Annotated in this window: 48 protein-coding genes (1 of these 48 running past the window's edge); 16 read left to right on the plus strand and 32 right to left on the minus strand. The window is 45.5% G+C overall.

Annotation, left to right across the window (positions count from 1 at the left end; translation table 11 throughout):
- The first annotated feature begins 814 nt into the window (after positions 1-814).
- Complete coding sequence (locus NEPTK9_RS00595; RefSeq protein ID WP_194846888.1) at positions 815-1,942, plus strand: transposase; 1,128 nt, start codon at positions 815-817, stop codon at positions 1,940-1,942.
- A gap of 253 nt (positions 1,943-2,195) precedes the next feature.
- On the opposite strand, the gene NEPTK9_RS00600 is transcribed toward NEPTK9_RS00595, so the two are convergent.
- The 4 genes from NEPTK9_RS00600 to NEPTK9_RS00615 all read right to left on the minus strand — a co-directional run bounded on the left by NEPTK9_RS00600 (position 2,196) and on the right by NEPTK9_RS00615 (position 10,473).
- On the minus strand, positions 2,196-3,545 hold the full coding sequence (locus tag NEPTK9_RS00600; RefSeq protein ID WP_194846889.1) for a hypothetical protein: 1,350 nt from the start codon (positions 3,543-3,545) through the stop codon (positions 2,196-2,198).
- 25 nt (positions 3,546-3,570) lie between these two features.
- Positions 3,571-7,233: a hypothetical protein gene (locus NEPTK9_RS00605; RefSeq protein ID WP_194846890.1), complete on the minus strand. Its 3,663-nt coding sequence runs from the start codon at positions 7,231-7,233 to the stop codon at positions 3,571-3,573.
- A gap of 177 nt (positions 7,234-7,410) precedes the next feature.
- Entirely contained in the window at positions 7,411-9,771 is a 2,361-nt protein-coding gene (locus NEPTK9_RS00610; RefSeq protein WP_194846891.1) for a caspase family protein, read from the minus strand.
- Between the two features lie 276 nt (positions 9,772-10,047).
- A complete protein-coding gene (locus NEPTK9_RS00615; RefSeq protein WP_194846892.1) occupies positions 10,048-10,473 on the minus strand; it encodes a helix-turn-helix domain-containing protein in 426 nt (141 codons plus the stop codon).
- Positions 10,474-10,633: 160 nt separating this feature from the next.
- On the opposite strand from NEPTK9_RS00615, the gene NEPTK9_RS00620 reads away from it, so the two are divergent.
- On the plus strand, positions 10,634-11,863 hold the full coding sequence (locus tag NEPTK9_RS00620) for an ATP-binding protein (protein ID WP_194846893.1): 1,230 nt from the start codon (positions 10,634-10,636) through the stop codon (positions 11,861-11,863).
- A gap of 93 nt (positions 11,864-11,956) precedes the next feature.
- On the opposite strand, the gene NEPTK9_RS00625 is transcribed toward NEPTK9_RS00620, so the two are convergent.
- The gene (locus tag NEPTK9_RS00625) at positions 11,957-14,599 is read right to left on the minus strand and encodes a protein kinase domain-containing protein (protein WP_194846894.1); all 2,643 of its coding nucleotides are present in this window, start codon (positions 14,597-14,599) and stop codon (positions 11,957-11,959) included.
- 15 nt (positions 14,600-14,614) lie between these two features.
- On the opposite strand from NEPTK9_RS00625, the gene trpS reads away from it, so the two are divergent.
- Genes trpS through NEPTK9_RS00640 form a run of 3 tightly spaced genes read left to right on the plus strand, consistent with a single transcriptional unit; the run spans position 14,615 to position 17,645 of the window.
- Positions 14,615-15,622, plus strand: a complete 1,008-nt coding sequence (gene trpS / locus NEPTK9_RS00630; RefSeq protein ID WP_194846895.1) for a tryptophan--tRNA ligase — start codon at positions 14,615-14,617, stop codon at positions 15,620-15,622.
- A gap of 20 nt (positions 15,623-15,642) precedes the next feature.
- Positions 15,643-17,274, plus strand: coding sequence for an alpha/beta hydrolase family protein (locus NEPTK9_RS00635; protein WP_194846896.1), 1,632 nt, complete (start codon positions 15,643-15,645; stop codon positions 17,272-17,274).
- 2 nt (positions 17,275-17,276) lie between these two features.
- Positions 17,277-17,645 (plus strand): hypothetical protein, encoded by a 369-nt coding sequence (locus NEPTK9_RS00640; protein ID WP_194846897.1) that lies wholly within the window; start codon positions 17,277-17,279, stop codon positions 17,643-17,645.
- A gap of 40 nt (positions 17,646-17,685) precedes the next feature.
- Here the strand turns inward: NEPTK9_RS00640 and NEPTK9_RS00645 are convergent, their stop codons facing one another.
- The 4 genes from NEPTK9_RS00645 to ruvB form a co-directional block, all read right to left on the minus strand.
- Positions 17,686-18,333, minus strand: coding sequence for a hypothetical protein (locus tag NEPTK9_RS00645; protein ID WP_194846898.1), 648 nt, complete (start codon positions 18,331-18,333; stop codon positions 17,686-17,688).
- Positions 18,334-18,426: 93 nt separating this feature from the next.
- Positions 18,427-18,798: a UbiA prenyltransferase family protein gene (locus NEPTK9_RS00650; RefSeq protein WP_194846899.1), complete on the minus strand. Its 372-nt coding sequence runs from the start codon at positions 18,796-18,798 to the stop codon at positions 18,427-18,429.
- A 1-nt stretch (position 18,799) separates the two neighbouring features.
- The gene (locus NEPTK9_RS00655; RefSeq protein ID WP_194846900.1) at positions 18,800-20,017 is read right to left on the minus strand and encodes a SpoIID/LytB domain-containing protein; all 1,218 of its coding nucleotides are present in this window, start codon (positions 20,015-20,017) and stop codon (positions 18,800-18,802) included.
- 162 nt (positions 20,018-20,179) lie between these two features.
- Positions 20,180-21,172, minus strand: coding sequence for a Holliday junction branch migration DNA helicase RuvB (gene ruvB, locus NEPTK9_RS00660; protein ID WP_194846901.1), 993 nt, complete (start codon positions 21,170-21,172; stop codon positions 20,180-20,182).
- A 101-nt stretch (positions 21,173-21,273) separates the two neighbouring features.
- Between ruvB and dcd the strand changes: the two genes are divergently transcribed.
- From dcd to NEPTK9_RS00685, 5 genes are read left to right on the plus strand one after another with little or no spacing between them, the layout of a single operon-like run.
- Positions 21,274-21,840 carry a dCTP deaminase gene (dcd, locus tag NEPTK9_RS00665; protein WP_194846902.1) on the plus strand — a complete coding sequence of 189 codons (567 nt, stop codon included), beginning with the start codon at positions 21,274-21,276 and terminating at the stop codon, positions 21,838-21,840.
- Entirely contained in the window at positions 21,840-22,112 is a 273-nt protein-coding gene (locus NEPTK9_RS00670; protein WP_194846903.1) for a hypothetical protein, read from the plus strand. Before dcd ends, NEPTK9_RS00670 begins: the two co-directional genes overlap by 1 nt.
- Complete coding sequence (locus NEPTK9_RS00675) at positions 22,109-23,356, plus strand: hemolysin family protein (RefSeq protein WP_194846904.1); 1,248 nt, start codon at positions 22,109-22,111, stop codon at positions 23,354-23,356. The genes NEPTK9_RS00670 and NEPTK9_RS00675 overlap by 4 nt, the downstream gene beginning before the upstream one ends.
- Positions 23,349-24,581 (plus strand): CNNM domain-containing protein, encoded by a 1,233-nt coding sequence (locus tag NEPTK9_RS00680; RefSeq protein WP_194846905.1) that lies wholly within the window; start codon positions 23,349-23,351, stop codon positions 24,579-24,581. Before NEPTK9_RS00675 ends, NEPTK9_RS00680 begins: the two co-directional genes overlap by 8 nt.
- Positions 24,582-24,639: 58 nt before the next feature.
- Positions 24,640-25,698 (plus strand): hypothetical protein, encoded by a 1,059-nt coding sequence (locus tag NEPTK9_RS00685; RefSeq protein WP_194846906.1) that lies wholly within the window; start codon positions 24,640-24,642, stop codon positions 25,696-25,698.
- On the opposite strand, the gene NEPTK9_RS00690 is transcribed toward NEPTK9_RS00685, so the two are convergent.
- Genes NEPTK9_RS00690 through NEPTK9_RS00710 form a run of 5 tightly spaced genes read right to left on the minus strand, consistent with a single transcriptional unit; the run spans position 25,673 to position 30,231 of the window.
- Positions 25,673-26,779, minus strand: a complete 1,107-nt coding sequence (locus NEPTK9_RS00690) for a cysteine desulfurase family protein (protein ID WP_194846907.1) — start codon at positions 26,777-26,779, stop codon at positions 25,673-25,675. The genes NEPTK9_RS00685 and NEPTK9_RS00690 overlap by 26 nt on opposite strands.
- Positions 26,751-27,527: a Stp1/IreP family PP2C-type Ser/Thr phosphatase gene (locus NEPTK9_RS00695; RefSeq protein ID WP_194846908.1), complete on the minus strand. Its 777-nt coding sequence runs from the start codon at positions 27,525-27,527 to the stop codon at positions 26,751-26,753. Before NEPTK9_RS00695 ends, NEPTK9_RS00690 begins: the two co-directional genes overlap by 29 nt.
- The gene (locus tag NEPTK9_RS00700) at positions 27,524-28,720 is read right to left on the minus strand and encodes a serpin family protein (protein ID WP_194846909.1); all 1,197 of its coding nucleotides are present in this window, start codon (positions 28,718-28,720) and stop codon (positions 27,524-27,526) included. The genes NEPTK9_RS00695 and NEPTK9_RS00700 overlap by 4 nt, the downstream gene beginning before the upstream one ends.
- Before the next feature lie 19 nt (positions 28,721-28,739).
- A complete protein-coding gene (locus NEPTK9_RS00705; protein ID WP_194846910.1) occupies positions 28,740-29,516 on the minus strand; it encodes a CPBP family intramembrane glutamic endopeptidase in 777 nt (258 codons plus the stop codon).
- Between the two features lie 46 nt (positions 29,517-29,562).
- Positions 29,563-30,231 (minus strand): CT253 family lipoprotein, encoded by a 669-nt coding sequence (locus tag NEPTK9_RS00710; RefSeq protein ID WP_194846911.1) that lies wholly within the window; start codon positions 30,229-30,231, stop codon positions 29,563-29,565.
- Positions 30,232-30,428: 197 nt separating this feature from the next.
- Between NEPTK9_RS00710 and NEPTK9_RS00715 the strand changes: the two genes are divergently transcribed.
- Together NEPTK9_RS00715 and NEPTK9_RS00720 are read left to right on the plus strand one after the other, a co-directional pair.
- Positions 30,429-30,701 carry a type II toxin-antitoxin system RelE/ParE family toxin gene (locus NEPTK9_RS00715; protein ID WP_228546937.1) on the plus strand — a complete coding sequence of 91 codons (273 nt, stop codon included), beginning with the start codon at positions 30,429-30,431 and terminating at the stop codon, positions 30,699-30,701.
- Between the two features lies 1 nt (position 30,702).
- Entirely contained in the window at positions 30,703-31,011 is a 309-nt protein-coding gene (locus tag NEPTK9_RS00720) for an addiction module antidote protein (RefSeq protein WP_194846912.1), read from the plus strand.
- Here the strand turns inward: NEPTK9_RS00720 and NEPTK9_RS00725 are convergent.
- Positions 31,008-32,705 (minus strand): glycogen debranching protein, encoded by a 1,698-nt coding sequence (locus NEPTK9_RS00725; protein WP_194846913.1) that lies wholly within the window; start codon positions 32,703-32,705, stop codon positions 31,008-31,010. The two genes, NEPTK9_RS00720 and NEPTK9_RS00725, sit on opposite strands and share 4 nt — an antisense overlap.
- Before the next feature lie 167 nt (positions 32,706-32,872).
- Here NEPTK9_RS00725 and NEPTK9_RS00730 point away from each other — a divergent pair, with 167 nt between their 5' ends.
- A complete protein-coding gene (locus NEPTK9_RS00730) occupies positions 32,873-33,433 on the plus strand; it encodes a CesT family type III secretion system chaperone (protein ID WP_194846914.1) in 561 nt (186 codons plus the stop codon).
- 389 nt (positions 33,434-33,822) lie between these two features.
- Here the strand turns inward: NEPTK9_RS00730 and NEPTK9_RS00735 are convergent, their stop codons facing one another.
- The 4 genes from NEPTK9_RS00735 to NEPTK9_RS00750 form a co-directional block, all read right to left on the minus strand.
- On the minus strand, positions 33,823-37,626 hold the full coding sequence (locus tag NEPTK9_RS00735) for a tetratricopeptide repeat protein (protein ID WP_194846915.1): 3,804 nt from the start codon (positions 37,624-37,626) through the stop codon (positions 33,823-33,825).
- 254 nt (positions 37,627-37,880) lie between these two features.
- Positions 37,881-39,188, minus strand: a complete 1,308-nt coding sequence (locus NEPTK9_RS00740) for a DnaA ATPase domain-containing protein (RefSeq protein WP_194846916.1) — start codon at positions 39,186-39,188, stop codon at positions 37,881-37,883.
- Between the two features lie 148 nt (positions 39,189-39,336).
- Complete coding sequence (yidC, locus tag NEPTK9_RS00745) at positions 39,337-41,763, minus strand: membrane protein insertase YidC (RefSeq protein WP_194846917.1); 2,427 nt, start codon at positions 41,761-41,763, stop codon at positions 39,337-39,339.
- Positions 41,764-41,832: 69 nt separating this feature from the next.
- On the minus strand, positions 41,833-43,875 hold the full coding sequence (locus NEPTK9_RS00750; RefSeq protein WP_194846918.1) for a tetratricopeptide repeat protein: 2,043 nt from the start codon (positions 43,873-43,875) through the stop codon (positions 41,833-41,835).
- A gap of 330 nt (positions 43,876-44,205) precedes the next feature.
- On the opposite strand from NEPTK9_RS00750, the gene NEPTK9_RS00755 reads away from it, so the two are divergent.
- Complete coding sequence (locus NEPTK9_RS00755; RefSeq protein WP_194846919.1) at positions 44,206-44,601, plus strand: acyl-CoA thioesterase; 396 nt, start codon at positions 44,206-44,208, stop codon at positions 44,599-44,601.
- A gap of 29 nt (positions 44,602-44,630) precedes the next feature.
- Positions 44,631-45,074 carry a hypothetical protein gene (locus NEPTK9_RS00760; protein WP_194846920.1) on the plus strand — a complete coding sequence of 148 codons (444 nt, stop codon included), beginning with the start codon at positions 44,631-44,633 and terminating at the stop codon, positions 45,072-45,074.
- Here NEPTK9_RS00760 and menE read toward each other — a convergent pair.
- From menE to NEPTK9_RS00800, 8 genes are read right to left on the minus strand one after another with little or no spacing between them, the layout of a single operon-like run.
- Positions 45,013-46,329, minus strand: coding sequence for an o-succinylbenzoate--CoA ligase (gene menE / locus NEPTK9_RS00765; protein WP_194846921.1), 1,317 nt, complete (start codon positions 46,327-46,329; stop codon positions 45,013-45,015). The genes NEPTK9_RS00760 and menE overlap by 62 nt on opposite strands.
- Positions 46,316-47,107: a hypothetical protein gene (locus NEPTK9_RS00770; RefSeq protein ID WP_194846922.1), complete on the minus strand. Its 792-nt coding sequence runs from the start codon at positions 47,105-47,107 to the stop codon at positions 46,316-46,318. The genes menE and NEPTK9_RS00770 overlap by 14 nt, the downstream gene beginning before the upstream one ends.
- Complete coding sequence (locus tag NEPTK9_RS00775) at positions 47,104-47,970, minus strand: 1,4-dihydroxy-2-naphthoate polyprenyltransferase (protein ID WP_194846923.1); 867 nt, start codon at positions 47,968-47,970, stop codon at positions 47,104-47,106. Before NEPTK9_RS00775 ends, NEPTK9_RS00770 begins: the two co-directional genes overlap by 4 nt.
- The gene (menB, locus tag NEPTK9_RS00780; protein ID WP_194846924.1) at positions 47,967-48,797 is read right to left on the minus strand and encodes a 1,4-dihydroxy-2-naphthoyl-CoA synthase; all 831 of its coding nucleotides are present in this window, start codon (positions 48,795-48,797) and stop codon (positions 47,967-47,969) included. The genes NEPTK9_RS00775 and menB overlap by 4 nt, the downstream gene beginning before the upstream one ends.
- Positions 48,748-49,479 (minus strand): alpha/beta fold hydrolase, encoded by a 732-nt coding sequence (locus tag NEPTK9_RS00785; protein WP_194846925.1) that lies wholly within the window; start codon positions 49,477-49,479, stop codon positions 48,748-48,750. Before NEPTK9_RS00785 ends, menB begins: the two co-directional genes overlap by 50 nt.
- Positions 49,472-50,779: an ankyrin repeat domain-containing protein gene (locus tag NEPTK9_RS00790; RefSeq protein WP_194846926.1), complete on the minus strand. Its 1,308-nt coding sequence runs from the start codon at positions 50,777-50,779 to the stop codon at positions 49,472-49,474. The genes NEPTK9_RS00785 and NEPTK9_RS00790 overlap by 8 nt, the downstream gene beginning before the upstream one ends.
- Before the next feature lie 9 nt (positions 50,780-50,788).
- Positions 50,789-52,438, minus strand: a complete 1,650-nt coding sequence (gene menD, locus NEPTK9_RS00795) for a 2-succinyl-5-enolpyruvyl-6-hydroxy-3-cyclohexene-1-carboxylic-acid synthase (protein ID WP_194846927.1) — start codon at positions 52,436-52,438, stop codon at positions 50,789-50,791.
- Complete coding sequence (locus tag NEPTK9_RS00800) at positions 52,438-53,718, minus strand: hypothetical protein (RefSeq protein ID WP_194846928.1); 1,281 nt, start codon at positions 53,716-53,718, stop codon at positions 52,438-52,440. The genes menD and NEPTK9_RS00800 overlap by 1 nt, the downstream gene beginning before the upstream one ends.
- A 22-nt stretch (positions 53,719-53,740) precedes the next feature.
- Between NEPTK9_RS00800 and NEPTK9_RS00805 the strand changes: the two genes are divergently transcribed.
- On the plus strand, positions 53,741-54,052 hold the full coding sequence (locus NEPTK9_RS00805; protein WP_194846929.1) for a hypothetical protein: 312 nt from the start codon (positions 53,741-53,743) through the stop codon (positions 54,050-54,052).
- Between the two features lie 146 nt (positions 54,053-54,198).
- Here the strand turns inward: NEPTK9_RS00805 and NEPTK9_RS00810 are convergent, their stop codons facing one another.
- The 5 genes from NEPTK9_RS00810 to ubiE all read right to left on the minus strand — a co-directional run.
- A complete protein-coding gene (locus NEPTK9_RS00810) occupies positions 54,199-54,855 on the minus strand; it encodes a hypothetical protein (protein ID WP_194846930.1) in 657 nt (218 codons plus the stop codon).
- 51 nt (positions 54,856-54,906) lie between these two features.
- Positions 54,907-55,482: a hypothetical protein gene (locus NEPTK9_RS00815; RefSeq protein ID WP_194846931.1), complete on the minus strand. Its 576-nt coding sequence runs from the start codon at positions 55,480-55,482 to the stop codon at positions 54,907-54,909.
- Positions 55,483-55,492: 10 nt separating this feature from the next.
- Positions 55,493-55,789, minus strand: a complete 297-nt coding sequence (locus NEPTK9_RS00820) for a helix-turn-helix domain-containing protein (RefSeq protein WP_194846932.1) — start codon at positions 55,787-55,789, stop codon at positions 55,493-55,495.
- A 390-nt stretch (positions 55,790-56,179) separates the two neighbouring features.
- A complete protein-coding gene (locus tag NEPTK9_RS00825; protein WP_194846933.1) occupies positions 56,180-57,214 on the minus strand; it encodes an isochorismate synthase in 1,035 nt (344 codons plus the stop codon).
- A gap of 137 nt (positions 57,215-57,351) precedes the next feature.
- On the minus strand, positions 57,352-57,392 hold the final stretch of the coding sequence (ubiE, locus tag NEPTK9_RS00830) for a bifunctional demethylmenaquinone methyltransferase/2-methoxy-6-polyprenyl-1,4-benzoquinol methylase UbiE (protein WP_194846934.1). It continues 688 nt past the right edge of the window; the window shows 41 of its 729 coding nt (coding positions 689-729); its start codon lies beyond the right edge, outside the window; the stop codon is at positions 57,352-57,354.

Below are 57,392 nucleotides of genomic sequence, written 5' to 3' on the forward strand. Positions count from 1 at the left end.
TATAGACAGCTGGCTAACAAATGCGTTTTGTTAAGGTTTATTTGGAAGAAAAACGGAATCGTGCACAGGGAGGAGCTTATATGCATTCCTGACACGCCACTAACCAAGTCTTGCGCGGCTGGCGGACACCTCAACTAGGTGGAACAAAAGTTGTGAAGCGTAGACAGGAAGTAAATAGGCCGTAACAAAAGTGAACAGAGTTGTCCCGAAATGGCTCAAGATGTGAGATTATTGACCCTTTATGCAATAAGGGGAAGACAGAACAAAAGCTACGCTTTGATGAGTAGCCGTAGAATCTCCGGGATCTCAGCTGATGGCATGTTTACAAAAGATTGTGTGTGAACGTGGGAGACCCCTACTTGTCGGGAAGCCGTATCTTTCATTCAAGCCCATGAAGCGAGGTGGAAGAGAAGCAAATAGGGGAGTCAGACCGACTGATAGTACTCCGAGTTTAGGAAAGCTAAGCACATGGGGAAGCGGTCGGCAATTAAGGAAACTATCGAAGGAAACATGTTCCCTATGCAATGAGGGGGCGGGTCTTTCGTGCAAAAGAAAGGTAAATACCTCACATGAGAAAAGAAATCGATAGTGTAGCAGAAAGATCAACCTATTCTGTGAGACCTTAATTGAACAGCCCGTTGCCGGAAAACGGCACGGCGGGTTGTGTGGGGGTTGGAGCCGTCCACGGGACGGCTCCTTCTACCCGATAAATTCTGAAAAATCACTATTTTTTCTGGAATTACATGCAAAAAGAAATCCATCCTGGGGTATAGTGTATACTTTACAAACCTAACACAACCCCAGGAGGAGATCAATGTACCACACCCTATCACAGTATTGGAATAAAATTCAAGGCTCTCTTTTCCCCGAGCTTGAAGAGGAGCTTGGTCCTCTTACTGAAAAACAAATGCAGTTAATAAGTATACTTGAAATGGTTAGGATCGAACAATTCTTGACTTCATCCTTTGGCTGTGTAGGCCGACCTCCAAAAAATCGGCCCGCTCTCGCTAGAGCGTTTGTCGCAAAAAGCGTATACAATATGGCAACAACAACAGCATTGGTTGATAGATTGAAGTCAGACCTTTCGTTGTGCCAAATTTGTGGGTGGGAACAAAGAGGACAAGTTCCAGACGAATCAATTTTTTGTAGGGTTTTTGCTGAGTTTTCAGCATCAGAGCTCCCAAAGCGTGTTCATAATGCTCTGATCAAAAAGGTTTATGAAAACCGGATTATTGGGGATCTTTCTAGAGACTCAACATCTATTAATGCTAGAGAGAGGCCTGCCCCGAAAAAAAAGAAAAGCAAAAAAGCAAAGAAGAGAGGACGTCCAAAAAAAGGGGAGGAAGCCCCTAAAGAATTGAAACGCCTAGACCGACAGTTGAAGATGACCCAACAAGAACGGCTGAACGATCTCCCTAAAAACTGTGATGTAGGGGCAAAAGCCAATAGCAAGGGTAACCGGGAGTATTGGATAGGATATAAATGCCATATTGATACAGCCAATGGAGACATCCCGATAAGCTGCCTTGTAACATCAGCTTCTCTCCATGACAGCCAAGCTGCTATACCCCTAGCTGAAGAAACTGCTAGTAAAGTCACAAGCCTCTATGATCTGATGGACTCAGCTTATGACTGCCCTCAAATTATAGAACATAGCAAAAGCCTTGAGCATACTCCAATTATCGATGTAAATCCTCGTCGAGATGCTCTAGCTAAAGCAGAATTTAAAGCAGAAGCAAAAGCCCAAAAAACAGTCAATTGGAAGCCACCAGAAAAAATAAGATATAATCAGCGCTCATCCGCTGAAAGGGTTAACAGCCGCCTCAAGGATGACTTTGGCGGTAGAATGATTCGCGTTAGAGGTAATGTTAAAGTAGCCTGTCATCTTATGTTCGGTATTCTTGCACTGACTGCTGATGCTTTGCTAAATTTGGTTCGTTAAGAAGCTTAAGCTCCTTTATCAGAATACTTCATCCAACAGGAAAGAGCTTCCTCTTGCTCATAAACAGTCAATTTCAACATATATATTTTTTTAATTCGTCTAAACCAAGGCCGGCTGCTCAGCATTCGAGGTTTTTCAGATTTTTACTGATTTATGAACAGTTTTTCCGTTGAATTTTGCAATTGGCTCTGTTGAAAAACAAATTAAAATCTATACCATTTTATGGATGTTAGATTTTTTGTAAATAGATTTGTTACCTCCCCTGAGGGACTAATCTAAAGTCTCTTCTTTCATTTGATTTATTAGTGTGGGTTCCTCTTTTCTCTGCATAGAGTTTCCCATCGCATGAAGAGAGATACACTTCTCGTCCATCCTCTAACGATAGATTCACATATCCTTGCCCAGCTGGTTTAATCCTAAAGGAACGCCTATCTGAGGAAGTATTGGAATAAGTGCCTCTATTTTGTGCATATAGGGTGTGAGTGCTCGCAGACGTAACGTAAAGCTCTCGACCATCTTGCAGTTTGAATTCAAAGTACTCTTTTTGTCCATCTATGGGGACAATCCTAAAGTTTCTTCGTTTCGGATCTGTATTGGTGTGGGTATTTCTCTTTTCTGCATAGGGGGTTCTGTCTGCAGATGAAACATAGAGCTCTCTTCCTGTTGGGAGCTCTAAACACCAAATATAATTTTGGGCCTTTATAGCAAGACTCCTGATTTCACTCACACTGCTCATGTAAGGAGTTTGTATCATTCTAAATGCTCGCCTTGATTCGTCAGTGTTTGTACAAGTATCCCGCTTCTCCGCATAAAACTTATTATCAGCTGAGGAGCGATAGATATCCCGTCCATCACTTAGTGTTAGGCGGACATGACCATCTATTCTAGACTTGGTAATTTTAAACCGCCTCCTTGCAGTAGCTTTATTCGTATGAGCTCCTCTTTTTTCCGCATAGAGCTGATTGTTTCTAGAGGAAACATAGAGGTTTCGGCCATCTACAAAGTCGAACTCAAAAAGGCCGCTTCCGACTTGAGTAACCGTGAGCTCTTTACTTGCATTGGAAGCAGACAGAGAGTCTGAAAATTTAGAAAAAATACTTCCATTACTTTGATATAGATATCCATTGTGTTTCCCACTACTGGATCCACTGCTAAAGACAGCATAACTCCTTGACTTTAACTCATCGATTTGCTCCTGAAGATGCTTGAATTCATCACCAAACCTCTTTTCGATCTTCTCTAAGATGCGGTCCTCTAATTCATCGCCTTTTTTATCGATCTTTTTATCAATGAGTATCATCAATTTTAAGGATTCAATTTTTTTTTGAGTTTCTTTAATCTTTTTTGGCCATATATTAGTTCCCTTTGCGAGGTTTATACTAAATTCAGCAAGGCCACGTCTTGTTTTATACTCGTTAACTTTTTTGAGGCTAGGATATGATGCCCATTCTTTAAGCATCATTTTATCAAGGTGTTTTATTTCTCTTTCAGATTTTTTAATCGAATCTAAAGCTTTTTGATTCCAGTCACTATACCGTTTAAGGTCTTTTTCTAACTGTATAAGTTGCATTTGATTTGAATTTGTTTGTGTAATTGCTGACATAATTTTCTCCTTTTAAATTGTTTGTTTATTGAAGGACTAACTTAAAGTCTCTTCTGTTACTTTCTTTATTGGTATGGGTTCCCCGTTTTTCTGCGTATAGTTTGCCGTCTGCTGATGAGACATAAACTTCTCTTTTGTCCCCGAGCGATAGGTTGACGCAACCTGATTGAGCGGGAGTAATTTTAAATCTCCTTCGATTTGGACTGGTATTTGTGTATGCATCTCTTTCTTCTGCAAATAAGCAATGGCTTGCAGCAGAAGTGATATAAAGCTCTCTTCCATCGTGAAGTCTGAGCTCAAAGTATCCTTCTTTCCCCGATGCAGGATTGATCTTGAAGCTCCTTCTATCACGGGCTTTATTGGTGTGGGTATCTCTCTTTTCTGCATAGGGAATTCTGTCTGCAGATGAAACATAGAGCTCTCGTTCTGTAGGAAGTTCTAGGGTCCAGTACCTCTTTTGATACTTTTTTATCATGGCATTGATCTGACTGGCACGATCCATCAATGGAGTTCTTTCTAGTCTAAAGTTTCTTAAGGAAGAAACTTTATTTGTCTCCTGTCCACGCTTTGCCGCTTTTAGCTTATTCCCTTCTTTTGAAGATATATGAAGCTCCCTTCTATCCTGTAAAGAGAAGGTAAAATACCCACTTCCAGCATAAGTAGCTTTAAATCTCCGTCTTTCAGATTCAGTGTTGGTGTGTGTTCTCCTTGTTTCAGCATATAAGGTGCTATCTGCGGAAGAGATGTAAAGGTTTTTTCCGTTTAAGAGGTCGATTTCAAAGTACCCCTTTTGGTTTCTGACCGGAATGAGTTTAAATTCTCTTCTAAAAGCTGAGGTATTTGTATAAGCATCTCGCTTTTCAGCGTAGGGTATGCTGTCAGCAGAAGAAACATACAGCTCTTTATCCGCTTGATTTCTAAAGCGGAAGAGGTAGTCTTTGCTTTGCTGAATGAGTTTATCAATCGGTGAAGCGGAGTCTATAGACCTAGCGGCATGGTTATTGCTTGACCCAGGTTTATTTATACCAGAAGATTCTGGGTGCTTATAAGAAAAATCGGCTACTTGACGTGTCATAACCTGGGTAAGGATCTTTTTATAAGCCGTTGTTTTTTCAGATTCATGCTCCATAAGTGCTTGTCCAATGGAAGATCTAAGTTCCATAAGCTTTCCCAGCAATTCACGCTGCTGATAAAGAGGGCGGTTGACTTGATGGTAGGTAGGCAAAGGAGCATAGGAAGAATTTCCTTTATCTGGCGAGAAGCTAATAAACCACTGTTTATTTATCCTTCTATATCCACAGTGCGAACCGAGAACACGTTTAAATATATCTTCCCGATCACCCTTTAATGCATTCCCATATCTCAGTGGAAGAGAGCTGGTTTTTTCCCTAATGTACTCAACGATAAAGTTGTCAAAAAAGGGGTGGTTTCCTCCTTTGATTTGTGCTGTAACAAGGTCTCTTGCTTCTTTAAACTTATGGTGACCAGGACCTTCCGCTAAAATAGGAATGATATAGGGAAGGACTCTATCTCCTCCAAGGAGAGTCTGTTGAGCAATTGTTACTTCAATAAGTTTTTGAAGCTGCTTGAGGATGATTGTTGCACGAGCTCCTGGACGACTAGAGAGAAGCTCTTCAAAGGTAAACAGCCTCCCTCCACTTTTTATAAAAGGAAGGTATTTTTGCATTTTTAAAAGAAGCTCAGAAAACTCAATCACTGTTTCTGGAACTAAATAGTTATATAAGTGGTTGTATACATGTTTGGCATGTTCCAATGAACCGATAGCTTTTTGTTCTGCACTTCTGAATCGATCTTCCCTTTGCTTAAGCCCCTTGTAAGATTTCATTGGAATGAGTAGAGGACTAACATCCCGCCTTGGTCCTTCTGTTAGAAGCTCTTTTTTGAAGAAGCTAATCAAAGGCTGCCATACACACTTATCAAACTTAAGATATGCATCAAGTTGGACTTTATTTTCATTTTCACTTGAGATGGCAAAAAACTTATAGTCATGGCTCAGTGCGCTTTCAAATGCATCAACTGCATTCAGTAGCTTTCTTCCATTTTTATCAGTCACCATAAAACGGTGTAGGCCCTCATAGGAGGTAAAGCGTCCCTCGATAAAATCATACTCTTGAGGAGTTACCTCAAGGCCTTTAAAAACTGCATGAGCATCTCGTATTAACTTAAAGTGGTTATAGACGTTTAACCTTATGCCAAAAAAAATGTACTCTTTAATCTGAGAAATCTCTTTTAGAATATTTTTTTCCGTCTGTTCGATCTGCTGGCTGACAAGCTCGATCCGCTTATAAATTTTATGTTGTCCTTCCATAAGTTGATTCAGGGCTGTGAACATTTTCTGCTGGTTTTTCATAATCTTTTGTTGCCCCTCGGAAAGAGCATTTAGCCCTTTAAAGACTTGATCGAATTGGTTCATAATTTGCTTATGGCGGACCGCTGCAACATCAGGCCCTTTCTTTCCTATCAGCCCGAATAGTGACTGGGCTGCTCCCATAAAGTTTCCAGTCATCGCGTGGATAGCAATGTTACCCACTTGCATCCCAACCTCGACCATTTTTCGTGTTTTTGGAGGAATATATGCGCCAAAGGTATCTGCAGCTTGAAGCAAGATAGATGCACCATTCATCGCAAATTGGGCAGTTCTTATCATCTCCCTTTTTTGAACGGCTGCCTCAAGCATTTCTTTTCTATGAGCCTGCTCAGGAAAAGCCCCCGAACGGATTGCCTCCAGTTGCTTTTCCGGACTTAACTCCCCAAACATCATGTCTTTAACAATATGAATTTGCTGAGCATTATTTAAAATAGCTCTTCTATTTCCCTGAACCCCACCCTGAAGTTTTTTAATCTCCTCATAATTACGTTGAACCCTACCATTTATATGATCCATTTTCCTTCCAAAAACATCTATGTTTTTTTGAAGGCTCTGTACTGCTCGATAGGTTTTCTGTTGGGTTTTCATTAGTCCGGTGGTCACTGCTTCTAAGTTACCTACATCGTGCTGTAGATCTCCAATTTGAGCACCGAAGATGGCTCCCATATTCTGCATATTTTTTTGAAGGGATTCAGCTACATACTGCATTGCAACTGGTTGGGCATTTTCATCAAACTCTGTGAGGCTTTTAGAAGGATTTTCTCGAAGAGAAGAGAAGAGCCGTTCTCTTGCTCGCTCACTTTGCTGCTGCTCAGAAAGAGAGGAATCGGCTAAAATCTGGTTGATGTCATTTTGAAATGCATTTTGTTTAGAACTACTTAACCCTTGAAGATGTTCTGCTAAAATATTTTTAGCAGAAGCCTTTCCCCTTTTATCCATTTCATCAATGGCAAAACCCATGATTTTATCAACGCCCCATTGGGCTGCCCCAACAACAACTTTGCCTGTTCCTACTTTTCCAACGCTGAAGGCTTTATTAAGAACCTCTCTTCCTATGTGCATTGGAACCATTGCTATTTCATGATTCCTCATCCGTTTTTTATATTGATCTGCAAACATCTGGATTTGCTCAAGTTCACTTGCTGATGTCCAGTTTCTTTCATTGGCATCTACCTGGGATGCAAATGCGTTGTCTCCATCTCTTTTTTTGACTTCAAAGCAAACGAGTTGTTTGACATCTAGCGAAGCAGATGATTCTATGATCTTCTGTCTATGGTTTGATAAGTTTTCTACTGACATTGCGCGTCTCCTTGTTAAAAAAAAACCAACAATATTAAAAATGTATTTTTTATGTCAACAAATTTCGAAAAAAATCTAAAATAGTCAATATTTTCCCGTTTGGATACTAGAGAAAGTGTGGTTTTGCGAGGAGTTTTTCTGGATTGTTGTAGATTCGGGGTGTAAGTTGAGCTTGAATTAATGCGTAAGTTGTTTAACCATTTGCGAGTGATCCATAGCAAGAGCAAGACTTTGAGCTTGCATAAGAAGGTGGTGTGTCTTTTGGGGAAGCCCTTTGAGTTTGAAGTAGGAAGCTGCATTGGCAAGCGTGTCGATGTGGTGGGCTTTGCTGGGGGCTGTTAGGAGGAAGGCTTTTTTGATATAGGGGCGTGCTTGGAGGGGGTTTTTAAGCTGAAGGTAGGCTTTTGCGAGCGTGTTGTAAATCTGCATAGCAACAGTGGGCTCGCTGAGGAAAGGGAGGTTTTTTTCAATGGTGTCAAGCCAATCTAGATCTTTAGGCCCCCTCTGTAGCTCGAGCTCTAGAAAATTTCTGGCGACCTCGAGGAAGCTGTTGGGGTTCGCGCACTTTTTTGCAGATTCTAAGGCTTTCTCTAGGTGGCGTGTTGCTTGGGACAGCCTTCCTGTTTTAAGGTAGATTTCCCCTAGGTTATTCCACCCTACCCATACATCTTCTGGAATGTTAGACTGGAGAAGGTGGTTGATGCCCGATTCGATCTGTTGGATGCTTTTTTTCACTTCAACCCCTCGAGTTCCATTGATGGTTCCAAGAAGACACTCGATCCAACCGAGCGTTTGGGGATGGGAGGTTTTTTCCTTGACCTCTGACAGTTTTTGGGTGGCTTCTTCCCAGTTTCCTAGAAAATAGTGGGCCATTCCTTGGTGAAAAAGGGCCTCTAGCCCTTTTTCTTTGGAAGAGAGCGTTAGGGATTTTTCAAACTGGCCGAGTCTCCAGAGGAGATGGGCTTTGAGAAGGGGAGCTTGTAGAGGGGAAGGAATATCTAGAAGCTTTTGTGTTAGGGAGAGCTCTCCAACCTCTAAGAGGATTTCGGCGAGGTAAAGGGCGCTAGGGGTGAGGATACGAGCAGAGAAAAATATATCTGCTCCTTCTTTGAGGGTTGAGAGGTCTTTGGAAAGGATCTGAAATGTATTTTTTAGGGTGGTGTCAAACTTGGGCTCATAACCAAAGCACTTGAGAGTCAGAATAAGACTTTGAGCGGCTCTAATGTTGTTGGGTAGCTTTTCACACTGTTTTTTCCAGTAGGATAGGGCTCCTTTTTTATTGAGCTTAAGTTGCTGAGATTCGACAAATTCAAGGAGACAGTTTCTTGGATGACATTCGCCATTTTCATAGAAAGTGAGCCCTATCTCTTCCAAAAACCTTAAGGTTTTTGGTTTGATTTTAAACGCTTTTAGAAAAAGGGCTTCGTCGATATAGAAACCAGCGGAGTAGAAGGCGGCCATTGCCCGCTTTTCTTCTTTAATACTCTGGTTTTTGGGGGCTCCATGCTCTTGGCTGAGAATGAGTGATAGTTCTTTATCGGTAAGAGGGGGAATATGGTACTCGATGTAGTCGGGGGAGCGAAAGGGAGAGGGAGAAAAAAAGATGGCTCGGAGTTGATTTTTCTTTAGGTCAGCGATCACCTTTTTTGCATTTTGAGGATCAGATGCCTCAAAAAGGAGGAGCTCATGCCGCTTCCTCTTTTCAAGAGGAGCGTTTAAGGGGAGAGGGATGGAGTGGATTTTTAGTTGGGCGCTTAGGGGCTCTCCGATAATCCAAAGGTTTTTTTCTGGGTTTTCGGCAAGAAGATCCTGAATTTCTGCATGGACCTCGGGGCGGACAATGGAGTCGTTTTGGATTGAAGACTCTAAAGGGGGAAAAAGGTCGATTTGGTGGACCCCTATGTTATACATCTCTGGTTCTGGAAGCTCTTTTTTTGCCATCTTTTCTCGCGTCATTTTAAAGAGAGCAGAGGGGGAGAGATCTGTTTTTCGAAGTGTGCTAAGGGTCTCGATCAATGCCTGGGTAAAGTAGCCATAGTGGCTTTCTATATCTTCATAGGAGGGGAAGATTCCTGAGGAAAAGAGGCAAAAGAGGTTTTTTTTTGAGTGAAGTGTCCCCTCCACCTCTTCCTTGAGTTTCGGGTTGAAGATCAGGTTGAGCCTTAAGTGACAGGCATCGATAAAAAGATAGGTATTGGTTGTACTTAAAACTCCTATTTTTAGGAGGAGTTCTTCAAGGCTATAGCCTTTTTCTGTTGAAAAGGCTAAGTAAGACTCGGGAGTCGCTTCTTTTGTCCGGTATCCATGCCCACAAAAATAAAAGAGAAGCTGAAAAGGCTCTTTTTTGTCTGCTAAGAGAGAAAGGGATGTCTCTAAACTCTTCTCGTCTACTTTTCCTGTAAGAAGGGTCACATGACTTTCTGGAATTCCCCAGTGGATGAGCGCTCTTGCAAATGTAATTGCATCACTTTCTGCTGCAGGTAAGGGGGCAGTCGGATAGTCAGAGATCCCAATAATGATCGCAAAGGTTGGGGGCATCAATTTTCACACGGTTGAACGCAAATCTATAGAGAGATTAAAGAAACAAAACTTTATTGTGATCAGATTTTCTAGATTTTTTGACTTAAAAAATATCAAAAATTGACATAAAAAATCATGTTTTGATATAAAGTGTGACAGAACAAATCCTAATAGGAGGAGAGTGTCATGAGTGAATATTTTTATCTTCCAAGTGGACAAAGCCAGAGCCAGCAGACAATCTCAACAGATGAGATTATCTTAGGGATGTATGGTGTGTTGATTCAGCCAGAGTTATTAGGTACTGATTGCCAAGAGAGTGTCGAGGAAGGACTTTAGAAATTGCTCTCTTTGAGCGGGTGGGAATTGACTTGCTTGCTCGTAGAGTTTTGAAACGAGTGTCCCTTTTTGCTTGGCATTTAAGGGGCGCTGCAATTGGGAATTTTTCTCTTCTACAAGAACAACGATATCATTGAGGAGTAAAGAGGCATTTTGAGGGTTTTCTTGGGAGCTTTTTTCTTCTTCTTTTAAAAAGGATTCGGGTTGGATATCTAGGGCTTTTGATACCTTCATTAAATAGTCAAGGGTAAGACTCCGTCTCCCTCGCTCGATTCTTCCCACCTTTTGGTGGTCTTCCCCCATTTTTTCAGCAAGCTTGTTGACAGTCAGTCCTCTAGATCTCCGTACTTCTCGAAGCTTTGAATAAATATTTTTTTCTTCCATACTCATTTAGTGAAGTTTTGGCTTCATTTTAAGCTTTTTTGGTTCATTTGTCAATTAGGAATTAAACGAAGTTTAGGGAAACCTGGGCGTTATCAAGAATTTCCTTGGCGATTGAATGAGGTCTTGACCAAAAGTTATATCCATGTGAAAATGGTCAGAAATGGAAAAGTCTTTTACACGGCGTCTTTATCGCCCCTTAATCGAGCATCATTTTAAGGAATACCGCCAAATGGTTTTTCTTATGGGCCCCAGGCAAGTGGGAAAAACCACGCTCTGCCGAACCCTTCCGGGAGTGGCAGAAAGCGATACAGTTTATCTCAACTGGGATAACCTCGATCATCGAGAGCTTATTTTAAAAGGACCCAAGAAAATTGCCGAAGCGATCGATCTAAATAAGGCAAGAAAACATCCCCCTTTTTTAATGCTTGATGAAATCCATAAATATTCGGATTGGAAAACCCTTCTCAAGGGCTTTTTCGATACTTATTCCCACTATGGGGAGATTAAAATTGTCGTGACTGGAAGTGCTCGTTTAGATGTCTACAAAACTGGAGGCGATAGTCTAATGGGACGCTATTTAAGGTATCGCGTTCACCCTTTTTCTTGCGGCGAGCTCATTACCAGCAGCCCCTTTGAGGGAAAGATCCGACCTCCTTCAAAATTAAATGATGATGAGTTTAATGCTCTTTTTACCTTTGGAGGGTTTCCTGAGCCTTTATTTAAAGGAGAAATGGACTTTTACCGGGGCTGGAGCCAGCTCCGACTCCAGCAACTATTCTATGAAGATGTTCGAGACCTTACCAATGTACAAGAGATCAAACAGATGGAACTTTTAGGTGCTATCATTTCTCAACAAACCGGGTCCCTCTGTAGTTATACCTCTCTCTCGAAAAAAGTGCGGGTCTCGATTGAGACAATCCGTCGATGGCTCAATACCCTTAGACTTATGTACTATTGTTTCACCATTCAACCCTGGTCAAAAAATATCACCCGCTCCCTTTTAAAGGATCCCAAGGCTTATTTATGGGATTGGTCTCTTGTTCCCGACAAAGGAGCTCGTGCTGAAAATTTCATTGCCTCTCACCTTCTAAAGACCTGCCACTACTGGACCGATAAAGGGGAAGGAGACTTCGGCCTCTATTTCTTGAGAGACAAAGAAAAGCGAGAAGTTGACTTTCTTGTGACCAAAAATGATATTCCTTGGTTCCTTGTTGAAGTTAAGCAGTCTAAACAGAGTCTTTCTCCGGACCTTACCTATTTTTTTAAGATGACAGGAGCAAAGCATGCCTTCCAAGTCGTTATGGATGCTCCTTATGAGGAAGTCGATTGCTTTAGCTACGATCGCCCCATAGTGGTTTCTGCAAAAACATTTTTATCTCAACTTGTTTAAAGTAAGTGATTTGACCAATTTCTCATCCATATGAAATTAGTCTTGACCATTTTCATATGGATGAGAAATTGGTCAGGGTGGAAATTTTAAGGTCTAGAAAAAATTGAGAGAAACCTGGGCGTTATCAAGAATTTCCTTAGCGCACGCCTCATAATGGGTCCCCTTCTCTGAATTTCCTAGGCAGTGGTGGTAGAGAGAGAGTTGCTTATAGAGCTGGAACTTCTCCCAGACAAAGGCGTTTTTCATCCAGGGATCGAGGTATCCTTTAAGGAAGTGACCTAGGAGGGCTGGAGTGGGAGGGAAGGGGGTCTCTAGAAGGGGCTCGAAGTGGGCAAGGGCGGCCTCCTCTCCTTCGGTGAGAGCGAGGTAACACCCTTGGAGCATAAAGTAGATCGAGGAGGGGTCCTCAGTGGGCTTGTTTTTCAGCTCTTTGGCTGCTTTTTTGGGGTCTCCTTTGAGTAAAGCTTCCCAGGCAGGGGGAAGGGGAATGTCCAAGGTGAGTTTTTTTTCGTCGGGGTACTTGGTTTTCAGGATAAAGTCGATCAGCTTCGGATAGCCGAGCTCTTGCAGGGCACGGAGGGCATTTTCCAGGAGGAGGAGACGGTGTTTGTAGTCTTTGGGAAGGGGATGGGTCAATTCGTAGAGGCTGGAGGGGCGGGCAAGCCAAAAGGCAAGGTTAATGGCGGTGTGGATCTCCTCTTCTTTTTCGTCGGCGCCACTTGGAAGGGGGGCGATAAAGGGGAGTTCTTCCCAGCTCATCTTAAGATTTTTGATCAGCCGCTTTGTTTCGGCAAGGTGGCAGATGCGGGGAAGGTGGCGGAGGGCGAGGAGGGCAAAGGCATAAGCCCCCATCCGGTTTTTTTGGGCTGTTTCATGGAGGCGGAAAAGGATGTGCTCATCAAGAACATGGCGCAAAGGGTGCTTCGGAAACTTCCGAATGGCGAGCTCTAGACATTTGACCTCTTCTTCGAGATTTCCTTCTGCTTGGTAGACAAGAGATTTCCCCAGATATTCCAAAGGAGCTCCGGGCCCTTTGTAGAGCCGTTCAAATTCGTTGAGGGCACTTTCTAAATCGCCTTCTTGGATAAAGGCATAGCCTGCGCGGAAGATCGCCTCTCGCCCTTCAGGGCGCCCCTTAAAGGAGTGGGCAATTCGGCGGTACTCGGTGATCGCCCGCTCATAATCTTTGTTGAGGAGAAAGGCATCGGGGATGGAGAGGCAGTTAATGAGGACATTTTGACTCCCGGTTGAAAGTTCGATCGGGGAGATCTCAAACTCGGTATCTTTGGAGACAATTCCAAAACGGCCGCCAACAAGGGGAACATGGCTCGTATAGGAGAGCTTTTGCTCCCCATTAATGGTGAGGGTGATTTGGTTCTCTTGCCGCTGGGCTGCGATGGTGTAGGGGACCCCTGGCTCTAAAAAGAGATCATCGATGCGGGAGACCTCGATATTATCGCGGAAGAGCTTGGCACCTGGGTTTTCTTTTGAGCCGATCCAAAAGAGGTACCCCTTTTGTAAACTCTGTTGTCCACTGTTTTCGGGAACGCACATGAGAATCCCGATTCCGCCCCCTTTTTCTTCGATCTGGATCTTTGTTTTGACCTGAATATTTCCTGAATAGGAGGCTTTGGAAAGGGTGAGGAGGATCCACTCCATCACCCCTGCGTAACGGGAAATGGCCATCTGCTTGGTGAGCATGACCGTTTCCTGAAACTCCCAATCTTTTTCTTCATGGATGTTGAAGGTTTCGGCGGGGACCCAGTCGGGACGTCCTTGAATGTAGAGTTGAAGCTCGTTAATGATTTCTCCTACTGAATCGAACCGCTTTTCTGGGTTGGGGTGGAGGCAGCGGTGAACAATCCGACAGAGCTGCTGAGTAATGTCTCGATAGGGAGCCTCTTCTTGGGGATCGATCCGGGGTTCCGCCCCATGTTTCATGAGCTGCTCGCGCCACGCTTTAATCGTGTCGGGCCGCCTGTAGGGGACATGAAGGGTAAGCATAAAGTGGAGGATGACTCCTAGAGAATAGATATCGGTTTTAATCGATGCGGGCTCTTTAAAGGCTCGTTCGGGGGCCATATACTCGATCGTTCCGGCAGCACCGCGGGGGTTGGTTTGCCCTTCAGCGCGGGGCGCATCTCCATTCTCTTCTTCAGGGTTGTAAATGTGTGTAGCAACCCCCCAGTCAAGGATGGTCACCTCGTTATGCTTTCCAATGATGATGTTGCCGGGCTTCAAATCGCGGTGGATAAATCCTTTCGAATGGGTATACTCAACCCCTTGGCAGATATTTAAGAAGACGAGCATGAGTGAGGGGATCGAATGTCCCATCACGGTCGGGGGAAGTCCTTGCTGGTCGGCAAGGCGGGCTTTAATGAGGATCATTTGCAACGTCTCTCCCTCTAAGAAGGGCATCGTATAGTAGAGGTCCTCTTCCGACTCGCACAGCTCATAGATAGGAATGATCGCGGGATGGGCAAGTTGTGCGGGGATCCGCACCTCTTTTTTAAACCGGATGCGGGTTTTTTCTTTCCCTCTCCGTTTCGGAGCAATCCGTTTAAGAGCGACTTTTCGATCGCAGACCGGATCGTGGGCCAAAAAGACCTCTCCCATCCCTCCCGAACCGATCATTTCAAGGAGGGTGTAACGTCCTAATTGCATGGGGAACTGATACTCATCTGCCATGTCAGCACCATACCAAACACTTTCCCCTTTATTCAAACGAAAAGTCATGCTATATTCCGTTTCATGGCAAAAAAAGAGATAATTCTAACCGGTGACCGACCCACAGGCCCCCTCCACTTGGGCCATTTTGTCGGCTCCCTCCGCTCCCGCGTCGAGCTGCAAGAAAGCTGCGACCAATATGTGATGATCGCCGATATGCAGGCGCTGACCGACCATGCTAAAGAGGCTGAAAAGGTGCGGGCAAGTGTCTTTCAAGTGGCCCTTGACTACCTCGCTGTTGGGATCGATCCCGCCCAGTCAACCCTCTGTATTCAGTCATGCATCCCCGCCCTTTCTGAGCTCACCATGTACTACCTTAACCTCGTCACCTGGAACCGCCTGAAGCATAACCCCACCGTGAAGCAAGAGATCGTCCAAAAAGGGTTTGGAGAAAGTGTCCCCGCCGGCTTTATGACCTATCCGATCTCCCAAGCAGCTGACATCACCGCCTTCCGCGCGACCCTCGTTCCCGTTGGAGAAGACCAAAAGCCCATGATCGAGCAGACCAATGAAGTGGTCCGCGCTTTTAACCGCACTTACAAGTGCGACGTTTTAGTCGAAGCCAAAGCGCTTATCCCCAAAATTGCCCGCCTTCCCGGAATCGACGGGCAAGCCAAAATGAGCAAATCACTGAATAATGCGATCTACCTGAGCGATGGTCCCGATAAAGTTGCCAAGAAGGTGAAGAAGATGTACACCGACCCCAACCATTTAAGGGTGGAAGACCCCGGTAAGGTCGAGGGAAACCCCGTCTTCAGCTATCTCGATGCCTTTGGAACCGACCTCGAGAAAATTGCCGAGCTTAAAACCCACTACGAAAGGGGAGGATTGGGTGATGGAACGGTCAAAAAATATCTACTAGAAGTCTTCCTGGAGTTCCTCGAGCCGATCCATAAAAGACGGGCCAATTTTGAAAATGATGAGGCCGGTGTCATGGAAATTCTTAAAAAGGGGACCGAAAAGGCTAATGAAACCGCCTCCAAAACACTTTCTGCTGTCAAAAGAGCAATAGGGGTTGACTACTTTCTTTAAAAGTTTTTATAATCGGTGCCATGAATGTGCCACCCGTTGATTCAGATCCGCCTCTTATTCCTCCGGAGGAGATAGATCAAACTCCTCAACAGGAAGAGGTTAAAGAGATTTCCTCGACCTCAGTTTTTCATGTTGAACTCAAGGCAATTATTGCAACAGGTGGTTCTAAAGAAATTTATATTTCTGAGCTCAAAAAAGCGTTTGGTTCGACGCTGATCGACCGGATTATTGGGACAGGTTTAACCAAAAAATGGCCTGAAAATCTTGAGCGGAAGCACTGCATCGAGTTTTTAGGAGCGATTGGCCATCAAGTCACTCTAGATGACTTAGAGGAGGCCTTTGCCCAGATCAAAAGTGGAAAGATCACCTGGACCATTTTGCACCAGGTGCAGATGCCCACCCTTCGTTTATGGTGGAATACCAATTTTCAAGGGCTTCCCACCTACTGGAAAAATCAGATTTTAACCCTATTTAGAAATGGAACTCAGGTCCTCTTGCCAGAGACAGAACTTCCCTTGGGGGCAGAACTCTATCGGACCGGAACCCATAGATATGGAAACGTTGCCTATACCCACTATGACCACCTTGTGCGGCAGCTTGCAAAAAAAGGAGACCGTTCCCGCGCTGAGTTTTTCTTAGCGTCGCGCGAACTCATTGCAAAAAGAATTGCCTACACGAGACCTGAAAATGTCCATGATGGAGCTTTGGTGCCTATCTTTAGAGAAGAGAAGGGGAAGCTGGTCTATTACAAAGTGGCGGGTCAAGTCCACATGAAAGGGTTCCACGCCTACCTCTTTACCCCTCTTGTTTCCGACCCCAAGGATCCCGCGATTCTCGTCTATCGGGGAACTCAGGGAGCAGCAAGTGTGCAGCGCGATCTCGATCCAACAGGGGTGGGGAAAAGCTCTTTTCTTAAGATGGCCCCTCAGGTGCGGGCAATGCTGGAGAAAACAAACTCTGAAAAGTTAGAGGTGATCGGCCACTCCCTAGGCGCTGCCGATGCCAGTCGGACAGTTGCCTTTCTTCTCGACCCGACAGCAAAGTGTCCTTTTAAGCAGATTTCCCTTTATGCCTATTGTGCGCCCAAGCTCGATATTGCAACGATTGAAGAGTGGCGGCGTCATCTAAAAATTGCCCAGCTCCTAGAAAAAAGACCGACCATCGAGTTGAACTTTGCGGAGCATGAGAAGGACTTTGTGACCTGGACGGGGAGTTCGAATCTCACAGGGGAGGAGAGCACCTTTGTCCATACCAACTATCTTATTGTCAGTTCTAAGTCGGGCAGCGCCAAAAATCACCATACCCGTCCCTTTTTTAAAGAAGGAAATTTTGACTTTGAGACCGATAAACGGACCTTTCGGCTTCTCCAAAGTTTCCCCCATGGGGAGCTTGCTAAACATATCGCCGAACTCGAACGGATCAAAACCACCCATCCCTGGCTTCTCACCCTTAAGGGGCTATTTTTTACCCAGCCCTCTCAAGAAGAGCTTGAAGCGCGCATTGCTGAGATGGAAAAGGCCCGTAGCCAAGTGCAGTCGATCGAAAATGGGCAGTCTTGGATGGTCTGGTCGGCTGGCCGGGCTGCCGACTATACCGTCCGCGCCTTTGGTTACTATACCTTCCGCGGTATCCGTGCCATCACCGGAGGTTAAAGATGTCTACCACTACTAGAGTTACACAATGGTATTTTTCGGTTGGAGTTGCTAATACAGTAAACGCTCGCCTTATTTTTGAAAGAGAAGAAGAGCAACTCCAAGCAAGGCTAGAACTGCTTACGAATGAACTATGGGAGAAAACCAAGATCATCATTCCTGTAAGCAACATGGAGGTTGACCGAGTCAGCTTTGCTGAGAAAGCAAGAATCGTAATCGATACCAAGCAATGCTATCAGGGCAAGGAAGAGCAAATGGATAGCCTAAGCCTCGATGAGCAAAAAGCCATTCTTGATAAACTTGAGCCAAATGGTCTTTTTCGCATTTCAGCTGATTTAAAAGAGAGAAGTTTAAGGATCTTTATTCCCTGATGGTCCCCATTAGTTGCTTGGCAACGAAGGTGGTCCAGGCTCAGTTGAAGTAAACCTTTATCTCGTTTCTATGCCCATCAAAAACGCGTGGAAAACTGGCTATATCAGAGTGGTCTGCAATAACCTGCTCTAAATTTTCCAATTCATTGACTTCTTTTGGAATAATTGTCATTTTTGATCCCATTAAATCTAAATACTTTATTTTATTTAGATGATTCTTATTTTTTTGTATTAATTCACGGATCTGCTTGGCTTCCTTGCTTTCTTGATTTTGGTCCTCCAAAAGAGGTCGAAGATGGTCGTTCCAGAATATACTTAAATTAGTATCCATCCAAGCGTCGATGTTTTCCTTGATATAAGCACTTAGCTTAATAAGCTGGGAGAATGCTATGTCTAAATCTCTAAATTGTTCCTTGCTTTTGGCAAGTTTTTTTATTTCGTTGTCAAAATAAAACGATTCAGTTAGGTGGGTATACAGATTTTCTAAGTTTGTTTTGCCTAAATTTTCTATAGAGAAAAAAGGCGTTATATTACCTTTGTCTATATCGGCAATTGCTAGTTTCAACCTTGTTGAGGGGAGATGTTTGTAAATGGTTTTGAGGTTCTCTTGAATTGCTTTCTTATTTGTAATAGAAGGACTATAAACTAGGTGGGTTTTTTTGGTGGCATTTATTGATGAGCATGACATTTTGGGCCTCCTAAGCTAATAAACAAAGGTTATACTACTTTGCTTATTGACTTTTTATCAATAAAAAACTTGCGCGTTTTTTTTGTTTGGCACCTATTTTTCTTCATCATTGGTGTCGACTTCGATCGTGTTGTCATCATTGCCGGCACTCTCTTCTTTGGAGACCGTGGTGACCCACTCCTTGCAGAGGATGTAGACCGCTGCCATGATGAAGAGGACGGGAAGGAGAACCTTCCACGAGATGTTAAACTGGGCGATGATGAAAAAGCCGACGAAGACAAAGAGGGTGAGGAAGGCGTCGCTTAACCGTCCCCAGAGGAACTGCTTGAGCGCTAGGGGCACTCCAATGACAAGCATAATCGCCGGCCACCAGGACTCGGTGAAGAAGATAATGGCCAGCCCGATCAAAAGGAGGGCAGACGAAAGGGCTTTGGCTTTGTTTTTTGCAATCAGTGGTTTTTTCATATTACCTATGGAGGAGTCTATGTTTTTTCTTCTCTACTTTTTTCCTTTTGGGGGAGACAAAAGAGCTTTTCTTCTCGGAGATGATCGCTTCAGGATAAGCGCGCATCTTCTCGACTTGAGTGCTGGGGAAAAACTCGGCAAGGATCTTAGGGGCATCGTCACCCCGCTCTGCCATTTGCTTGGCGCTATAGAGGCAAAGGCCCACCCCTGGTCCCACGCCATACCCTTCGAAGATCGCGATGTTTCCCTTGATGCTCACGTTAAAGTCGTTACTTTTGAGCTTATCGGCGCCGATAGCCTCTTGCAAGGTGGTAAAGTCGATGTTTTCCTCATGACTTCCGTCGTGGAGGCGGGTGGCGTAGACTTTGCCTGAGGGGTGGTCGACAAAAAGATCAATCCCTGTCACCCGGTTGGTTTTGACCACTTTGGCAAGCTCTTGCGTTTCGATGGTGAGCGACCAGTGGCTATCTTGTCGCCCTTTTCCAACGTAAGGGGATGCGACACCTGCAGGGGTGGTGGTATTTTTTCGGAAAATCGAAGAGTAGCTGGCCGTTTTTCCAGCGCAGTTTTCGGTCCAGGAGCTGGGAAAAGGTTGCTCTTCAAAGGTCATCACTAGGTGGCGGGTGTTGTCAACGGCCCGGTCAACCCCAATGTTTTGAAGGGTAAGCCCCATTCCCGAATAGCCCACAGCGTCGGCTGTGACGTGCCAAAAACTCTCATAGTTTAAAAGGGCCCGGTAATAGGCATCGGTCCGAGCGATGATCGCGAGAGCATCCATGACGTTGATGGGGAGGTTTTCCCCGACCTTTTCTGAGAGGGTGGCCTTGACATAGCTTTCGACATCGACTTCGTTAATGACACTGAGCTTTCCCTCGACGTGGTAGATTTCGATGGCTCCTCGGTATTGGACGCCGTCCACTAGGAAAGTGGTGTTGGCACTTGTCGGAACCACTTGAAGTTGGAAAATCCCTAGGAAATTTTCACCCCACTTGATCCCTTCTTCATGGGGGTAGAGGTAAAACCGCTTGCCCCACCGTCCCGAGCTTACCCGCTTTCCATTTTCAGGATTGTAAACGGCAAAGGGGCCCCGCGCTTCTAAGAGGATCCCTTCCGACTCTTTCTCAAGAAGGACCTTGATCGTTGCAGGTTTTTCCTCCTGTGGAGCTGGCGCACAAAAAGCGAAAATGGGGAGGATAAAAAGAAATAGAAATTGTTTCATGAACCTATCCATAAGTTACAATGCTCTTAATTTTGAATTGATTTCTAGCAGATTTTTGGAAACTGATTTGAGGACATTGTCCACAAGACAAGGCCGAGAAATCAGCTTCCAAAAAGCGGCAGAAAGCATCGAAAGGAAGGGTATTGGAATTTGTGGATAGGCTCATATTTTTCCTAAGTGTTGGTAAGCAAGTTTTGTTGCCTCTCTTCCTCGTTGGGTTCTCTTCAGAAGTCCCTGCATGATAAGGAAGGGTTCGTTCACCTCTTCAAGGGTTGTTGCCTCTTCTCCAAGGGCGGTTGCAATCGTGCTGATGCCGACCGGGCCTCCCTGGTGATGGTCGATAATGTGTTCTAACATCCGCTTGTCCATCTCGTCAAGGCCACGGAAGTCGATGTCGAGCATCTCAAGAGCGGTCCGTGTGGCGATTTTATCGAGCTTATTGTCGTTACGCATCTGGGCATAGTCACGGACCCACTTGAGAAGGTTATTGGCAATCCGTGGGGTTCCGCGCGCGCGGCGGGCAATTTCAAAGATCGATTCGCTATTAATTTCAACGCTAAGGATCGATGAGGAGCGGGAAAGGATCTCTGAAACGATATCGCTATCGTAGTAGTTGAGGCGGCAGTTAAAACCAAAGCGGGAGCGTAAAGGGGCGCTTAAGAGGCCCATCCGCGTTGTTGCCCCTACCAAGGTAAAGGGGTTGAGCTTGACCTGGACGCTGCGGGCTTGAGGGCCAGAGTCAAGGAGGAGGTCGAGGGTAAAGTCTTCCATCGCCGGATAGAGGTACTCTTCAACCGTCTTATTCAAGCGGTGAATCTCATCGATAAAGAGGATGTCCCCTTCCTTTAAATTGGTTAAAATTCCTGCCAAGTCAGCAGGCTTTTCTATGGTAGGGCCTGAGGTCGTGATGAGGCTCGTTCCCATCTCGCAGGCAACGATATTTGCAAGGGTTGTTTTCCCCAGTCCTGGAGGGCCGCAGAATAAAGAGTGGCCTAAAGCTTCGCCTCGCTGCTTAGCAGCGCCGATGAAAACTTCGAGTTTCTCTTTTACAGCAGGTTGCCCAACAAAGTCTTTTAAGGATTGGGGACGGAGCGTTTGCTCAAGTTTTTGATCTCTCTTTGTCCAGGAGGATTCTACAAAAGGTGGTTTTGTCATAATGCGGTCAATATTTTATCTGGGTTCATATGAGAAAATAGTAGCAGGAAAAGGATTTCAAGCGCTATAAAAAAGAGAAAAAATCTAACCAAGGGATACGGATGAGTTTGCGAGAAGATAAATGGATTAGACAAATGGCCCTCGAAGAGGGGATGATCGAACCTTTCGTTGATTCTCAAGTGAGAAGTGTCGAAGACCGAAAAATTGTCAGCTATGGGCTATCGAGTTATGGGTATGATGTACGTGTAGGGAACCGCTTTAAAGTGTTTACCAACGTTCATAATTCGATCGTCGATCCGAAAAATTTTACCGAAGATGCCTTTGTCGACATCGAGGGAGATGCTTGCATCATTCCTCCCAACTCCTTTGCTTTGGCATCGACCGTTGAATACTTCCGCATTCCCCGAAATTGTCTCACCATTTGCCTAGGGAAATCGACCTATGCCCGCTGCGGAATCATCGTCAACGTCACCCCTTTCGAGCCTGAGTGGGAAGGACATGTCACCATTGAGATTTCAAACACCACCCCCCTCCCGGCTAAAATTTATGCCAATGAGGGGATTGCCCAGGTCCTTTTCTTTGAGGCTAAGCAGTTGTGTGAAATTTCTTATGCAGACCGGGCAGGAAAGTATATGAAGCAGCGTGGGATCACTGTCCCAACCATGTAATGAAAACGCTCCTTAGAAACTGGTGGGTGATCGCCTTTATCTCAATGGTATGGGCGGTCTATGTTCAGGCGATTCATAAGAAAAACCGGGACCTTGCGATCCTAAAAGAAAAAGTAGAGCGATTGACCTTGGCAAAAGAGCGAGCTCTCGAAGAAAAAGAGGAACTTCTTTTAAGGATGGAAGCAGGGGAAGACCCCGAGTGGCTCGAGCTCGTGCTAAAAGAAAAGCTCGGTGTCGTTGCTGAAAAAGAGCGCAAAGTGGTATTTGAATGACCTTTCTCATTATCCTCTTAGCTGTTCTGATCTTTACCTCTGGTTTTCTATCCGCTTCAGAAACGGCCCTTTTTTCCCTCTCATCGATGAAGGTGCGGGCCTTCCGCCAAGGGGAAGATAAGAGGGGACATCTTATTGCCCGTCTCCTCTCTCAGCCTCGCAAACTCCTTGTCACCATCCTTATGCTCAACGTGGTGATGAACATCCTTGTTCAAAACGTGGTTTCGGGCCTTTTTGGCTCCCTGACTAGTTGGACGCTCACCGTAGGTATTCCCCTCCTCCTCACCCTCATCTTTGGAGAGGTGATCCCCAAGTCGATCGCCTATCCGAAAAACACCTGGATCGCCTACCAAGCCGCCCCCTTCCTGCGAGGGGTTGAGTGGCTCTTAAAACCGCTCCGCGATGCCATTACGTGGGTCACCACCTGGATCTCTAAGTTCTTTTTCTTTTACCTTAGGCGCGAAAAAGAGATTGCTATCGAAGAGCTCAAACTCGCGCTCCGTACCTCCCAAGAAAAGGGGGCGGTGACCACCGAAGAGGCAAAACTTGTCCGCGGCTATCTCAACCTGGAGGAAGACCTTGTTAAAGAGCTCATGTGTCCAAGAAATGAAGTCCTCTTTTTCGATATTAACCGCCCCCTAGAAGAGCTCATCCACCTCTTTGTCGATGAAGAGTGTACCCGGATTCCTGTGTGTAATGGAGATCTAGAAAATGTCTTAGGGATCATGACGAGTGGCAGCTTTTTCCTCCATCGGGACCGCTTTAAAAGGACTCATGACATCGTCCCTTTCCTTCGCAAGCCCCACTTTGTTCCCGAGTCGATGCTGAGCCGGGCCCTTCTCAAACAGTTTTACAAACTCGAAGAGACCCTCGTCATGGTGGTTGACGAATATGGCTCCATCTCAGGGCTGATCACCCTAGAGGATCTCGTTGAAACGGTTGTGGGTCAAATCGTCGATCGGCGCGATGAAAAAAGTCACTACACCCGCCCTTCAGAAGAGATCGTTATCGCTAGTGGAAAACTCGAGCTCATCGAGTTTGAAGAGATCTTCGACTACCACTTAGAGAGTCCCAATAACATGGCAACGATCGGGGGGTGGCTCACCGAAGAGCTTGGGGACATTCCCAAAAGTGGAACCAAGATCGAGCGGCACGGATTTCTCTTCCATGTCCTTGCCTCCGATGTCAACCGGGTCCGCCGCGTTTACATCCGTCGCCTCAAAGGGATAAAAAAGCATGAGTGAATGGACCTTTTTCCTCCTCCTTGTGATCGCCTCGCTCATTGTGCAAGGGTTTTACTCGATGCTTGAGATGGCCTCGGTCTCTTTTAACCGGGTCCGCCTCCAATTTTATGTCAGCCAAGGGAATCGGCGGGCCAAGTGGCTCTCTTCCCTTCTGAATAACCCCACCCGCCTTTTTGGAACGACCCTTATCGGTGTCAATGCCGCCATGCAGTTTGGTTCCGAGTGTGCCCGCCGCTTTTATGCCGCCCTCGAGCTCAGCCCCGACTGGGCCCCCATCTCCCAGATCTTTGTTGTCCTCATCTTTGCCGAACTCTCCCCCATGTTTGCCGCCCGCCGCTACGCTGAAAACGTCTGCATGCTCGGGATCCCCATCCTCTATCTCACCTCCTTTATCCTCCGCCCCATTATCTTCCTCCTCGATCTTCTATGCCGCTTCCTCAACTTTGTCTTTGGCGTGAAAACCCGCTCCGGCCTCTACCTCTCACGAGAAGAGCTTCAAAAAGCGATCGAAGAAAGGGATGATAGCCCGAAAGAAAAGCTCGACCCTGTCCTCATGAATATCTTTTCCCTCAAAAACAAAACGGCCAAAGATCTCATGGATCCTTTAGGGGAGATGAAAACCCTCCCTGCCCAAGAAACGGTCGCTGCCCTGAAAAAGCGGCTTGGCCTTCAGCCCTTTCCCTTCGTCCCTCTCTACCATAAAAACCCGAAAAACATCGTTGCCATTGCCTATCCCCGCGACCTCCTCCGCCTTCCTGACGAAACCCCCTTACGCTCCCACGCCCGCTCTCCTTGGTTCATCACTGAGAAAAATACCATTCTCGATATCCTTAAAGAGTTTCGCAGCAACAACCAAAGCCTTGCCATTGTCCTCAGCGAGCGAGGCCAAGCGATCGGCACCCTCACCCTTGACGCCGTTGTTGATGAAATCTTTGGAGAAAGGGATGACTGGATCTCCTTTGGGGAGTATGCCCCCGAGATACGAAAAAAAATCCTTGTTGACCGCTCCTTTCCTGGAAGTACTCCCGTTGTCAACATCAACCAGTGGCTCGCTATCGACCTCCCCATTTCCAAAGAGGGAGCGACTCTCGAAGATCTCATGGAAAAAGAGATGGGTCACCGCCCCGACCGGGGCGACGCCATCCGCATCGAGGCTTTCGAGCTCTCCGTAGAGGAGAGCTCACTGATTGCCGGCCGCACCATCCTCATTCGTTCTTTAAATTAGATATTCCTATTAAATGGATAGTATGTGATAATCACTCGGTAAATAACCGGAAAATCTCATGTCAAGTATTTCACCTATTAATAACTTCTCTTGTCCTAACCCGTCTTCCCTTAACTTAGTCGAGGAGATAAAAACCCTTTCGAAGGACAAGTTGATTGAAAAGGCAAAAAAGAATTATAGCAAGTTTCATCAAGTGGATAACCTTTTGCCCGATTTGATTTCAGAAGGGTTGTACTCTAAGGCCCAAATTTTAATAGAAAAGATCCAATTAGTACCCATCGTAGATAAGATAAAAGGTTGGTCACCTTTACACTATTTAGCAGATACTGTTGGTGCAAATGATGAGAATATTGAAGAGGCCTTAAAGCTTGCTAAATACCTTTGCAAAGAACAGTTAATATTAGTTGCTTTCAGTGGAAAAGGTAGCCTTCACAACGTTTTAGATCTTTGTAACAATGAGACGCTAAAAAATTGTATCTCCGGCCTTTTCAGAAAAAGGTGGAAGGAGAATCCTGATGAGCAGATAAGATCCCTCTTAAGGTTTGCCATTGAGAAAGGGCTGACTTCAATTAGCTTGCAAAATTTTGTTAAAAATATAGACAACGAAGCCGAGCTTTTTAAATACTTATGCTCGATTCATCCAAAAACCAAGAATGAAAAAGAAAATATAAAAGGAATTAGTGCCCTTTTTATTAAGCACCATACGATTTCTCTGCCTTTGTTAAATAAAGCTTTAAATTGCTGTGACGATCAAGAAATACAAGTCTTTATTGCTAATAAATTTGGAGAAAAAAATAAAGATCTTTTCCCTTCATCAAGCACAAATGGAAAAAAGCTCCATTTAAACAGGACAGATACTAGGGATGTATTGAAATTTTTTCAAAGCAAATTAAATAAAGAACAGACAAGCAAAGGCAAACAACATCAGAGATTTAGATGTTCTAAAAGCAAGTCTTTCCCTTCTGTCTCTTTTAACTCACCCTCCAACCAAAAAATTAAGGGCGATGAAGGACCAATGATTAATAAGACTCAGATGATAGCCCTTTTAGTTTTACTGGGGTTAGTAGCCTTGGGGATTTGGCGCTGGAAGGCTATATCTGCAAGAAAGGCATCCTAAGCCTTTTGACGAGAGAAGCGACCGTTTCGGTCGCTTTTTTTATTTCCTCAGGGGTGTTCATCCTTGAAAAGGAAAAGCGCAAAGAGGAGGCAGCACGTTCTTTGGAGTAGCCCATGCCGAGGAGGATGCGGGAAGGCTCAAGGGCGCCAGAGGCGCATGCCGAGGCGTGGGAAGCGGCGATCCCTTCCATATCGAGGGCAATGAGGAGCGACTCTCCTTCGACTCCAGGAAAGTAGAGGTTGCTGGTATTGGCAATTCGAGGGCCATCCCCATTAATTTCTAGGTCAGGGATCTCTCGCAGGAGCTCTGACTCAAAAAGCTTTCTGAGTGACTGGAGGTAGGGGAAGGGATTTTCCTCTGTCAGTAGCTCGATGGCGCGGGTCACTCCGACAATGGCGGGGAGGTTTTCGGTGCCGCCGCGCAAGTTTTTTTCTTGGCCACCGCCGGTGATCAGGGGAGTTAACGGTGTCCCTGTGCGAAGATAGATAAAACCGACCCCTTTCGGGCCATGAAATTTGTGAGCCGAAAAGGCCATGCCGGTCACCCCATCGGGAATGGTGAAGGGCTCTTTACCTAGAAGGGCGACGCTATCGACGATGAAGGGAATACCGGCCCGTTTGGCAAGGGAGGCCCACGTTTCGAGGTCGATCTTAACACCGGTTTCGCTATTGACGGCAGAAAGGATCAGAAGGGTTGCCCCTGCGGGAAGGGTTGTTGGATAGGGAGCGCCGTGAGTATCAACGGGGAGGGTGGTCACCTGGGCACTTAAACTTTCCACGGTATGGTGAATGGCGGCATGTTCGATGGCGGTGGTGACGATGTGGCGGGTATCGAGGCCGCGGATGAGGAGGTTGAGCCCTTCGGTGCCACCAGAGGTGAAAAGGATTTCACTCGATTTGACCCCTAAGCAATTGGCAATTGTACTGCGACTTTGTGACAAGACCTTTTTCCCTTCTTGTCCAAAGGAGTGGAAGCTGGAGGGGTTATGAGGCAAGGCAGCAAGCTCCGCGATCATCGCATCTAGGACGGTGGGATCAAGCGGTGTTGTGGCATTATTGTCGAGATAGATTCTCTTTTTCATTAGCTTTGATTGTTACGACAGTGACGTTGTCGTGACCCCCCTCTTGTTTGGCTCTTTCGACGAGCTGAGTCGTAGCACTTTTGATATCCTTGGCATTTTTTAAAATCTCAGCGATCTCTTTGTCGCTCACCTGGTCGGTGAGACCGTCGCTGCAGACCAAGTATATATCATTGGTCATTACGGGGGCAATATGGATTTCGGCTTCGACATCGTTTTGGGTGCCGATCGCCCGTGTTAAGACATTTTTAGGGAGCTTTTCTAATTCTTCTTTAGAGACTTGCCCTTGAGCAAGCATCTCATTGGATAGGGAGTGATCGAGGGTGAGCTGTTCGAGGGTTCCACCTCGGAGGCGGTAAACGCGGCTATCGCCCACATGGCCATATATGAGGGAGCGCTCGTGGAAGAGGAGGGTGCAGAGGGTGGTTCCCATCCCTTGGTAATCCCTTTTTTTAGTCCCGAGGTGGTGGACCCAGCTATTGGCATTTTCAATGCAAAGCTTGCTAAAAGAGGAAAGATCAAAAATATCCCACTCTTTTTCCCTTGAGATGAAGAGTTCTTCGATCGAGGCGGAGACGAATCGGACCGCCTCTTTGGCAGCGATTTCTCCAGCATTGTGTCCTCCCATCCCGTCGGCCAAAGCAAAAAAGGCATGCTCCTTCATGTTGAGGAAGATATCTTCGTTATTTTTCCGCACAAGACCGACATCGCTTATGCCATAAGAAGTCAGAGAAAAGGCGCAACGATTCATGGTTTTTTCAAGACCTCCATGATTCCTGTTTGGGTTGGGTTTAAACACTCTCCTAAGGTGAGGAGAAGCTTTGAATCAAAGTCATAGATGGCATACAGAAAAGGGCGATTGACCTCTACTGAAAGGTCAGCTGCTTCTTTTTCCAAGCTAAAGGCGCTACTGGGTGCTGCCGTTGCGAAAATGCCCCCCTCATCGATTGAGAGGACACTTTCATGAAAGGCTTTGCTAATCCGAAGATCTTTTTTTCCGTCGATTCCCAAAAAGTCGGCCTCTTTCGTGAGGGCATCTCGGATCCCCAACGTTTGCAGTAACGGGGTAAGGTTGAGCTTGTGACTGATGATGAACTTGGGAAGGGTGAGCTCAATAGACCGTTTTTGGAGCTTGTTTAAGTAGGCCAAAAAGTCTTCAGGGGCTTTCTCATCTTGAGCGTAGAAAAAGTTGTAGAGCTCCCCTTTTTCCTTGGGGAGGAAGAGGACAAACGCGAGGCGGGCATTGATGTTTTCTAAGGGGAGGGCAACAATCTGACTCTTTTCATCTTCGAAGTAGTAGAGGGGAGCGATCTGTTTCATCATGGGGCACTGAATCGTCTCTCCACCTGCTGTTTGAAAGGGGCGAGAGCCCGTATTTTGAGTGGGGAAGGGACTTTCCCAATTGCCGACGATAAAGAGGCTGTTGAGAAGGAGCATTTTTGCGCTCCGAGGGATCTCAGAGGGAGAAAGGAAGTGGGCAATTTTTTGATAGGAGCGGTCGTAGACCCATTGATTAATCTCTCCAACAGCAGCGCCAGGCCTTTCGAAGTTGATATTGCGGATCTCTCCTTCAAAGTCTTTTTTGATGACACTTTTGTAAGAGGAAAGGACATTTGTCCCAACAGGAACCCAGAGGCTGTTTCCCACCCGGAGCTTTTGAGCCCCTTGCATCAGTTTGCCCACAAGAGCTTGGTAAGCAGGGCCCGCTTCTTCTTGAGAAAGGGTGAGGTTAAGCCCCTTTTTGATCTCGGTGGCGGTGGTCCCTTTGGCTCCCACGTAGGTGGTGAGTAAAGAGGCGTTGATCGCTAGAGGGGAGATGACAGTATTTTCATTTCTTTCCATGAGATAGTAAAGAAACATCCCCGTCCGGTTAAAACCTTCGGATAGGTCTCCCCAAAGAGAGCAAGTCAAGAAAAGCGCGGCGCTGATCAGCAGCTGTCGCATGTACCATCCTCAATCAAATTCAAGTTAAAAATATACGCATAACACTTATTGAATTGAATGTCATGTGTAAAGCGATCGGAGCGAGTAAAGAGCGCTGCCTTTCATAGAGGAAGGCGAGGAAAAAAGAAAATGTAAATAAAGAGAAAAGGAGGGGGACGTTGCTCACCCCTTGCTGCGGCGCAAAGTGGAAAATTGCAAAGATGGCGGAGGAGAGGATGAGCGCCCCCACTTTACCCATTTTTTGCCGGAGGTAAGTATAGAGAAAGCCGCGGAAGACGAGCTCTTCAATGACTGGGGCAAGCACCACCATGGCAACAAGGGCGATGACTAAAAGAGAAGGGGAGTCCTTGACCAATTTTAAGAAGAGGACCGCAAGTTGATCCGCCCCCTCTTTTCCTGTGATGATGTAGGTGATAAGCTTGGCCAGTCCTCCCACTGCAAGGGTCATCGGGAAAGCAACAAGCCACGCGACGATCCCTAGCCCAAAGTCTTCAATCAGGCAAGAGAAGCGGGCCCTCGCAGGATGGATCCAAAGGGCCTTTACCGTTTCCCGCTCTTGCATAAAAGAAAAGAAGAAAAGATAAAGAAGGGCAAGGCCTAGGGAGACTATTTGCAAAGTGGTCATCATCACTGCGGGGGAGTCGATAGGGAGGCAGTCCCTTAAGAGGCGGAGGATCAAAGGAGCTCCCAAAAAAAAGATCAGGAGATAGCCGATCAAACCTAAGATGGGGTAGCGGGGTTTTCCACCTGCTGGAGGGAGCGCTTTGAGTCGAAAAAAGTGGAGGCGCTCTGCCAACCATAAAACGGCCACTCCTATAACAACAAGGAAGAATATGTGACCATCACTGGGTCTTGGAGAGAAGAATATAATCCTCGATCCGTTTGGCCACCTCTTTAGCAAACTGAGAGTGAGCGATTCCTAAAGGGGAGACGGTAAACGTGACCCGCTTCCATTTTTCAGGGTTGGGGTCGCTAATATTTAAGGGGCGGGGGATCAAGTGATCCTGATGGACAAACTCCTGGAGGATGACCACAGGTTTTGTCCCTCTTAGGTCGAAAACCCGGATCCGCATTGTTAACGTCAGTTCCGAAGAGGGGGTAATCTTGTCGATGAAGTTACCTTTTGGGGTTTTCCCATGGATATCATGTTCAACAAGCTCGGTGAAGACAACAAACTCTTGCCCTTTAAAGGTCTCCTTGATCCAGTTGATCTCTTTTCCAAACGGGTTATTTTCACGATTCAGTCCCGAGACGATCTCACTTATTTCAAAGGGAGAGGTGAGGTAAAAGTTTTTCCGCTTGACCAAACGACTCCGAAGCTGGTCGGTAAACTCCTCGGAAAGACTCCAGCCAACATTGGCCTCTGAGCGATCAAAAACAGGAGTGAAGGCGACTGAAGGTTTTGCCCGTCCATCGTCGTGGAAGCGGGTGGTGGTTTCGTAGTTCCCTTTCGATGCGCAGCCAAAAAGAAGGGCGCACAAGGTGAAGATAAGACCAAATCGTTTTAACATAAGAGACCTTCTTTGATTAAAAAGTTAAGGATACCCGAATTCCCTTTATGTGGCAATACTACCTATGCCTAAAAAATCTAGTAACGTTAAAATTTAGAGCTTGCGGGAAATGTAGCTTTTATGCTACATTTTATTTAGATGGAAAAAATTGACGTTGAGATTTATACCAATGCTAAAGGTAAGTCCCCATTTGTGAAATGGGTACAGTCTTTAGGTTTAGCAACTCAAGCGATTATAAGCGAATTGCACGCTTAGAAGTAGGGAACTTTGGAGATGCTAAAGCAATAAAAGGATGTCGTGGGCTTTATGAGCTTCGGATCCATATAGGGCCAGGATATAGGATTTACTTTGGAAGGCAGGGGAATATTATGGTGATTTTGTTATCCGGTGGGAAAAAAGGGACTCAACGCCAAGATATTTTAAAAGCAGGAGAATATTGGCAGGATTACTTGGAGAACAACAGAGGGTAATATGGGTAAACGTTCTAGAAGATACAAAGAAGACTATTTATATAAGGAGCTTCAGGATCCTAAAAAAGCTGCAGCCTATCTCAATGAATGCTTAAAAGATGAAGATCCTGCCGTTTTTCTTATTGCTTTGCGTGATGTTATTAAAGCTAATGGGGGAATGTCAAAGCTTGCAGAAGAAATTGAGCGTAATAGAGAGAGTTTATACAGATCTTTTTCAGTCAATGGTAACCCTGGGATCAATACCTTAGTGGATGCGCTAGATGTTTATGGACTTGAAATAAATGTGCAGCCAATGAGACTACACGCTTAAGTGGCAACAAGGAGAATAGCGCTAAAGGGATGGAGTGCGTAAGAGCCGATTGCTTCCTCCTCTTTTTCATGAGGGAGGTGGGTGTCGATCAGGCGGGTCCAGCTTCCTTCAGGAAGGGGGAGAGTCGCATCGCTGGGAAGAGGGTTAAAGGCAACGATCACTTTGTTGTCGATCAGGGCTGCAAGTGGAGTATCACCGAGCCAGATCCAGTCTTTGAGGGGGAGAAACTTTTTCCTAAGAGCGATGAGTTTAGAAGCAAACTGAAAGAGAGGGCGGTTTTTTTCTAGGGCGTCCCAGAGAAAGTAGTTGAGCTGACTATCTTGGGCCCAGGTATTGTTGTTTCCCTCCTTAGTATGGCCATACTCATCTCCCATGAGAAGTATGGGGACTCCCTTGGCAATGAGGAGGGCGAGGAAAAAATTGCGCATCTGCTTCTCTCTTAAGGCAAGGATTTGAGAGTCGTCGGTGGGTCCTTCAGCGCCGCAACTCCAGGAGATATTGTCATCGATCCCGTCACGGTTGTCCTCACCGTTTGCTTCATTGTGCTTGTGGTCATAGGAGACAAGATCGCGGAGGGTAAAGCCATCGTGAATGGTGATAAAGTTATAGCTTTTGTCCGGGTTGTCATAAAAATCGGGCGACCCTTCCAGCCGCTTTTTCACCGCCTCGTAGTCTCCATCGCCCCGGATGAAGTGGCGGAGGGTGTTCCTAAACTGATCGTTCCACTCTCCAAAGTGGTAAGAGGGGAAACAACCCACTTGGTAAAGGCCCGCGGCGTCCCACGTCTCAGCAATGAGACGGGTGGGCCCGAGGATAGGATCACGCTCCAATCTTTTAAGGAGGGGAGGGTTTTCAAGTGGTTCGCCATCGTTGCCTCGTGTGAGGATCGGGGCAAGGTCAAAGCGGAACCCATCGACATGGTACTCGGTGACAAAGTGGCGGAGAGAATCGACGATGAGGTCTTGAACAACGGGGTGATTACAATTTAAGGTATTGCCACATCCCGAGTAGTTCAGATGCTCCCCATCACGCATTAGATAATAGGTTGCGGGATCGATCTCCTCGAAAGGAGCCCCCGTGCCGGTATGGTTATAAACTACATCCAAAATCACTTCGATTCCCGCGGCATGGAGCGTTTTGACTAGAGCCTTAAAATCCTCAGGAGTTCCATACTGAGAAAGAGGGGTAAAGAAGTTTTCTGTTGCATATCCCCAGTAGTTTTTTTGGGGGTCAAAGGTGTGAATGGGAAGGAGTTCAACCCCATTGATTCCAAGCTCTTTGAGGTGGGGGATTTTTTCGATCATCCCGAGGAAAGTTCCCGGTTTCTCGACCCTTGACGAAGGGTCTTTCGTGAGTCCTCCGACGTGCATCTCATAGACCACCAGCTCTTCATCGGGAATCAGGGGGCGCGCATCGTTTTCCCAATCGAAAGGAAGGGGTGGGGTGACCACCCCTCGTGTGGTGAGCCGTTTTGCATAGGGGTCGATCACCTCGACATTTCCAATCCGGTAGGTATACTCATAGGTTTCGGGAAGATCTTCTAAGGTGATACTCCAAATATTCCCTTGTTTTTCCAGGGGAGTTTCAAGGAAGAGAGCCCCTTCCTTAAATAAGCAGAGGGTGAGCGCGGTAATATGGCTCGAATAAAGGGCAAATGTTGTCTTGTTGCCCACCTGTGTAACGCCTAGGACCATGTTTCCCCTTATATTTTGAACACGATTAAAATTAAAGATGTGTTGAATCGTATAGGCGGGTAAGCTATAATTTGGTTTCTGGATGAATTTTTTGGTTGCGCTTTTTACCCAACCCTGTGAAAATCATTTAAAGAATATGTTATGAAACTATTACGGAGGAGACGTAGATGTCACTGCAAAATGCTGAAGCAAACCTAAGAGAGTTTGGAAAGGAACTGAATTTAGAGGGACTGGCTTTTGATGAAAACCACACCTGTATTTTAGGGATTGATAATACCTTTTCCCTTCACCTAACCTATGAGCCGAATTCTGATCGTCTCTATCTTTATTCTCCCATCCTAGATGGACTTCCAAAAGATGATGCAACCCGAGTAAAACTTTGGGAAGCACTTCTTGAAGGATCGATGCTTGGTGGCCAGATGGCTGGAGGAGGCATTGGGGTTGCTTTTAAAGAAGAGCTGATCCTTATGCACTGCGTTGTTGAAATGGGATCGGGCGCGGATGCCTCATCACTTAGACGTTTTGCCCCTCTTTTTGTCGAAGCGGTTGAAAAGTGGCGTGAGCGCGCGAAAAACATCATCGAAGGACGTGACCCAGGAGCGACCGGCTTCCCTGGTGGCATCGATCCGAGCAAGCACCCAATGGGTGGACAGCCTGGACCAGGAGGAGCTCCTGGCGGCAAAGATGATGATCAGCCAAAACCTGGCGATCGCTTCATCAAAATCTAATTCTTTATACTTTTAGTGCTTTGGCGGTTTGTTTTACCTAAACATTCTTCTATAAAACAAATAGAAAACTCCAAAGCACTATAATATAGTCGACACTGAAACACTCCTTGCAAAAGCAAAACCGCGCTTTTTCCCCATGAGCATATCTTTTTTCCTTACTCAACCCACTGCGGGGCTCACGATGCGTCAAAAATCTGCACCCTGGGGAAAAATCTTCGGTTTTTCTTTTGCAAGTGCGGATTTTACTTTTCGAATTTGCAAGGAAATAGGTTTTTTAGGCCACTTTTCTTGCAATTTATAAAGGGAGTTTTTCGTTTTAAGTCTTTCATAATAAATAAAATCCTTAGTTCTTCAGAGTCGACTATTTTAAACAGTTTACCTCTGTTTGACTACTTGAATAAGCTATCGAAATTAATTGCTATCTTGCCATTCCCAAGATCTATAATACCATTTAAAGAAAAAAACCTCTTCCTGGCCAGCTCTGTTATAGGATGGTTGGGCCCAAAGACTTTTTTTGCTGTATCATGGGCTTTTATTGAATATTCAGCAGCCATTTTCTTTTTCCCTAAGTCCTCTGCAGCAGAACCAATACCATTCAAAAGCATAAATAAATTATGTTGAGGCTGCTCACCATAGAGTGTTGTATAAGTAATAAGGCCTTGCCTATATGCTTCAAATGCTTTTTCAGGATCTTTAATCATTTCAGAAAACATTCCTATACTGAGTAAGGCTTGGACTATATGGGGGGTAGGCTTGTTACCAAAGCAAGCTTTATGCATTCTTACAGCCTTTTCAAAATAATTACGGGCTTTTATGTAATCTTTCATACTTTTATAAGCTTCACCCATATTTTTTAAGCAGCCAAACTCTTCATGATTCGCTTTACCTTGATAGATAGCTTGAAGCATTTTTAATGCTTTACTAAGGTAATTTAGAGCTTCTTTAGGTTTTGTTTCCACTAAAAGAAGTCCTCCTAAATTATTCAGAGAATTCGCTGTATCGATGTGGGGCAGGTGTCTGTAAGCCACTTGCTTCATCTTAACCGCTTCTTTTAAAAAAGTTATAGCGCTTTTTTGATCTCCTAAGCTTGCATGTGCAAGGCCTATTTGATTCAGAGTTTTAGCAACTTCAATATGGTCAGAGTTTCCATGAAGTTTTTTTAGCATGTCAAGAGATTTCTCGTAATAAAAAAGGGCCTTTTGGGGGGTTCCTGTATTTTTTTCCATGGTTCCTAGTTCTCTAAGAATCTCAGCAGTGTTTGGGTCTGGCACATCACCGTACTTACTTATCAGCTCTTTAAGGTGAGTAAGTAGAACCATTTCTACTGTTTGTTTTTGATGAGAAGATGACGATTGTCCATGTGAATTCGAAGCCCTCTTTATTTCTTCTTCTAGGGCCTCTTTTTCGGAAAGCTCAAAATTTTTTTTTATTTGCTGTGTAGCTGGATGACTGTCTCCAAAAACTACTGTCGCTATCTTATAGGCTTGTCTTCCATATTTAGCAGCTTCTATTTTATTGCCTAAATGACTTTGAACATAGGATAGATTATTGAGTGTGTAAGCTAAAGAAGGGTGAGGTTTATCCTGAAATACTCTTTTCAATATTATGAGTCCATTTTTAAGATAATCCTCCGCTTTTTGAGGTTCTTCTAGAGCAAGATATACTATCCCTATCTCTTTTAGGCTTCCAGCTATCATCGGGTGGTCCCTATCCTTAAAAATCTTTTTTAAAATAGAAAGGCTTTCTTTATGAAAGTCAAGTGCTTTTTTATAGTTTTTTAAATCATATGAAGCTGTTCCCATATTATTCAGACAGTGGGATATTTCTATATCATAATTTTTATCCGTTAGCTTTTGAAACTTATCAAGGGTCTGACTATATAAGTCTAAGGCTTTTTGAGGCTCGCCAAGTGCTCTATGAGCCGCCCCCATGTTTTGCAAAATAGTTACTATAAGACTATCCTTTAAATGAAGCTGCTTTGCCATTTTTAGCGCTTTAGTATAATAAACAAGCCCCTCTTTAGGATTTCCTAAATCTTTTAATACATATCCTAGGTTCTGTAAAATCCCTATTGTAAGGCTGTCTGGAGTATCACCAAAGATTTTTTCACACATCGATAGACTTTTTTTATGGGACGAAAGGGCTAGTTCAAGCTGACCCGAGCGGTGGTAAGCTCCTCCCAAACTTGTCAAGCACGCTGCAATACTAGGATGAGGCTGGTTGTTATGGGATTTTTTTAAAACCCTTAATCTCTCTTTGTTGTAATTAACAGCTTTTAAGGCTTCTCCAACCGTTAGCTTAACTCTTTGAAGGTTATCAAGAGCCTCAGGATCATCGGGCCTAAAAGCTGCTACTTGCATATAAGATGTCTCAGCTATTTCGAGGTCAAGTGTATTTTCAGCATTAGGTGTTATTTTTCCTACCTTCTCATCGTAAAAAGAGACATCTGCTAAAGAAACTATCGGGTTTTCCACAAAAGCCTTCATCTTCAAGTGCAAAGGAATCAATATCTTATAAATTTCAAGAATCACATTGCTTTCTTTTTTTCCAATAAGGAGGAGTCCTTTTGCTAAATCATCTTTTTCTCCCCGAGAGCGGTAAAGAAATTCTTTTTCTTGCTTGTAGAAAAGATGGCATTGCATCCTTAGTTTAAGGATCATCTCTAAAGCTTTGAGAAGATTTTTGGCCCCTTCTTTTGAAAAGATACCTCTTTGTTCAAGCTCTTTCAATCGATCAAAGCTATTCGTCGACTTAAGGTCGTAATAAAGATATAGACTTCCCAGAGCCATTTGGATGGGACGATACAGATCCTTTTTAACATTGAATGCCCTTTCCTCAACTCTACTATCGTCTAAGTAGGGCCTAAACTCTTCCACATGGCCTTTTAACAGATCTATGGCTCTTCTCTTTCTGACTAGTGCTTTTTTTCCGGTTGAGGTTGTTTTACCCTTGTTTTTAGAAGAGCTAGCAATTTTTTTTTCATGGATTGACTGATCTAGCCACCTTTTAACATGGTTTTGATACTCCTTTGTTAAATCTATATCTCCCATTATATGGGAGGTTGTTGCCATTGCATTTGCAAGGATGATTTCTGCTTTGTTAACCTGTAGCCATTTAGGATTTTGAAATCGAGCAAGACTTTTCGTGTTACCAATCAAGTCATAAACACCCTTCTTGCCATTAGGGGATAGCCCCCCAATATCCATGCTAAATCCCTCTGGGATTAAGCTAATGGGTTCTCTCATACTCCCATCAGGTTGTCTCTTAGGGCGAATAATATTCCATTTGCTCTCTCCAAGGTTAACAAACCTAAGCTCTAAGAACAGGCTGACCTTCCGAAAATAATTTTTAGTCTCTTGAGTCTGTTTTCGAGTCAAAATAGCAAATTCTACATCTGAGTAAGGGCACATTTCTTTTCGACTCATCGATCCAAGCGCTATTACCGAAAATGAAGTTGGGGGAGGACCAAAAAGTTTAAAAGCTTCATCAAAAAAAGAACGTAGAATATTTTGATACTCATCCGTTAAATATTTCTGGATTACTTTAATATAGTTTTTATTTTCAGTATCTCGAACCTTCTCCCTAATTTTTTGTAGGCTCTTCCTTGCACTTCTAATTGCATGCTGGTCATAAAGACAAAGGTCAATGCCATAATTCTTTTCTAAAAAGTGCCGCTCGACATCTTCAAGATTTTTTAAATAAGTTTTATAGGAACAGTCCTGTTTAAGGTCCCTTTTTGCAACAGAAAATGCTGCATTAAAAAGGTTTGCAGCTCTTAGGTGGTTTTTTTTAGAAAGAGCAAGGCGGCCAAGATGGTTAAGATATTCAATCTGACCTTGAGGATTATTTTTCTCAAAGGCTTCTTCAAGGGACTTATAGAGAATGCCAGCGGTGTCTGGCGCACTGGAGCTTTTTTTTGTCGAAGATGATGCTAATTGAATATTTTTAGACTGTTTAGCGGTATTAGACCTGATTTGCTGCGATAAGGGAAGGTGATTTTTTTGTTTGAAAGAAGTGCTAATCGATTGATTTTTAATCACATGTTTTGCAACTTCATAACTTTTAGTATGGCTTCTTTGATTATTGATGATGGGGACTTTTTCTTCATGGGTCTCTTGGCTTGAGAACAGACATAGACATGATAACAGAGAGTGACAAAAGTTTCTAGGCTCCTGTGGGCTGTTTATAGACATAACTGGCTCCTGTATTAATATGTTTCAGGCAAGACTTATTTATTTTACTCTTGATACGGGACTATCGTTTGTCTGAGCAATGTGTTTTGCCGTAGCAGTACTTTCTAGTATCGGTTCTCTCACCATTATATTCATCAAGCTATTTATTAACACTTTTCTATGGAGCCTGTTTTAATATCATCCTCTTTCTAAAGGAAGAGGATTCCTAGGGAGCTCATTAGCAAAGGTCGTTTTTCGCCTTTTTGATGGTTACATCAAACCAATATACGTTGAATATCTGAGAGAGGAAGGAGAAATCCTTCCTCTTTTTTTTCGATTCCCTTCTTTACCCTCTTGACACTTGTCATCACCGTCGAATGGTCACGGGAAAACATCCTCCCAATCTTTAAAAAGGGCATTTTGAGATTTTCTCGACACAGATACATCGCAATCTGCCGTGGAAGCGCACACTCTTTATTCTGCGCCTTGCCGAGAATATCCTCGGTCTTAATCCCAAATTGATTGGCCACGATTTTTAAAACCTTTTCAGGGGTGAGAAAAGTTTCCTTTTCCTTTTCGGCAAGGTCTTTGAGGTGGAAGGTAGCGATTTCTAGGTCAGGCGCTCCCTTCACATGGGGGAGGCGGAGGGCAAGCGCTTCGAGCGCTTGAATAAGGGAGTGGAGGTTTTTAAATGAGTCCAAAAGATAGGATTTAAGGGGAGGATCAAGGGGAAGAGCTAAAGCCTCTGCCCGGTTTTCAAGGATCATTTCCTTTTCTTCCAGGCTAGGAGGGGTAAGGGAGAGGGTGATCCCCCACTCAAAGCGGCTGACAAGACGCTCTTCGATCTCTTCGAGCATTTGGGGAGCCAGAGCGCTACTTACAATGATCTGAAGGCCGGCGGTATGGAGGCGGTTAAAGGTGTGGAAAAGCTCTTCTTGGGTCGCCCTTTTGCGGGAAAAAAGTTCGACATCATCGATCAGAAGGACTTCGATGTCGCGGTAGGCGTGGCGAAACTCTTGGAGCGACGTCGAGCGAAAAGCGCGGATCACATGTTCGGTAAAGGTATCCGCACGCACATAGAAGCACCGCTTCCCTTGACCTTCAAGAGCAGCTCCCGTCGCCATCAGAAGGTGGGACTTCCCACACCCTTTGGGGCCATAAATGTAGATCGGGTTATAACCGCCAAGCGGAAGGTTTCCTTCGACAAGCTCGCTGAAGATTTTGTAGGGGAGGTTTTCACTCTTGCCCACAACAAACTCGTCGAACGTAGCATGGGGCTGCAGGGGATCGGAGGGGAAGAGAGAAGGCGCTTCGACCACTTCCTTTTTTTTCTTGATATCGCAAGGGTTTCCCCCAATCGAAAAATGAATCTTGATCGGTTTTCCCCGCGCCGTGACAAACCGGTGGGGGAGTAAGGGGGCGACATACTCCTTAAACCAGTTGATTTGAAAAGTATCAGTGGCATCGAGATAGAGGTTGGCAGCATCAAACTTGATCACCTTTAAAGAGCGGAGCCATTTGGTGACCGTCTCCTTCCCCAGTTCTTGATCAAACTGCCTTAGGAGCTCATTCCACTGTTTCATGCGAACCTACCCCGACAATAAATTGATGATTTTTTTCGCCTTTTCATCATATTTTGGAGCTTTATTTTTCGGCCTTGTCTCTTGGACAATGTCCTCAAATAAAGTTTTAAAATCTGCAGGAAAACCCATAAAAACCTCAACCAATTTACTATCGGGGTAGATTCTTCTTCGGTTTTACTAAAATTTCCCGGGAGCCTTTCTTTCCTTTGGCCTGTCTTTTTGCCATGTACCACTGCTGGAGGATTTGGAGGCTCATCGAAGAGAGCCAGTAGAGGTTAAGGCCCGAGGGGAATTTGTAGAAGAGGAAGGTGAAGACGATCGTCATGATCCGTCCCATCTTTTGCTGTTGCTGTTGCTGTTCGGTCAACGGTCCCTTATTTTTATTCTGTGCAGCGGCCATTTTTTGTTGGAAGAACATCACCACCCCGAGCAAAACTGGAAGGAGGTGGAACGAGGTTCCAATAAAGGGGATCGGGTAGCTCCATGAGAAGACCACGTCAGGGGCTGTTAAATTATCGATCCAGCCGGGGATGAAGCTGGCTCCCCTTAGGGGGAAGGTTGACTTCAATAGGTCAAACATTCCAAAGAGGAAAGGCATCTGGATGATGAGGGGCAAACACCCACCAAAAGGGTTGATCTTATTTTCCTTGTAGAAAGCCATCATCTCCATCTGCGCTTTCTTCGGATCTTTTTTCCCCTCTTTCTTATGTTTGGCTTGCAACTTCTGGAGCTGAGGGCTAATCTCCTGAAGCCTTAGCGTTGACTTGATCGACCAGGCGTTCAAGGGGTACATCATGATCCGGAGGACGACGGTGAGTAAGATGATTGAAAAGCCCCATGAGCCGGTGATCATGTGGAAGAAGTCCAAGATAAAGTAGAGAAACTTAGCAAAGGGTTCTGAGATAAAGGAGAACCAGCCGTGGAAGCTTTGCGTTTCGGTATATTTAGGGCTATATCCCGTGACGGGGTTGGTGAGGGTATTGCTGACAAGGGTGAGAATATTTTTATCGGTAGGACCTGCATAAAAACGGAACTCCATCGGCTCAGAAGTACGCCGCAGCGGCATATGGATCTCATAGCCAGGATATTTACTAGCTGGGTAAAGATCATGCTGCGAGTCGATCATCGTGATCCGGGTGGGATCGAGATTTCCAGGGATGTTATTTGCTTGAAACCCCGTTCCAATTTGGGTGACAGGGTCCATAATAAGGGTAAAATAACCATTAGAGTTGGAGATCCAATCGGGCTGAATCGCGCTCATCGTTGTCGAGAGTTTCGGGAGAGAGAGCTTTTCAACGACCCGCTTACTATTTTGGACGGTACTGAACTTGAGTGTAGGGGCAGGGTTTCCAGAGATGAGCTCCACCTCAGGTACTCCCGAGCCAACCCAGAGGCCGCGCGTGTCGCCATCCACCTTGATCGAAACATCGAGGCAGTAAGGGGCCTTTGCGCTTCCCTCTTTTGGGAAGCTATAGGTTTTGATGATCCGTCTATTGGGGAAGCTCGCTTCAAAGCGGATCATTGTCTCATTAAAGTCGACCACTTTGTAAATTGCTTGCGCCGTTTCAGGGTCTTCGGAGAGGGTGTTAAAGGCATAAAATCGGGGGGGGACTTCGTAAGGAGGAACGCCACTTCCTGGCTCAATCCCTCGTCTTAAAAGGGGGTAATAGCCTCCTTTTGCAGGTTGCTTTGTGACCATCTGCCCTTGTTCCACCGTTTCATAGATGCGGCTAGGGAAGTGGCTATTAGCGGTATATCTTTTCTTAATAATCCGGTCAAAGTTGATCGGGAGGACAACGCTCTCTTCATCGTGCTCTGAGCGGAAAGGGAGGTTGATTTCGGCAATCGCTCCTCCTAAGTTGGAGAAGACCACCTGCATCGTCTCATTTTCGAGGACAAAGAAGTCTTGGTCGGTCATCTTTTGCAGGGGGGCTTGCTCAACGCGGTAATGGACGAGAGGGGTGAAGTTGGTGAGTTTTATTAGGGGAATAAAGGTGCCACTCCAGATCCCAACAGGGAGGTATTGTCCATCGACCCTGTAGAGGACGATTCCATTTTTTTGAGGGATGACACTGGGGAAAAAGAGCTGTCCATCATCATATTCTCCAAGAGTGACCAGGGGCCCTTCTTCACTAAAGGTGACCACCTGCACATCGTGGGTCCCCAGCTCGGGAAGGTAGACCGAGTCAATCTCTGGCTGGTGGCTCGTGGTATAGAGGGCAAAATGGTCATCGGTCTCGACCAGGCGGGCACTTTGCCCCCCGATGATCACCGATTGGGGCCAATTTTTTTCCCAGGAGGTGACAAAGTAGCTTCTCTCGCCGGCAACCGCTCCCCATGTCAAAGGTTGGCGCTCCTCTCCATCAGAATAGACTTGAACAAGGGGGAGGTCTTGGGGACGTGCACGCCGTGCGGCAATGTTTTCCTCTTTCGAAAGGAGGCGTTCTTCGGTGAGCTCCTCTTTTTGCTGCTGCTGCGCGTCATACTCCTTCTGCTTTTGATCGGTAAAATATTGATTGACGAAGAAGAGGACGACCGTCATTGAGAGGACAAAAATTACAAAGCGCTTGTTCATAGTGGAGGTTAACCTTTTATTTAAGATAAGAGCCCCACTGTACCACAAGGGGATAAAAATTAAAAGGAATTACTGCTCAGGGAGCGACTCAAGCTCAGCTTGGAATTGGCTAAAGCCTTCGGTTTCACGAAGGTTGTCTAACCAGTCGTCCTCGATGAGGACCTCGAGGGGGGGAAGGGCACCGAAGGCTTTGGCTTTCTCTAAAAACCGGAGGGAATTATTGAGATCCCCAATCACGGAATAGAGACAAGAAAGGGAGTAATAGGCATGGATGTTTCCAAGCTTTGCAGCTTGGATCATCTTATACTCTGCTTCGCGTAGGTATTGGTCAGACTCGACATCGTTTTCTAGAAGATCGCCAAGGGCCGTGAGGGTCAGGGCCCAGTCGAGAATCACCTGATCGTTTTCTTTATCTTGCTGGTGGGCGATCCGGTAGTGGTGGATCGCGCGGGCAAAGGTGTCGGGCTCGTGGATCAGCTCACCATAGTGGCCGCAGGTCAGAGCTAGCTGGTGGTGAATGCTGGGATAGTCGGGCTTGAGCATGAGGATGTGGCTGAGGATGTCGAGCGCTTTGATGTAGTGAGTATCACTATCGAGAAATTCGGCGATATGGTCGAGCGCTACTGCATAGGCAAACATCCAGTCGGGGTGGAGGTAGGCGGCGTTTTTCTGCATGTTGATCGCCATCTCAAAGTGGTAGGCGGCAAGCTCAAAGGTCTTCTGGTCATTTTTAAGCTCCCCATACTTGAGAAGGGTCATCCCATAGCGACTATGAGTGGTGCTCTGCTTCCGAAGGTTAAGGGCCCGCTCAAAGAAATGGCAGGTACGGTCAAAACTTCGTTCATCCATGTCCATTTGGGCGGCAGCAAAGCTGGCATCTCCGATCGCTTCCCAAAGAGGCGTATGGGTCCGGTCCATACTTAGTCCCTCTTGGAAAAGTTCGATCGCTTGGTAGTAGGCATCGATGTCTTTGTAGTAGTGTCCTTGAGCATAAAAAGCCATCCCATAGGCGTAATAGATCTCAGGATCTTCAAACTTTTCGACAAGAGGCTCGATCTTATTAAAGGCCTCATGAATCGGCTTCAGTTTTCCAGTCGTTATCCCGAGCTCGGCTAAAGCGTGGGTCCATGTGGCAATCACATGAGGGTTTTTCCGGTCATACCGGTGAGCTTTGTAGCACTTGTCGATGCTAGCGAGGAGTTTTTTCTCGTCGCGGAAAACCTTGCCAGACTCGAGGAGAAGATGAGCCCAATCGAGCCAGATCTGACTCTCTTTACTAGAGAGCTGCGCCGCTGTTTTAAAGCACTCATTGGCTTGAGAAAAATGGTCCTCATCATGGGAAAAACCGTAAAGGGTTTGAAGGGTTTTCCCGAGAAGGATCCAAGCGTCTCTATTGGAGAGGGTGATCGAAATCGCATTTTTGTAGCAGTTGATCGCCTTGATAAAGAGGCGGACATCATTGGTCTTCTCTCCCATGAGGGCGTAGACCTTTCCAAAGTTCATCCAAAACTCGGGAGGAAGATCATCTTGATAGCTAGAGCCCTTTTCATAGGCCTGAATCGCATAATAGTAGTCGGTCGCCTCGCCCGAAAGGGTAGCAAGTTTTTCCCAGAGGTCACCGAGATCCCAGTAAAGGTCGGCAAGGACATCGGGAGGTTGCCCCTCTGAAAGGGTTACCGCTTTTTCATACTTTTTAAGGGCATGGGCAAAGTAGCTCGGCTCTTTTTGCCGGTTCCCCAAAAAGTAAAGAGTATTGCCCCACAGGTGCCACGCCTGAAAACAGGAGGGATCTAAGGTGGTCGCCATTTTGAATCGTTTGCTGGCTAGGGTGAGCCCCTCCTCTCTTCCCTCTTGGCTCCCATACTCAAAAAGGGCGAGCCCCTGTTGGAGGAAGAGGTGGCTGTTGGAAGGGTCGAGTTTGGCCGCCATTTCAAAATATTTGAGCCCTCCCTTATCACCATGAAGAAGGGAGAATTCCCCTTTATGGAGAAGGGCCATGCTCACAGCCGAACAGTCACGTCCTTTCAGCTCTTCCACAGGTGTTCCAAGCGAGGAGTCTTCCTTTGGAGGCTCGAAATTTGAGATAGAACTCAGCTCTTGTATCTTTGCCATGAACCTATCCGTAAAGTGTAATGTTCTTGATTTTCAGTTGATTTCTAGCAGATTTTTGGAAGTTGATTTGAGCACATTGTCCAAAAGACAAGGGCGAAAAATCAGCTTCTGAAAAGATGCAGAAAGCATGGAAAGAAAGGATATTAGAATTTACAGATGGGTTCATATGGACCTATTTTGCCAATGTATGAAAGGCCAATTATAGGAAAGGGATCGATTATAATCAATGGGGCGACCCATTCAAAAAGAGGTTTTATCTCCCCCTTGATCATTCTAATTTTAATAAGATAAGGGGTTTAAAAAAAGCGATTCTTAATATAAAATTAAATCATGTTTACATATCATCGCACCATCCGCGTTCAGGACACCGATGCCACTGGAGTCCTTTACTTTGCAAACCAGCTCCAAATCGGAATGGAGGCTTTTGAGGAATTCCTTGCCTCTCAAGGGTTTTCTTTAAACGAAATGATTGAAAAGAAAAAATTTCTCTTACCAGTGGTCCATGCCGAAGCTGACTTTGCTGCCCCCCTCTACTTAGGCGATCAGCTTGAGGTGACCCTTTCCTTTTCCCATATTGGCAACCGCTCCTTTACCCACACCTCTGATATCCTTAAAGGGGGCAAAAAGGTGGGAACCGTTACGATCATCCACGCAGTCCTCTGCCCCAAAACAAAACGGGCAACTCCGATTCCTCTGGAGCTGAGTAAAATTTTTACTTGCGCTTAATTGTTTCTTTAAGAATAATGGTTGGTATTATGATTGATTGGACCAAACCAGTAGCCGGGTATCAACCTATTGAAGTGGGCAAAGACCTCGTGCAAACGTGCCTCACCTTTGGGATGACAACGGTGATTGCTCGTTTTTTCTTTCCAGAGATTGAAGCTAAAAGGCACTTGATCTTTGGACAGGTTCAGGCCATTAGCCTCGTCCTTCTTTGGGATAATAGAAAGCTAAGGGAGTGGAGGGACAAGGCAGAGAGAGACCCTAAATGGAAAACTCTGGTTCATGCCACCTATTTTATCACCTTCATCATTGCCCCTATCATCTTGGCCAAATCTATTGCACAGATCCGCCGTACCAAAAAACTTCCTTGGAAACAGACCTTTAAGTGGGGAATGTCTAGTGGGGCGATGGCTCTTACCATTTTGGGCTTAACCGGCGCTTTTCAAAACCATCAGAAGAAGCAAGAAACGCAATAGGGATCTTAAACCGCGGCAAAAAGTCCTCAAGATAGCTCTTTAGCGCCTCTTCTTCATATCCTTGATCACTTTCAATATAAGCAGTGGGGCGGAACCCAAATTCCTCATCGGGAGTCGGCACCACCTCGGCATAGGTGATCCCTTCGATGCTCTGGAGGAGCCTTTCGATCTCTTCGGGATAGATATTTTCTCCGCCGCTGATGAAGAGACGATCTTTTCTCCCTGAAATTTGCAAGCCCTGCTTAGGGCAATAGGTTCCCAAATCTCCCGTTTCAAAGTAGCCCTCGCTATTGAGAGGAAGTCCCTCGTCGAGATAGCCTTGAAACAACGCTTTCCCGCGGACCCAGATTTCACCTCCCGTTCCGATCTTTATCTCCCGGTAGGGGAGGGGGTGTCCCATCGAAAGGGGACTTTCGTCAAAAAGGGAGGTAATCTGAGAGCTCATCTCAGTCATCCCATAGGTGGGATGGATCGGAAGGCCCCGCCCCCTTGCCTCTTGATAAAGGGTGGGAGAAATCGGCGCTCCTCCCAGCAAAATATGTTTGTAGTTGGGGAGGGTTTCCTTGTCGAGAAGGCGTTTCAGTTGGGTGGGAACGAGTGAAAGGTGGGTGATGCCCTCTTCAGAAAAAGCAACAGCTCCCCCAGCTAGAAAGGTGCGGAAGAGAAGGGCGATCCCAGCAATATGATAAAGGGGTAAAGAGAGTTGGTAGCGGTCTTCAGCGCCAATGGGAAGGTACCGATTCGAACCCAGGGCGCTATAGTAATGGTTGCCAAGAGAGTGGCAAGCGATCTTTGCCTTCCCCGTGGTTCCCGAGGTAAAAAGATAGGTGGCCAAAGCCTTTTTTTCTAGGAAGGTTTGTCCACTCGGTTTCCCCTTGTGGATCACCTTTGAAAAGTGGAGGGTGATCTGCTTCATTTTTGGGAGCGCGGTTCCATCGGGAAAGAGGAGGAGAGGAGCGCCGAGTCGGTCAAGCTTTTCAGGGAGAAGAGTCAACGGATCATAGGTATTTAAAGGGCAAGCGATCGCCCCTAGGCGAAAAAGGGCAAAGAAAATAAGCGGGGAGGGGAACTCCTTCGTTGGCAATAGGGCGACCCGATCTCCCTTTTTCACCCCTTGCTTTTTGAGCAAAGAGGCTGTTCCTACAATGAGCCTTTCACACTCTTGATAGGTCCACTTTTTTTCAGCTGAGGTGAGTGCCACCCGGTTAGGAGCTTTCCGTCCATATAAAGAAAAAGGACACTCAAATTGTTCCATCAACGATCACCTCAACCTGATCTATCTTGAGCCTCCACTTCTTAGGGAAATAGAGAACTCCCTCTTTAACATGTACCCCCTCTTCAAAGAGCGGCTCTTCAAAAAGGTGGCAGGTGCCAAGCCCCATCGGTTTTAAGGGAATCTTCATCCGGTAGGCGAGCTTTGCAATCTGATAGATCCCTAATTCACTCTCATAGCTACTGCTCAAAATAAAATCGACCCCTTTTCTCGGTTTTGGCAAGGGATAACCCAGCAAAGTGGGCTTGATGGTGTCTACAATAACATGAGGGTAGGGTGGGGGATGTTTGACCGACTCATCCAGAGCAACCGGGTAAGGAAAAGCAGTGGCATCTTCTTCCTCTTTTAAAGGCTCTTCAAAACACTCCACATGGGGAAACGCCTCTGCAAAGGCGAGCGCTTTTTCAAGGGGCCACTTTTGGTTCATATCCACAGTGCAAAACGGAGTTTTTTTCCCAAGGTCGATTGCGGCGTCCAAAGAGAGATGTCCCACTTTGAGCTTATCTTGGTGCAACACCCGGACAGGAATCGACGCCACATCAAGTGGTTCAGCCAGGTCCAATTTTGCTGCGGCCCATCCCCACTCAGCCGATGGACATGGTTTTCCTTGCAGCACATCACCAAGCGTCTCTTTGCTAAAACCGGGAAGGGGGGCGATCTCCCCCCAGCCTACCCGCGTCCCTTTTTCTAACCGGAGAAGAAGTCCCTCTCGCATTCCCCCCTGAAACCGTCGCGCATACCGGTAAAGGGTCCGTCTCAAAAGAGCCACCCCAAACAAAAAAGGAGGGTATACAGTGTCAGCAGCTTTCCCACCTTAGGGAAAAGAGGGGCCAAGGCATGAGGTTCCTTCGCTCTAAAAACGGTTCCGATGAGGGGAAGACCCATCGTCGCCGTTCCTACCGCTGCTAACGAAAAGGGGTGTTTGCCTGTGACCACCCACAAAACAAGAGGGGTAACAAGAGCCAGGATAATCGACCCTGCAAACTCCCACTTGCCAAACCCCGTTCCAAAACGGACTGGAAGGGTCTGCTTTTTCACCTTGTGGTCCTCTTCCACATCACGCAAATTGTTCATCACTAGAATTGCTGTCGAAAGAAGGCCCGGCGCACAACCGGCTAAAACCGCGACTGGAGAAAACATTCCCGTTTGCAAATAGACCACCCCAGCCACCGCCACCGGTCCAAAAAAGACCAAGACAAAGAGGTCGCCGAGCCCCAAATAGCCCAAGGGATAGGGCCCTCCCGTATAGAGGTAGCCAAATAAAATCGCCAAAAGGGCCAAAACGCCGATCTGCCACCCGCCAATTAGCATCAAGTAGAGGCCAATGAGCGCTGCACATCCAAAAATCGCAAAGGTGACGCGGCGCATTTTTTCAGCCGAGACAAGCCCCGACTGAACGAGGCGGCGGGGTCCTTTCCGCTCTTTGGTATCAGCTCCTTTCAGAAAGTCGATGTAGTCGTTCGCAAAGTTGGTTCCGACTTGAACCAAAAGGGCAAAGGCAACGCAAGCGAAAAAAATCGCAAAGCTAAAGGCCGTTTCCCAGGCGATCACACTCCCAATCAAGACAGGGGAGAGGGAGGCGATGAGCGTTTTAGGACGGGTTCCTTCAATCCAGATATTCATGGGCGCTTGGGGAACTGTTTAAAGTTGGGCTTCCGCTTTTCTAAGAAGGCGTGGTGTCCCTCTTGCGCCTCTTCCGACATGTAGTAGAGGAGGGTCGCATTCCCTGCAAGTTCTTGCAAGCCGATCTCCCCATCGCAGTCAGCGTTGAGTCCCGCCTTTAAACAGCGTAAAGCAAGCGGCGAGTGTTCGAGCATTTTTTCACACCACTCGATCGTTGTTTTTTCGAGCTCTTCGTAAGGGACCACATGATTGACCAGCCCCATCTCAAGCGCTTCCTGAGCGTTATATTGGCGGCAGAGGTACCAGATTTCCCGCGCCTTTTTTTGACCGACGATCCGGGCCAAATAGCTCGAGCCAAGCCCTCCATCAAAAGAGCCCACTTTAGGACCCGTCTGTCCAAAGATCGCATTATCTGCTGCAATGGTTAAATCACACACCACGTGGAGGACATGTCCTCCGCCAATGGCGTAGCCCGCCACCATCGCCACAACTGGCTTGGGGCAGGTGCGGATCTGCCGCTGAAAATCGAGAACATTGAGGCGGTGGGTTCCTTCGTCATCGGAGTAGCCCGCTTCGCCCCGGATCGACTGATCGCCTCCCGAGCAAAACGCTTTTTCTCCTGCCCCTGTTAAGATGATCACCCCGATCTCCGAGTCGTTGCGGGCATTTTCAAGGGCGTGCATCATCTCCTGCACCGTCAGAGGACGGAATGCATTGTGGATGCGAGGGCGGTTCATGGTAATTTTCGCAATCCCTCCCCTCTTGTGGTAGAGGATATCAGTGTACTCCCCAAAAGTCTTCCATTCGAGTTCGACAGCTAAGCTCATTTAAAATAATCTCCGGTTGTTCAAGGTGGATTGCATGCCTTGCATCGGGAACAAAAACCACCTCAAAATGCTTTCTTAAACGGTTTCCAATCGAGCGATACTTTATATCATTTTCTCCAAATAAAAACACCAGCGGACAGGGAAAATTTTTCAGGTGAGGCCATAAATTGGGAAGCTTTGCAGGGCTCAGTGCGCGCATGACCTTTGCAAGCCGTTTCGGGTCATGCCCCTCTCGGTTTCTCTTATACCCAAACAGCGGCTGCGCATACCACGCCTCTAAAAAAGCATCGAAGTCCTTTTCCAAAAGGGTTGCCCATTTTTCATCTTGGATCAGCCGCTCTTCAACCCCCGTTTCAAGGCCAGGATTTGCCGAAAGGATGACCAATCCGCCCACTTTTTCGGGAAACTTGTGGGCAAACTGCATCGCAAGCCGTCCTCCCATCGAGTAGCCAACCAAAATAGCTCCTTCAGGGATCTCTTTTTCAAAGCTTGCAAGATCTAGAGGGGCATCGCAGTGTCCCGGCAACGTTAAGCATTTAAAAGGAGCTTCAAGCTCTTTCGTAATGGGATCCCAATCATTAGGGTTTCCTAAAAAGCCATGGATAAAAACAAGACTAGTACTCCTACTTTTAACATCCTCTGAATCCCTTAGCCCTAAATTTCGAGAGCAGAACCTAGTCATGTTTTTTTTGTTTTTTAGAGTTTTGGTTTTGAGTCAGATAGCTATTTCCTCGTTTCTTTGAACTGCTACTTGACTGGGTTGAGCTAGATGAAGAGCTTTCAAAAGCTATTATTTCGTTATAAAGCTTTTGATAAACCCTCTTTGCAAGGTCTTTTTGTTGCTGTGTTAGGCTTTCTGATTTAGCTAATTGTTCAGAGCGGTTAGTGAGTGTTTTTCTAATTTCCTGATAGCTTTTGGAACTGTTTTTTCCCTTATTAAACTGGATAGACCAACGCAAAAGCTCAAAGAAAACTTTTTCTACTTCGCAGATAGATAGCTTGTGGTTTTGTGAAATGATTTCGAAGGAGTCGAAGGTGAGTTCTGCTCCTGCTTTAAGGAGAATTAAAGTCATCTTCGAATCGATAAATCGAGACTTTAAAGCAAATTGAAAAGCGGTTAGGTTTCCCCCTTTAATCGGAATGGGATGATTGACTTTAGCTCCATTTTTAATAAGTATCTTTATAGACTCAAGATGATCGTATTTTATTGCACACATGAGAGGGGTATAACCCTTAGGGTGTACTGTCGACTCAATATCGCTCCCATTTTTTATTAATAAATCAATATTTTTAGCAAAGTCAAGCTCTGGTCCCACTTCTTCTCCAATCCATTGGCAATGGATTGGAGAGATTTCGTCCTCATCGACTCTGATCTTAGCCCCATGATTAATAAGAAATTGTGTGGTTTTAACAGAACATAGGATAGCAGAGCAGTGGAGGGGTCTTAGTTTTAAGCTGCTACACTTTTTATTGACATTTACACCTCCATCGATCAAATGCTTAATGAAAGGTAAGTTCTCTGCTTGGCTATGATATAAGTGGAGCCCAATGATCTTGCAATCGAGTTTAGAAAGTTCTTTTACAGAAGAAAGGTGAAGCGTTCCTTGTTGAAATGCATCAAAGACATTTTCTATAAAATTCCCTTTTTCAGCATATGAATCTTCAAGCAAGTTTGATATAACACTCCTTTCTTTTGGGTTGTCATTGGTTAGATAGCGCAAGGCTTGATAAGGGCTTGTTACCTGTTGAGAAATACGCTCTTTTAACCGATCGAACCAATAAGAGTCTTTCTCCGCACACTCTCGGGGGTTTAAAGTGCGATGCACTTTAAAGTATGTCTGCAGGAAATTAAGTGCTGTTTTATCATCAAGATCGTCACACACTTTATAAACAATTTCAGCAGGAAGTTGCTTAAAAAAAAATGTTGTTCTAAGAGACTGCTTGGATGCTACAGATAAATTATTTGATATAGAGCTTGACATAGAGACCTCCTAAAGATCAGGCTGATTAAATCTATTGATTGAAATTTTCAAGTTTTCCAAAACTTCCTGATGAATCTTCAAGTTATCGCCCGGTTTTGTCTTCACCTCGACCAGAGTTCCATGGGGGATTTCCAAAAGCTCATCGATTGTTGTCGGGTTTTCATACCGGAGGCCAAAAAGAGAGGCGGCATGCTTAAAGTCAGCTGTGTGCGGAGTCGAGAAATAGGGCTTAAAGAGGTCTTGATCGATCGGCAAGAAAGAGAAGATGTCCCCTCCCTGGTTGTTAATGACAATCAGCTTCACGGGAAGGTCTTTAAGTTGTGCCAAAGAGCTCAAGTCGTGAAGAAACGCTTGGTCACCGATCAGCGCTGTTACCGGCCGTTCGCACCCCCGCGCAATTCCTGCGACCGTTGCAATGTTCCCATCAATGCCCGAAAGGCCCCGGTTCCCAAAAGTCTGAGCCCCCTTCTCTGGAACAAAAAAGGCGTCGGCATTCCGGATCACCATGCTATTTGCAAAGAAGAAAACCTCTCCCTCAAGCCGGTGGAAAAGGTGGGGCTCTGTCAGTTCCTGATGATGGTCAAAATAGGCAGCGACTCCCTTAGCGGTCAGCTCATTGAGCTCCTTCCAGCCATCGAGCCATTTTGAAGAGGAGCGCTCTTGGACATAGCAGGGGAGGTTGGGCACTTCTCCCACCACCCGATGAGTCACGCCATGGATCGGATCCTTTCGTTTGTGGTGAGAAGCAATCTGGCAATAAACTTTAGGTCTTTTAAACGAGAGCCAATCGTAGAGAGCGCTTGAAACAAACCGATCGCCAAACTGAAGAACCGCGTTGGGAGCAAAATCTTCATGGGTTCCAATCGCCCGGATCATCAGGTCATAGTAAGAGGCTGTCTCTCGACTGCGCACCGGCGACAATACATCGGGGAAAATGGGCCACTGAAGGCGCTTGGAAAGTTCTTCAGCCTCTTTTGCCTCTCCACTGACTAAGATCACCCCTTTTTCATACTGCCCAAGCATCTCGGCAAGCTCGATCTGCTCCTTGTCCTCCACCACCCTCTTCCCAAAAGAAAGAGAGGTTTGGGCCTGATGGCTGGTCACCTGTTCGTCCTTTCCAAAGAAAGGTTTTCGAAACTGGCAGTTCAGGTGGACCGGTCCCCGAGGCTCAAGACTTGCATGGCTCACCATCTGCGAGACCGTTGTCCCCACATAGCTCTGCACCACCTTGCCATCAGGACACGGCAGCTCCCCCTCCCAACGGACAAACTCCTTAAAGAGGCCCCGCTGGACACTCGTCTGATTGGCGCCGCAGTCTTGCAGCTCTGGCGGCCTGTCAGCCGTTAAGATAATAAGGGGAATGTGGTCATGGTGGGCCTCCATCACAGCGGGGAGTAAGTTGCCCACTGCAGTCCCCGACGTCACAATAATGGCAACCGGCCTTCCATGACTCTTGGCATAGCCAAGAGCGTGGAACCCGAGCCCCCGCTCATCGTAGTGGACGAAGGTTTCAGCTAAAGGGGCGCGCGCCGCCGCTGCCACAAGGGCGCTGCTACGCGATCCGGGGGCGATGCAAAAGCTCCGCACTCCGTGGTGGACAAGTTCCTTAATCAAGAGGCGGGCCCATAGCCCATTTAGGGTTGCCGTGTCGTTTTTCATTAGTTTTTGGTGCTTGATGAAGCTGCGGTACGACTATTTTTGGCAATCCCCAGTGATTTTAGGTTTATTTTTAGGTTTTTGGAAATTTTTTCAATAGTTTTTCTAGCTACACTGTTTTTAGAGTATACATTTCTAAGCTCTTTAAGAGCTTCGTCAGAAGCTGCTTGATTTTTGCTTATTTTTTCAATGGTTGTCTCCAAAATACTTTCTCTTAATGGTGGGTTTTTTTTCTCGTCTAGGTACATATTAAATAGTTTTACCCCAATAAAACAGTCTTTTTTTTCGAAAAAATAGGTTTCTAATAGTTTTCGATTATCGGGATTATTAGTTTTTGTAAGATTGAGTAAAATTTTCCGTCCTAGGTAACCAGTTAGTCTTTTTTCATAGTTTTTTGGTTTTTTTTTGCGCGAGGCTAAGATAAGCTTATGTGTTGAAATATCTTTGACATCGAAATTTCTTCCTTTAATTTCACTTAATAAGGTGTTTTTTCTGAAGTAATTTTTATCGGATTGGACTCGAATTGCTAGCCTAATGGAATGCAGCTTTGGCAGTTGAAAAAATGAATGACAATTAGAGCTAAGATTTTTTATAAAATCTTTAGTTCTCAGTGCATCAAAAAGCATTTTTCTGCAGCTTATGTCCTTATATTCGCCGCAAACGTCCCAAATAGACCATAGATTTAAGATAGTTCCATATAATTTTGGTTTTTCAGTAGACTCACTGTTAGAATGAGGCATTCCAAAAGCAGAAAAAAGGTTATGGCTCAAAACTTCAGGCTTTTGTTTTAAACATTGAAGAAGCCAGTCTTCTGTATGCCCATTATTGGAGCAAGTAGTTAAATTCTCCCCTGAAAAGAACTCTAATTCTGGACAATTTTTTTTAAAAATATGCTTGAGCAGTTTATTGCACTTATCTGTTATTCTATCTTTCTTGTTGGGAGCAGGAAAGTTTGTGCTAACAAAAACAGATACACGCTGCCTATTATAGGTGTGTTTTTCCCCAAAGTATAGGTGTCCACCATCCAGACATCTACGCTTTCCACAATCCCTAGATCCCTCCCTAACAATAAACTGAACATGAGCAACTAAAAGGTTCTGATCGTTTATGATTTTCCGAAGAAAGAAAAAAGCAGTAGCGATAATAGGATCAAGATTTTTTGAGGGAAAGGGAACTTGGCACACTTTATTTTTATTCTTACTCCCGTAGATAAGGTCTAAATTTTCCACCCATCGAAGGGCAGGCTTGTCACCTTCTTTTTCGAGCCATTTTGGATTAAGCAAAGAGCTTTTCTTATCAGAAGATATGTTAGAGCTAGAACTTGACGAACTGCTGGAGCTTGAAGAGGAGGATGAGCTGTTAAGAGAGTTGAGAGTATTCTTTTGTTTTTCCGAATTTAAGCAGCTTTTATCATTCGTTTTTTTTGATATTAGAAGTTTGGGCATTAATTGCTGTGATACGTCTTCAGTAGAACTTGAGCTTGAAATAGCCATTACTTACCTGCCTTTTTTGAGGTCATTAAAGAGATTAGAGTTTAATATAGTCTTAAGAATTTTTAAAGGTCTATTTTTAGGCTGGGATAGTTTTTTGATTGATATGGGAAGCGCTTTTTGGTGAGTAGGTGACCTGTAAACTATTTTCGCCGTTGCAAGATCCTTTGTCATTGCCTCAAGTTAAGCCTTAACCTCAAGTCAGAAAGTAAGACCGAGGACAAATGTTATAAGTCTTCATGGATTTTGCCAGACACAACAGGTAAGGGCTTATTATTCAGAGTCATCTCCATATTGCCGCTTAAAGCGCTCCTCATCAAAGCTGAAAATATCGGCGCCATTTTTTGGGTCAAGATCTGTCCAGGTGCTGGCTGTGTTGTCGACAAGGTTTATCCCTTTTAGACCATATTCGTGCATCCGCCACTCTTTTTTGCCATCTCCTGTGGCATCGACTTTTTTGAGGGTTGAGTCGTTATCAAGAAAAAGCCACTTTGCTTGCCCATTCCACATTAAGGGAACCATCTCTCGTGCTGTAAAGCAGGCAGACTCTTCATTGAGTTCATTTTCAAACAGCTCGACCGACTGATGGAAGTAGTAATGGACTGCCCACTTGATCCCCTCTGCTTTTGGATTGGGAAGCGAGCCTGGCATGACATCGGGATCTTTTGCAAAGTTTAGAAAAGAGGTAACAATATGCTTTTTGTCTGGCCCCCAAACTCCAAAGGGCATTTTGAAGGTTCCGTCTGGAGTCATCCAGTTATTTGCTAGGCGTAAGGCGTGCTCCTCGGACTTGTAGTACTCGATTTTATCAAGCTGCAGCGCCCACTGGGTCATAAAGTTTTTCACATTTTCTGTTTCTTCTAATTTATATAGCCGCTTATTGAGGTTTTCCAGTTGGGGGGCTAAGTCTTTATTGAATGTTGTTGTCATAACATCTGCTCCTTTTGAAGCCCTCTTCTTAAAGAGGGCTTAAGTGTTCATTTAGTTTTTCAGTTTTCTTAAGGAGAAGGCCATGGCAGTTCCAGCTAGGAACCAGGCGACTACCTGATCGATAATGTCTAAAGTGACAAAGCCTGCGGAAAAAGAGTGCCAAATCCAAAGGGGGATTTGATTTAAGATTGCTCCAGCTAAACCAATAAAGGTCACAAATAGAACCTTGTGCCAGTACTCTAATGGCTTTGCCATATAAATCAGTAAGAAGGAAATGATCCCAGATCCAATAAGCGTCGTGATAAGGTGGCTTAGGATTTCTTTAACCATACCAGAGCTCACTCCCTCTAGGTTCACGGTTGTAAAGATAATAGGCCCTTTTTTCCAGGCTTCTTCTTGGGCATGCTTTTCTTCTTTGGTTATTGGTTTCTCACAGTTTGACATGTTTGGAATGCCATAGATGCCAGACTCCTTAACATTTTCGACAATGACCTTAGCAACAGCTGATTCATTTTCAAAGGCCTGATAGGCTTGGGAGTGCCACGGAAGGACCATCCATGAGAAGCAGCTCCATATAAATGCAATGATGCCTCCGATAAACATTGAGCGACAAAATGGGGTAAGCATAAAAATCTCCTTAGGGTTTAGTTGGTTTTGAAATGGTTTTTTCTAGCTTGGTGACTTTTTCCTCTAATGCATTGAGGCGGTGACCAAGCGAATCGGTCTGCTCGACTCTATCGGATGGTTTTCCCGATAAAAGTTCTTTGATGGTGACCTGATTGTTAGTAAACTCTTGGATTTTTTGAGCGGTTTTTAGAGAAGGCTTATTGAGTCCTTTAAGCAACTTCCATAGGTTCGTCGTGCTGATCCCAATAAATTGAGCAAAAGCCTTCTTTTTAATTCCTGATGAACGGATAAAGTCTTCTAAAAGCATATTTTTTCAATGTTTTGAATGCTTAAAAGATCGACTCTATTTGAGTGCTTAAATAAAAGTAAAGAGTTGTTAGCTGTTTAATAAATATTGTGCAAAAAGAGGTTGAAAAAACTATCTATTTGAAATGTTTTTAACCTCAGTTTTGGGTTTAGTTTTCTTTTCTCCTTTTTGATCTCGGAAAGGGTCGTTTAGACCCTTACCTTCGATCAAAAAGAAGAAAATTTAAGCAAAACTCCCTCTGGAGCTAAGCAAAATAAACCCAAAACTGAGGTTTTTAATCTTATACCCAAATCAATTCTTAAATTTGTTTGGGTATATTATTGAGCTAAGCATCTTTTCACGAATGGAAACAAAAAGGGTGTTTTTGTATACATCTTTTTGTTATTTTTCTTACAGTAAGTGGGTTGAGAGGTTAAGGAAAATTTTGCTTTCTAGCTCGGTCCACTCGCTCTCAGGATGAGAGCCAGGGACGATGCCAGCGCCGGCAAAGAGGGTGATTGAGGCCTCCTGGATGAGGGCAGAACGGATGGCCACGAGGTGGTGGGAGCGCTCTTTAGAGAGGTAGCCCACAGGGGCAGCATACCACCCCCGATCGAAGGGCTCGAGGCGGGCGATTTCGGCAAGGGCTTCTTTCCGAGGGGTTCCCCCAACAGCAGGGGTGGGGTGGAGCGCCTCTAAAAGCTCCTGGTCACCGACCTCTCCTTTCACCATTCCGGAGAAGGGGTAGTGGAGGTGCTGCAAGGAAGGGGTCTTAAGGACCTCTTGTTTCCCCACCTGAAGGGTGGAGCATAGGGGGGTGAGCTGCGTCCTGATCATCTCTTTGACAAGAGCCACCTCTTTTTGATCTTTGGTGCTCCCTAAAAGCTCTGCTGTATCGACTGTTAAAGGACGGGTCCCTGCAATGGCAGCACTTTCTATTTGGAAGCCCACCCGCCTGTAGAGTGTTTCAGGCGACATTCCAATAAAGGCACTATCGGGAGAAAACTGAAAGAGGAACCGGTTTTTCCCTTTTAAGGAGGCTAAAAGAGAGAAGGGACAGAGGGGGTTTTCTAGTTCAAGGCGAGTCGCGCGAGCAAGGACCACCTTTTCAGAGGGGCCCTCTAACACCTCTTTGATACTTTGTTCCCAAGTTTCGTAGTTGGGAAGGTCGGTCCGCTTCTTTATAGATATAGGAGGTGGGTCTATGTAAGTGGGAGATGTCTCTCTGATGACTTTAAAAGGGGAGAAGTAAGCATGAGAAGGAAAGTTTCCCCAGGTATCATGGCGGCGGGGCATAAAATCTTGTCCCCCGAAAAGAAGATCGCTTGGGCCTCCTTGTCCTGCTCCCGCAATAATGCCGTCTTCAGGGGTTTCCCAATAGACTTTGGGGTATAGGGGTTGGGCTTTGAGCCACTCAAGTCCATGATTATCGAAGTTTTCATTCATATTTGCGCCCCTATTTTAGTGACATTTGTTCTCCTAAAATTGAGAACATTGTCCAAAAGACAAGGCGAAATTTTTGGAGGACAAAGGGCGCTTAAAAAGAGGGGCCAAAGAGGGGCGAAAACTTCGATATTCATGGACTATAGGTGGTTGCCGCATGGGACTTTTTCCCCGATGTAAA

The organism is Candidatus Neptunochlamydia vexilliferae, from assembly GCF_015356785.1.
Classification (GTDB): Bacteria; Chlamydiota; Chlamydiia; order Chlamydiales; family Simkaniaceae; genus Neptunichlamydia; species Neptunichlamydia vexilliferae.

What these genes read in the sequence shown, in the direction of transcription:
- NEPTK9_RS00735 (WP_194846915.1), bottom strand. Translation starts at nt 37,626, where the DNA reads ATGTCTATAAACAGCCCACAGGAGCCTAGAAACTTTTGTCACTCTCTG.
- NEPTK9_RS00820 (WP_194846932.1), bottom strand. Translation starts at nt 55,789, where the DNA reads ATGCTTTTAGAAGACTTTATCCGTTCATCAGGAATTAAAAAGAAGGCT.
- NEPTK9_RS00600 (WP_194846889.1), bottom strand. Translation starts at nt 3,545, where the DNA reads ATGTCAGCAATTACACAAACAAATTCAAATCAAATGCAACTTATACAG.
- menB (WP_194846924.1), bottom strand. Translation starts at nt 48,797, where the DNA reads ATGAGCTTAGCTGTCGAACTCGAATGGAAGACTTTTGGGGAGTACACT.
- NEPTK9_RS00750 (WP_194846918.1), bottom strand. Translation starts at nt 43,875, where the DNA reads ATGGCAAAGATACAAGAGCTGAGTTCTATCTCAAATTTCGAGCCTCCA.
- NEPTK9_RS00695 (WP_194846908.1), bottom strand. Translation starts at nt 27,527, where the DNA reads ATGAATCGTTGCGCCTTTTCTCTGACTTCTTATGGCATAAGCGATGTC.
- NEPTK9_RS00635 (WP_194846896.1), top strand. Translation starts at nt 15,643, where the DNA reads ATGAATGTGCCACCCGTTGATTCAGATCCGCCTCTTATTCCTCCGGAG.
- NEPTK9_RS00785 (WP_194846925.1), bottom strand. Translation starts at nt 49,479, where the DNA reads ATGACTAGGTTCTGCTCTCGAAATTTAGGGCTAAGGGATTCAGAGGAT.
- NEPTK9_RS00685 (WP_194846906.1), top strand. Translation starts at nt 24,640, where the DNA reads ATGTCAAGTATTTCACCTATTAATAACTTCTCTTGTCCTAACCCGTCT.
- NEPTK9_RS00720 (WP_194846912.1), top strand. Translation starts at nt 30,703, where the DNA reads ATGGGTAAACGTTCTAGAAGATACAAAGAAGACTATTTATATAAGGAG.
- NEPTK9_RS00725 (WP_194846913.1), bottom strand. Translation starts at nt 32,705, where the DNA reads ATGGTCCTAGGCGTTACACAGGTGGGCAACAAGACAACATTTGCCCTT.
- dcd (WP_194846902.1), top strand. Translation starts at nt 21,274, where the DNA reads ATGAGTTTGCGAGAAGATAAATGGATTAGACAAATGGCCCTCGAAGAG.
- NEPTK9_RS00715 (WP_228546937.1), top strand. Translation starts at nt 30,429, where the DNA reads ATGGGTACAGTCTTTAGGTTTAGCAACTCAAGCGATTATAAGCGAATT.
- NEPTK9_RS00650 (WP_194846899.1), bottom strand. Translation starts at nt 18,798, where the DNA reads ATGAAAAAACCACTGATTGCAAAAAACAAAGCCAAAGCCCTTTCGTCT.
- NEPTK9_RS00655 (WP_194846900.1), bottom strand. Translation starts at nt 20,017, where the DNA reads ATGAAACAATTTCTATTTCTTTTTATCCTCCCCATTTTCGCTTTTTGT.
- NEPTK9_RS00595 (WP_194846888.1), top strand. Translation starts at nt 815, where the DNA reads ATGTACCACACCCTATCACAGTATTGGAATAAAATTCAAGGCTCTCTT.
- NEPTK9_RS00680 (WP_194846905.1), top strand. Translation starts at nt 23,349, where the DNA reads ATGAGTGAATGGACCTTTTTCCTCCTCCTTGTGATCGCCTCGCTCATT.
- trpS (WP_194846895.1), top strand. Translation starts at nt 14,615, where the DNA reads ATGGCAAAAAAAGAGATAATTCTAACCGGTGACCGACCCACAGGCCCC.
- menE (WP_194846921.1), bottom strand. Translation starts at nt 46,329, where the DNA reads ATGGAACAATTTGAGTGTCCTTTTTCTTTATATGGACGGAAAGCTCCT.
- NEPTK9_RS00610 (WP_194846891.1), bottom strand. Translation starts at nt 9,771, where the DNA reads ATGCCCCCAACCTTTGCGATCATTATTGGGATCTCTGACTATCCGACT.
- NEPTK9_RS00675 (WP_194846904.1), top strand. Translation starts at nt 22,109, where the DNA reads ATGACCTTTCTCATTATCCTCTTAGCTGTTCTGATCTTTACCTCTGGT.
- NEPTK9_RS00625 (WP_194846894.1), bottom strand. Translation starts at nt 14,599, where the DNA reads ATGACTTTTCGTTTGAATAAAGGGGAAAGTGTTTGGTATGGTGCTGAC.
- NEPTK9_RS00755 (WP_194846919.1), top strand. Translation starts at nt 44,206, where the DNA reads ATGTTTACATATCATCGCACCATCCGCGTTCAGGACACCGATGCCACT.
- NEPTK9_RS00775 (WP_194846923.1), bottom strand. Translation starts at nt 47,970, where the DNA reads ATGAATATCTGGATTGAAGGAACCCGTCCTAAAACGCTCATCGCCTCC.
- NEPTK9_RS00805 (WP_194846929.1), top strand. Translation starts at nt 53,741, where the DNA reads ATGTTAGAGCTAGAACTTGACGAACTGCTGGAGCTTGAAGAGGAGGAT.
- NEPTK9_RS00670 (WP_194846903.1), top strand. Translation starts at nt 21,840, where the DNA reads ATGAAAACGCTCCTTAGAAACTGGTGGGTGATCGCCTTTATCTCAATG.
- NEPTK9_RS00615 (WP_194846892.1), bottom strand. Translation starts at nt 10,473, where the DNA reads ATGGAAGAAAAAAATATTTATTCAAAGCTTCGAGAAGTACGGAGATCT.
- ruvB (WP_194846901.1), bottom strand. Translation starts at nt 21,172, where the DNA reads ATGACAAAACCACCTTTTGTAGAATCCTCCTGGACAAAGAGAGATCAA.
- NEPTK9_RS00815 (WP_194846931.1), bottom strand. Translation starts at nt 55,482, where the DNA reads ATGCTTACCCCATTTTGTCGCTCAATGTTTATCGGAGGCATCATTGCA.
- NEPTK9_RS00700 (WP_194846909.1), bottom strand. Translation starts at nt 28,720, where the DNA reads ATGCGACAGCTGCTGATCAGCGCCGCGCTTTTCTTGACTTGCTCTCTT.
- NEPTK9_RS00640 (WP_194846897.1), top strand. Translation starts at nt 17,277, where the DNA reads ATGTCTACCACTACTAGAGTTACACAATGGTATTTTTCGGTTGGAGTT.
- NEPTK9_RS00620 (WP_194846893.1), top strand. Translation starts at nt 10,634, where the DNA reads ATGGAAAAGTCTTTTACACGGCGTCTTTATCGCCCCTTAATCGAGCAT.
- NEPTK9_RS00825 (WP_194846933.1), bottom strand. Translation starts at nt 57,214, where the DNA reads ATGAATGAAAACTTCGATAATCATGGACTTGAGTGGCTCAAAGCCCAA.
- menD (WP_194846927.1), bottom strand. Translation starts at nt 52,438, where the DNA reads ATGAAAAACGACACGGCAACCCTAAATGGGCTATGGGCCCGCCTCTTG.
- NEPTK9_RS00710 (WP_194846911.1), bottom strand. Translation starts at nt 30,231, where the DNA reads ATGTTAAAACGATTTGGTCTTATCTTCACCTTGTGCGCCCTTCTTTTT.
- NEPTK9_RS00790 (WP_194846926.1), bottom strand. Translation starts at nt 50,779, where the DNA reads ATGTCAAGCTCTATATCAAATAATTTATCTGTAGCATCCAAGCAGTCT.
- NEPTK9_RS00690 (WP_194846907.1), bottom strand. Translation starts at nt 26,779, where the DNA reads ATGAAAAAGAGAATCTATCTCGACAATAATGCCACAACACCGCTTGAT.
- NEPTK9_RS00605 (WP_194846890.1), bottom strand. Translation starts at nt 7,233, where the DNA reads ATGTCAGTAGAAAACTTATCAAACCATAGACAGAAGATCATAGAATCA.
- NEPTK9_RS00810 (WP_194846930.1), bottom strand. Translation starts at nt 54,855, where the DNA reads ATGACAACAACATTCAATAAAGACTTAGCCCCCCAACTGGAAAACCTC.
- yidC (WP_194846917.1), bottom strand. Translation starts at nt 41,763, where the DNA reads ATGAACAAGCGCTTTGTAATTTTTGTCCTCTCAATGACGGTCGTCCTC.
- NEPTK9_RS00730 (WP_194846914.1), top strand. Translation starts at nt 32,873, where the DNA reads ATGTCACTGCAAAATGCTGAAGCAAACCTAAGAGAGTTTGGAAAGGAA.
- NEPTK9_RS00760 (WP_194846920.1), top strand. Translation starts at nt 44,631, where the DNA reads ATGATTGATTGGACCAAACCAGTAGCCGGGTATCAACCTATTGAAGTG.
- NEPTK9_RS00740 (WP_194846916.1), bottom strand. Translation starts at nt 39,188, where the DNA reads ATGAAACAGTGGAATGAGCTCCTAAGGCAGTTTGATCAAGAACTGGGG.
- NEPTK9_RS00645 (WP_194846898.1), bottom strand. Translation starts at nt 18,333, where the DNA reads ATGTCATGCTCATCAATAAATGCCACCAAAAAAACCCACCTAGTTTAT.